At 68.3% G+C, this 54,607-nt stretch carries 56 protein-coding genes and 2 tRNA genes (1 of these 58 cut by a window edge); 23 read left to right on the forward strand and 35 right to left on the reverse strand.

Annotation, left to right across the window (positions count from 1 at the left end):
- Window positions 1–1,085: aminotransferase-like domain-containing protein (locus H5J31_RS17210; RefSeq protein ID WP_181773596.1), on the forward strand; the 1,085-nt coding region annotated here is incomplete at its 5' end.
- Window positions 1,086–1,160: 75 nt separating this feature from the next.
- On the opposite strand, the gene H5J31_RS17215 is transcribed toward H5J31_RS17210, so the two are convergent.
- Window positions 1,161–1,841, reverse strand: a complete 681-nt coding sequence (locus tag H5J31_RS17215) for a peptidylprolyl isomerase (RefSeq protein ID WP_181773682.1) — start codon at window positions 1,839–1,841, stop codon at window positions 1,161–1,163.
- A gap of 146 nt (window positions 1,842–1,987) precedes the next feature.
- On the opposite strand from H5J31_RS17215, the gene H5J31_RS17220 reads away from it, so the two are divergent.
- Window positions 1,988–2,575 (forward strand): hypothetical protein, encoded by a 588-nt coding sequence (locus H5J31_RS17220; RefSeq protein WP_181773597.1) that lies wholly within the window; start codon window positions 1,988–1,990, stop codon window positions 2,573–2,575.
- Window positions 2,576–2,730: 155 nt separating this feature from the next.
- Here H5J31_RS17220 and meaB read toward each other — a convergent pair whose 3' ends face one another.
- Window positions 2,731–3,699, reverse strand: coding sequence for a methylmalonyl Co-A mutase-associated GTPase MeaB (gene meaB, locus H5J31_RS17225; protein WP_181773598.1), 969 nt, complete (start codon window positions 3,697–3,699; stop codon window positions 2,731–2,733).
- 4 nt (window positions 3,700–3,703) lie between these two features.
- Window positions 3,704–4,885, reverse strand: coding sequence for an acetyl-CoA C-acetyltransferase (locus H5J31_RS17230; RefSeq protein WP_181773599.1), 1,182 nt, complete (start codon window positions 4,883–4,885; stop codon window positions 3,704–3,706).
- Between the two features lie 131 nt (window positions 4,886–5,016).
- On the opposite strand from H5J31_RS17230, the gene mce reads away from it, so the two are divergent.
- Window positions 5,017–5,466, forward strand: a complete 450-nt coding sequence (mce, locus tag H5J31_RS17235; protein ID WP_181773600.1) for a methylmalonyl-CoA epimerase — start codon at window positions 5,017–5,019, stop codon at window positions 5,464–5,466.
- Here the strand turns inward: mce and H5J31_RS17240 are convergent.
- Together H5J31_RS17240 and H5J31_RS17245 are read right to left on the reverse strand one after the other, a co-directional pair.
- A complete protein-coding gene (locus H5J31_RS17240) occupies window positions 5,460–6,032 on the reverse strand; it encodes a TetR/AcrR family transcriptional regulator (protein ID WP_181773601.1) in 573 nt (190 codons plus the stop codon). The genes mce and H5J31_RS17240 overlap by 7 nt on opposite strands.
- Before the next feature lie 16 nt (window positions 6,033–6,048).
- The gene (locus tag H5J31_RS17245; RefSeq protein ID WP_181773602.1) at window positions 6,049–6,417 is read right to left on the reverse strand and encodes an SPW repeat protein; all 369 of its coding nucleotides are present in this window, start codon (window positions 6,415–6,417) and stop codon (window positions 6,049–6,051) included.
- 241 nt (window positions 6,418–6,658) lie between these two features.
- Between H5J31_RS17245 and ccrA the strand changes: the two genes are divergently transcribed.
- From ccrA to H5J31_RS17265, 4 genes are all read left to right on the forward strand, one after another.
- Window positions 6,659–7,999: a crotonyl-CoA carboxylase/reductase gene (gene ccrA, locus H5J31_RS17250; protein ID WP_181773603.1), complete on the forward strand. Its 1,341-nt coding sequence runs from the start codon at window positions 6,659–6,661 to the stop codon at window positions 7,997–7,999.
- A 104-nt stretch (window positions 8,000–8,103) separates the two neighbouring features.
- A complete protein-coding gene (locus H5J31_RS17255; protein ID WP_181773683.1) occupies window positions 8,104–9,213 on the forward strand; it encodes a coiled-coil domain-containing protein in 1,110 nt (369 codons plus the stop codon).
- A gap of 106 nt (window positions 9,214–9,319) precedes the next feature.
- Window positions 9,320–9,769 carry a universal stress protein gene (locus tag H5J31_RS17260; RefSeq protein WP_181773604.1) on the forward strand — a complete coding sequence of 150 codons (450 nt, stop codon included), beginning with the start codon at window positions 9,320–9,322 and terminating at the stop codon, window positions 9,767–9,769.
- A complete protein-coding gene (locus H5J31_RS17265; protein WP_181773605.1) occupies window positions 9,769–10,944 on the forward strand; it encodes an adenylate/guanylate cyclase domain-containing protein in 1,176 nt (391 codons plus the stop codon). Before H5J31_RS17260 ends, H5J31_RS17265 begins: the two co-directional genes overlap by 1 nt.
- Window positions 10,945–11,003: 59 nt before the next feature.
- On the opposite strand, the gene H5J31_RS17270 is transcribed toward H5J31_RS17265, so the two are convergent.
- From H5J31_RS17270 to H5J31_RS17280, 3 genes are all read right to left on the reverse strand, one after another.
- Window positions 11,004–12,236, reverse strand: a complete 1,233-nt coding sequence (locus tag H5J31_RS17270) for an aldehyde dehydrogenase family protein (RefSeq protein ID WP_181773606.1) — start codon at window positions 12,234–12,236, stop codon at window positions 11,004–11,006.
- Between the two features lie 52 nt (window positions 12,237–12,288).
- Entirely contained in the window at window positions 12,289–13,002 is a 714-nt protein-coding gene (locus H5J31_RS17275; protein WP_181773607.1) for a M50 family metallopeptidase, read from the reverse strand.
- A 75-nt stretch (window positions 13,003–13,077) separates the two neighbouring features.
- Window positions 13,078–13,980: a DNA-3-methyladenine glycosylase family protein gene (locus tag H5J31_RS17280; protein WP_181773608.1), complete on the reverse strand. Its 903-nt coding sequence runs from the start codon at window positions 13,978–13,980 to the stop codon at window positions 13,078–13,080.
- Between the two features lie 143 nt (window positions 13,981–14,123).
- Between H5J31_RS17280 and H5J31_RS17285 the strand changes: the two genes are divergently transcribed.
- The 3 genes from H5J31_RS17285 to H5J31_RS17295 all read left to right on the forward strand — a co-directional run bounded on the left by H5J31_RS17285 (window position 14,124) and on the right by H5J31_RS17295 (window position 17,276).
- A complete protein-coding gene (locus H5J31_RS17285; RefSeq protein ID WP_181773609.1) occupies window positions 14,124–14,894 on the forward strand; it encodes a class I SAM-dependent methyltransferase in 771 nt (256 codons plus the stop codon).
- The gene (locus H5J31_RS17290; RefSeq protein WP_181773610.1) at window positions 14,891–16,219 is read left to right on the forward strand and encodes a M20 family metallopeptidase; all 1,329 of its coding nucleotides are present in this window, start codon (window positions 14,891–14,893) and stop codon (window positions 16,217–16,219) included. Before H5J31_RS17285 ends, H5J31_RS17290 begins: the two co-directional genes overlap by 4 nt.
- A 91-nt stretch (window positions 16,220–16,310) precedes the next feature.
- Window positions 16,311–17,276, forward strand: a complete 966-nt coding sequence (locus H5J31_RS17295) for a S1C family serine protease (RefSeq protein WP_181773611.1) — start codon at window positions 16,311–16,313, stop codon at window positions 17,274–17,276.
- A 100-nt stretch (window positions 17,277–17,376) separates the two neighbouring features.
- Here the strand turns inward: H5J31_RS17295 and H5J31_RS17300 are convergent, their stop codons facing one another.
- Window positions 17,377–17,754 carry a DUF3224 domain-containing protein gene (locus H5J31_RS17300; protein WP_181773612.1) on the reverse strand — a complete coding sequence of 126 codons (378 nt, stop codon included), beginning with the start codon at window positions 17,752–17,754 and terminating at the stop codon, window positions 17,377–17,379.
- Between the two features lie 47 nt (window positions 17,755–17,801).
- Entirely contained in the window at window positions 17,802–19,334 is a 1,533-nt protein-coding gene (locus H5J31_RS17305) for a helicase HerA-like domain-containing protein (protein ID WP_181773613.1), read from the reverse strand.
- 112 nt (window positions 19,335–19,446) lie between these two features.
- Between H5J31_RS17305 and orn the strand changes: the two genes are divergently transcribed.
- The 3 genes from orn to H5J31_RS17320 all read left to right on the forward strand — a co-directional run bounded on the left by orn (window position 19,447) and on the right by H5J31_RS17320 (window position 20,719).
- Entirely contained in the window at window positions 19,447–20,055 is a 609-nt protein-coding gene (gene orn, locus H5J31_RS17310) for an oligoribonuclease (RefSeq protein ID WP_181773614.1), read from the forward strand.
- Between the two features lie 77 nt (window positions 20,056–20,132).
- Window positions 20,133–20,208, forward strand: a tRNA-His gene (locus H5J31_RS17315).
- Between the two features lie 112 nt (window positions 20,209–20,320).
- On the forward strand, window positions 20,321–20,719 hold the full coding sequence (locus tag H5J31_RS17320; protein WP_181773615.1) for a hypothetical protein: 399 nt from the start codon (window positions 20,321–20,323) through the stop codon (window positions 20,717–20,719).
- A gap of 71 nt (window positions 20,720–20,790) precedes the next feature.
- On the opposite strand, the gene H5J31_RS17325 is transcribed toward H5J31_RS17320, so the two are convergent.
- Complete coding sequence (locus H5J31_RS17325) at window positions 20,791–22,011, reverse strand: L,D-transpeptidase family protein (RefSeq protein WP_181773616.1); 1,221 nt, start codon at window positions 22,009–22,011, stop codon at window positions 20,791–20,793.
- Between the two features lie 207 nt (window positions 22,012–22,218).
- On the opposite strand from H5J31_RS17325, the gene H5J31_RS17330 reads away from it, so the two are divergent.
- Together H5J31_RS17330 and H5J31_RS17335 are read left to right on the forward strand one after the other, a co-directional pair.
- Window positions 22,219–22,291, forward strand: a tRNA-Lys gene (locus H5J31_RS17330).
- Window positions 22,292–22,595: 304 nt separating this feature from the next.
- A complete protein-coding gene (locus tag H5J31_RS17335) occupies window positions 22,596–23,027 on the forward strand; it encodes a DUF6892 domain-containing protein (protein ID WP_181773684.1) in 432 nt (143 codons plus the stop codon).
- A gap of 112 nt (window positions 23,028–23,139) precedes the next feature.
- Here the strand turns inward: H5J31_RS17335 and H5J31_RS17340 are convergent, their stop codons facing one another.
- The gene (locus H5J31_RS17340; protein WP_181773617.1) at window positions 23,140–24,597 is read right to left on the reverse strand and encodes a trypsin-like serine protease; all 1,458 of its coding nucleotides are present in this window, start codon (window positions 24,595–24,597) and stop codon (window positions 23,140–23,142) included.
- A 43-nt stretch (window positions 24,598–24,640) separates the two neighbouring features.
- On the reverse strand, window positions 24,641–26,161 hold the full coding sequence (locus H5J31_RS17345) for a S8 family serine peptidase (protein ID WP_181773618.1): 1,521 nt from the start codon (window positions 26,159–26,161) through the stop codon (window positions 24,641–24,643).
- Between the two features lie 195 nt (window positions 26,162–26,356).
- Here H5J31_RS17345 and H5J31_RS17350 point away from each other — a divergent pair, with 195 nt between their 5' ends.
- The 3 genes from H5J31_RS17350 (at window position 26,357) to H5J31_RS17360 (ending at window position 31,002) form a co-directional block, all read left to right on the forward strand.
- Complete coding sequence (locus H5J31_RS17350) at window positions 26,357–29,176, forward strand: ATP-binding protein (RefSeq protein ID WP_207898185.1); 2,820 nt, start codon at window positions 26,357–26,359, stop codon at window positions 29,174–29,176.
- 235 nt (window positions 29,177–29,411) lie between these two features.
- Window positions 29,412–29,789: a hypothetical protein gene (locus H5J31_RS17355; protein ID WP_181773619.1), complete on the forward strand. Its 378-nt coding sequence runs from the start codon at window positions 29,412–29,414 to the stop codon at window positions 29,787–29,789.
- A gap of 70 nt (window positions 29,790–29,859) precedes the next feature.
- Window positions 29,860–31,002, forward strand: coding sequence for a glycosyltransferase family 2 protein (locus tag H5J31_RS17360; protein WP_181773620.1), 1,143 nt, complete (start codon window positions 29,860–29,862; stop codon window positions 31,000–31,002).
- Window positions 31,003–31,032: 30 nt separating this feature from the next.
- Here the strand turns inward: H5J31_RS17360 and H5J31_RS17365 are convergent, their stop codons facing one another.
- Complete coding sequence (locus tag H5J31_RS17365) at window positions 31,033–31,434, reverse strand: peptidase inhibitor family I36 protein (RefSeq protein ID WP_181773621.1); 402 nt, start codon at window positions 31,432–31,434, stop codon at window positions 31,033–31,035.
- A gap of 253 nt (window positions 31,435–31,687) precedes the next feature.
- Between H5J31_RS17365 and H5J31_RS17370 the strand changes: the two genes are divergently transcribed.
- Window positions 31,688–32,167 (forward strand): RrF2 family transcriptional regulator, encoded by a 480-nt coding sequence (locus tag H5J31_RS17370; protein WP_236005182.1) that lies wholly within the window; start codon window positions 31,688–31,690, stop codon window positions 32,165–32,167.
- 34 nt (window positions 32,168–32,201) lie between these two features.
- Entirely contained in the window at window positions 32,202–32,597 is a 396-nt protein-coding gene (locus H5J31_RS17375; RefSeq protein WP_181773623.1) for a RidA family protein, read from the forward strand.
- 54 nt (window positions 32,598–32,651) lie between these two features.
- Here the strand turns inward: H5J31_RS17375 and H5J31_RS17380 are convergent, their stop codons facing one another.
- The 3 genes from H5J31_RS17380 to H5J31_RS17390 all read right to left on the reverse strand — a co-directional run bounded on the left by H5J31_RS17380 (window position 32,652) and on the right by H5J31_RS17390 (window position 34,624).
- The gene (locus H5J31_RS17380; RefSeq protein WP_181773624.1) at window positions 32,652–33,686 is read right to left on the reverse strand and encodes an acyl-CoA desaturase; all 1,035 of its coding nucleotides are present in this window, start codon (window positions 33,684–33,686) and stop codon (window positions 32,652–32,654) included.
- Window positions 33,687–33,783: 97 nt separating this feature from the next.
- On the reverse strand, window positions 33,784–33,921 hold the full coding sequence (locus tag H5J31_RS17385; RefSeq protein WP_181773625.1) for a cold-shock protein: 138 nt from the start codon (window positions 33,919–33,921) through the stop codon (window positions 33,784–33,786).
- Window positions 33,922–34,126: 205 nt separating this feature from the next.
- A complete protein-coding gene (locus H5J31_RS17390; protein WP_181773626.1) occupies window positions 34,127–34,624 on the reverse strand; it encodes a DUF5994 family protein in 498 nt (165 codons plus the stop codon).
- Window positions 34,625–34,884: 260 nt separating this feature from the next.
- Here H5J31_RS17390 and H5J31_RS17395 point away from each other — a divergent pair, with 260 nt between their 5' ends.
- Complete coding sequence (locus H5J31_RS17395; protein WP_181773627.1) at window positions 34,885–35,271, forward strand: HPF/RaiA family ribosome-associated protein; 387 nt, start codon at window positions 34,885–34,887, stop codon at window positions 35,269–35,271.
- Here the strand turns inward: H5J31_RS17395 and H5J31_RS17400 are convergent.
- The 4 genes from H5J31_RS17400 to H5J31_RS17415 are packed head-to-tail and all read right to left on the reverse strand — an operon-like array spanning window position 35,260 to window position 39,045.
- The gene (locus H5J31_RS17400) at window positions 35,260–36,063 is read right to left on the reverse strand and encodes a GAF and ANTAR domain-containing protein (RefSeq protein ID WP_181773628.1); all 804 of its coding nucleotides are present in this window, start codon (window positions 36,061–36,063) and stop codon (window positions 35,260–35,262) included. The genes H5J31_RS17395 and H5J31_RS17400 overlap by 12 nt on opposite strands.
- Before the next feature lie 4 nt (window positions 36,064–36,067).
- Window positions 36,068–36,766: a GAF and ANTAR domain-containing protein gene (locus H5J31_RS17405; protein ID WP_181773629.1), complete on the reverse strand. Its 699-nt coding sequence runs from the start codon at window positions 36,764–36,766 to the stop codon at window positions 36,068–36,070.
- A gap of 39 nt (window positions 36,767–36,805) precedes the next feature.
- Window positions 36,806–37,861, reverse strand: coding sequence for a fatty acid desaturase family protein (locus tag H5J31_RS17410; protein WP_181773630.1), 1,056 nt, complete (start codon window positions 37,859–37,861; stop codon window positions 36,806–36,808).
- Window positions 37,858–39,045: an AI-2E family transporter gene (locus H5J31_RS17415; protein ID WP_181773631.1), complete on the reverse strand. Its 1,188-nt coding sequence runs from the start codon at window positions 39,043–39,045 to the stop codon at window positions 37,858–37,860. The genes H5J31_RS17410 and H5J31_RS17415 overlap by 4 nt, the downstream gene beginning before the upstream one ends.
- A 333-nt stretch (window positions 39,046–39,378) precedes the next feature.
- On the opposite strand from H5J31_RS17415, the gene H5J31_RS17420 reads away from it, so the two are divergent.
- The gene (locus H5J31_RS17420) at window positions 39,379–40,080 is read left to right on the forward strand and encodes a DUF4386 domain-containing protein (protein WP_181773632.1); all 702 of its coding nucleotides are present in this window, start codon (window positions 39,379–39,381) and stop codon (window positions 40,078–40,080) included.
- 18 nt (window positions 40,081–40,098) lie between these two features.
- Here H5J31_RS17420 and H5J31_RS17425 read toward each other — a convergent pair whose 3' ends face one another.
- From H5J31_RS17425 to H5J31_RS17450, 6 genes are all read right to left on the reverse strand, one after another.
- A complete protein-coding gene (locus H5J31_RS17425) occupies window positions 40,099–40,497 on the reverse strand; it encodes a hypothetical protein (RefSeq protein WP_181773633.1) in 399 nt (132 codons plus the stop codon).
- A gap of 110 nt (window positions 40,498–40,607) precedes the next feature.
- Window positions 40,608–40,859 (reverse strand): helix-turn-helix domain-containing protein, encoded by a 252-nt coding sequence (locus H5J31_RS17430; protein WP_181773634.1) that lies wholly within the window; start codon window positions 40,857–40,859, stop codon window positions 40,608–40,610.
- Between the two features lie 161 nt (window positions 40,860–41,020).
- A complete protein-coding gene (locus H5J31_RS17435; protein ID WP_181773635.1) occupies window positions 41,021–42,193 on the reverse strand; it encodes a glycosyltransferase 87 family protein in 1,173 nt (390 codons plus the stop codon).
- Window positions 42,194–42,294: 101 nt separating this feature from the next.
- The gene (locus H5J31_RS17440) at window positions 42,295–42,942 is read right to left on the reverse strand and encodes a response regulator (protein WP_181773636.1); all 648 of its coding nucleotides are present in this window, start codon (window positions 42,940–42,942) and stop codon (window positions 42,295–42,297) included.
- Window positions 42,939–44,180, reverse strand: a complete 1,242-nt coding sequence (locus H5J31_RS17445) for a sensor histidine kinase (RefSeq protein ID WP_181773637.1) — start codon at window positions 44,178–44,180, stop codon at window positions 42,939–42,941. Before H5J31_RS17445 ends, H5J31_RS17440 begins: the two co-directional genes overlap by 4 nt.
- Window positions 44,181–44,188: 8 nt before the next feature.
- Window positions 44,189–45,436 (reverse strand): DUF418 domain-containing protein, encoded by a 1,248-nt coding sequence (locus H5J31_RS17450; RefSeq protein ID WP_328701518.1) that lies wholly within the window; start codon window positions 45,434–45,436, stop codon window positions 44,189–44,191.
- Between the two features lie 237 nt (window positions 45,437–45,673).
- On the opposite strand from H5J31_RS17450, the gene H5J31_RS17455 reads away from it, so the two are divergent.
- Window positions 45,674–46,417 (forward strand): GAF and ANTAR domain-containing protein, encoded by a 744-nt coding sequence (locus H5J31_RS17455; protein ID WP_181773638.1) that lies wholly within the window; start codon window positions 45,674–45,676, stop codon window positions 46,415–46,417.
- 91 nt (window positions 46,418–46,508) lie between these two features.
- On the opposite strand, the gene H5J31_RS17460 is transcribed toward H5J31_RS17455, so the two are convergent.
- The 8 genes from H5J31_RS17460 to H5J31_RS17495 form a co-directional block, all read right to left on the reverse strand.
- On the reverse strand, window positions 46,509–47,651 hold the full coding sequence (locus H5J31_RS17460; RefSeq protein ID WP_181773639.1) for a Gfo/Idh/MocA family protein: 1,143 nt from the start codon (window positions 47,649–47,651) through the stop codon (window positions 46,509–46,511).
- Window positions 47,648–48,436 (reverse strand): sugar phosphate isomerase/epimerase family protein, encoded by a 789-nt coding sequence (locus tag H5J31_RS17465; protein WP_328701519.1) that lies wholly within the window; start codon window positions 48,434–48,436, stop codon window positions 47,648–47,650. Before H5J31_RS17465 ends, H5J31_RS17460 begins: the two co-directional genes overlap by 4 nt.
- An 81-nt stretch (window positions 48,437–48,517) precedes the next feature.
- A complete protein-coding gene (locus H5J31_RS17470; protein ID WP_181773641.1) occupies window positions 48,518–49,462 on the reverse strand; it encodes a glycoside hydrolase family 6 protein in 945 nt (314 codons plus the stop codon).
- A 26-nt stretch (window positions 49,463–49,488) separates the two neighbouring features.
- Window positions 49,489–51,312: a DUF2264 domain-containing protein gene (locus H5J31_RS17475; protein WP_181773688.1), complete on the reverse strand. Its 1,824-nt coding sequence runs from the start codon at window positions 51,310–51,312 to the stop codon at window positions 49,489–49,491.
- 2 nt (window positions 51,313–51,314) lie between these two features.
- A complete protein-coding gene (locus H5J31_RS17480) occupies window positions 51,315–52,325 on the reverse strand; it encodes a hydroxyacid dehydrogenase (protein WP_328701521.1) in 1,011 nt (336 codons plus the stop codon).
- Entirely contained in the window at window positions 52,322–53,176 is an 855-nt protein-coding gene (locus H5J31_RS17485) for a carbohydrate ABC transporter permease (protein WP_181773642.1), read from the reverse strand. The genes H5J31_RS17480 and H5J31_RS17485 overlap by 4 nt, the downstream gene beginning before the upstream one ends.
- Window positions 53,176–54,129, reverse strand: a complete 954-nt coding sequence (locus H5J31_RS17490; RefSeq protein WP_181773643.1) for a carbohydrate ABC transporter permease — start codon at window positions 54,127–54,129, stop codon at window positions 53,176–53,178. The genes H5J31_RS17485 and H5J31_RS17490 overlap by 1 nt, the downstream gene beginning before the upstream one ends.
- Before the next feature lie 32 nt (window positions 54,130–54,161).
- Window positions 54,162–54,607 carry the end of an ABC transporter substrate-binding protein gene (locus tag H5J31_RS17495; protein WP_181773644.1) on the reverse strand. 883 nt of this gene lie beyond the right edge of the window, so 446 of the gene's 1,329 nt are visible here — the last part of the coding sequence; its start codon lies beyond the right edge, outside the window — the gene reads right to left on this strand; its stop codon occupies window positions 54,162–54,164.

Here is a 54,607-nt window from a genome sequence, read left to right on the forward strand (position 1 = left end):
CTCACAACCCGGCGCCACGCTGGGACCTGCGGCCCGGCAGGCCGAACCTGTCCGCGTTCCCCCGGTCGGCGTGGCTCGCGGCGACCCGGCGGGCCCTGCACCAGGCCCCGATGACGGCGTTCGACTACACCGCCGAGGCCGGCGCGGCGGAACTGCGCGAGACGCTCGCCGCGTACCTCGCCCGGAGCCGCGGCGTCGTCGCCGACCCCGAACGCATCCTGGTGTGCTCCGGGTTCTCGCACGCGATGGCGATCCTGGCGCGAGTACTGCACGCGCGCGGAGTGGACGAGATCGCGTTCGAGAACCCGTCCCTGCACATCTACCGGCACATCGCTGCGGCGAACGGTCCCCGTGTGGTCGGCGTCCCGGTCGACGACCACGGGATCGAAGTGTCCGCTTTGGACAGTCCGGCGGTGGTGGTCACCCCGGCGCACCAGTACCCGCTGGGCGTCACCCTCGCGCCGCGGCGGCGTGCGGAACTCACCCGATGGGCGGCGGAATCCGGCGCCGTCGTCATCGAAGACGACTACGACGGCGAGTTCCGCTTCGACAACCAGCAGGTCGGTGCGCTACAGGCCCTCGCACCCGAGCGGGTCGTGTACGTCGGGACGACGAGCAAGACGCTCGCGCCGTCCCTGCGGCTGGGCTGGATGGTGCTGCCGCGCTTCCTCGTCGAACCGGTACGCGCGGAGATGTACGCGAGCGGCGCCCGGCCCGCGTTGCTGGACCAGCTCACGATGGCCGAACTGATCGAATCCGGCGCCTACGACCGGCACATCCGCCGTTGCCGCACCGAATACCGCTCCCGCCGGGACCGGCTGCTCGCGGCCCTGCCGGATTCCGTGCGGCACCAAGGGATCTCGGCCGGTCTGCACCTCGTGCTCCAGTTCTCCGGCGGGATCCCCGGCGAGATGGAGGTGATGGCCGCCTGCCGCCGTCGCGCGATCGGGCTCGAAGGGCTCAGCGGTTACTGGATCGGCGAACCCCAGCGCGAAGGGCTCATCATCGGGTACGGCGCCGCCGCGAAACACGCCTTCAACGGCGCCACCCAAGCCCTCCGCGAAGCCATCTTCGAGGTCACCTGACCCCGCGTTTAGTCCTCTGAATGCGGTAGTTGGTAGTGCGAACCACCGCATTCAGAGGACTAAACGCACAGGGGGTCAGCAGTACCAGGGGCGCGCGCGGAGGATGTCGGTCTTCAGGACGGGTGCGCCGTCGACCGGGGCGGGGTCCTCCGGGGTGGGCTTGATGCCGCCCGCGGCGACCTTGTCGAGTGTTTCGAGGCCGTCGGAGCCCACGGTGCCGAAAATCGTGTAGTTCGGCCGCAGCGCGGAATCGCCATAGACCACGAAGAACTGGCTGCCGTTCGTCGCCGGGCCCGCGTTGGCCATCGCGAGGACGCCGCGCGAGTACACCTTCCGCTCGCCGGTCGGATCGGTCGGCGCGGGCGGCAGGCCGACCGGCAGTTCGTCCTTGTACTTGTAGCCCGGGCCGCCCTCACCGGTGCCGCTCGGGTCGCCGCACTGCAGCACCTTCAACGTCGGGTACGACGTCAGCCGGTGACAGGTCGTGCGGTCGTAGAACCGGTGCACCGCCAGATGCAGGAAGCTCTGCACCGTGCACGGCGCCTTCGCCCGGTCGAGGGTCAGGTCGATCTTGCCCTGGTTCGTCTTCAGCTGCAGCGGGACCTTGCCCCAGTCGGGCGTACGACGCGGGTCGGGCGGCAGCGGGACCGGCCGTGCGGCCGGCTCGTCCGGGGTCTGCGTGTACTGGCACGGGCCCTTCGTGACCTTGGGCGGGGCGGCTTCGGCCGACGCCGTGCCCGTCCCGGCCGCGAGCATCAGCCCGGCCCCCAGCACAGCCACAAAAGCTTTCGCGATCCTCTGCACGGTTCCTGCCTCCCAGCCGTGGACGAAGAGCAGAGCATAGGGTGAATCCCCACCGTTTCCACAGGTCCGGAAGTAGGTCCGCGGTTATGGTCGGAAGCGTGGAGATCGCCGAACGACACCAGTGGCAGCTGAACGCGCTGACCTTCCTCTACGCGTACACGCAGTACGTCCTGGTGCACGAGAGGGTCATGGCCGGGCAGCCGCCGGACAAACCGGCCGAACTCGACCAGCCGCGCATCGTCAAACTCGCCAAGGTCGTCGACGACATGATCCTGGACTTCCGCAAGGAGGACGGGCTCAACGACACCGAGCGGCGCCGGGTCGTCCGTATCGCGCGCGAGCTCAAACCGCACGTCCTGGAGAAATGGCCCCGCGGCAGCGCCTCGCTGACCGAGTGGATCGCCTCGGCGGCCGCGCATTTCTACTGCGAGGAGCACGTCAACAACGGTTACGTCCGGATGGGCCGGGTCTTCGACCAGGACATGGCGGACAGGTTCCTGGAGCGTGTCGAGTTCTGCCGCGGCCAGACCCTCACGATCACGAAGTACGCCAACAAGGTCGCCGACGGCGAGCCGCTGACCGAGGGCGAGGAAAACCAGCTAGAGGTCTGGAAAGAGGACGCCGTCAACCATCTGGACAACCTCGACAGCGACTTCGGTGACATCAAGATGTACGTGGACTTCTGATGCACGAATGGCCGTCCCTCTGAAACCGCCCTCTTCCCCCTGAACCGTCGTCGCGAGTGCGGTCTCATGTTGCGAAAGCCACGTTCGCAACGTTGAAGGTTGCGAACGTGGCTTTCGCAACTCCTGTCAGGGAACCAGGCGCCATGGGAGCGGCGTCACGATCCGCGCAGGTCCGAAATCAGTTCTTCGGCCGCCGCGAACGGATCGATCTTCCGTGCCACCACGCGTTCGGCCAGTTCGGCGAGCCTGTCCCCGTGACGCAGGTCGACGATCTCCGCCCGCAACCGCTGGACGGCGATCGCCTCGACCTCGTCGCGGGCCCGGGCCGCGCGGCGCCGGGACAGTTCCTCCCGCTGGACCAGCCAGTCGTGATGGTCACCCAGCGCGCGGACGACGTCTTCGACGCCTTCACCGCGTGACGCCACCGTTCGCACGATCGGCTGACGCCAGCTCGGACCGCGGATCTCCCGGCGTACCAAGGAGATCATCTGCTTGAGATCGTGGATGGTCGCGTCCGCGCCCTCGCGGTCGGCCTTGTTGACGACGAAGACGTCCGCGATCTCCAGCACGCCGGCCTTCGCCGCCTGGATGCCGTCGCCCATCCCGGGCGCGAGCAGGACCACGGTGGTGTCGGCCAGTTTCACGACGTCCACTTCGGACTGACCGACGCCGACGGTCTCGATCAGCACGACGTCGAACCCGGCCGCGTCGAGGACGCGGACGGCCTGCGGCGTCGCCCACGACAATCCGCCGAGATGTCCGCGTGTGGCCATCGACCGGATGAACACGCCGGGATCGGTGGCGTGTTCGGTCATCCGGATCCGGTCGCCGAGCAGCGCGCCGCCGGAAAACGGCGACGACGGGTCGATCGCCAGCACACCGACCCGCGAACCCGACGCCCGCAACGCCGTGAGCAGCGCGGACATCGATGTCGACTTACCGACACCCGGCGGTCCGGTCAGGCCGATGACCCGCGCGTTCCCTGTATACGGCGTCAGTTTCGCCGCGACCTCGGGCAACTGCGGATGGGCGTCCTCGACCAGCGACAACAACCGGGCGATCGCGCGGGGAACGCCGTCCCGCGCGCGACCGACCAGTTCGTCGATGTCCAGCTGTACCGGCAAAGGCTTACGGGACGCGGAAGAGGAGCGCGTCGCCCTGGCCACCGCCACCGCAGAGGGCGGCCGCGCCGAGGCCGCCGCCACGACGACGGAGCTCGTGGATGAGGTGCACGGCCAGCCGGGCGCCGGAAGCGCCGATCGGGTGGCCGAGCGCGATGGCGCCGCCGTCGACGTTGACCTTGTCGACGTCCACGCCGAGCTTGTCGGCCGAGACCAGGCCGACGGCGGCGAACGCCTCGTTGATCTCGATCAGGTCGAGCGCGTCGGCGGTCAGCTTCTCCTTGGCCAGCGCGGCCAGGATCGCGTTCGACGGCTGCTCGTGCAGGCTCGCGTCCGGACCGGAGACCACGCCGTGCGCGCCGATCTCGGCGAGCGCGGTGAGCCCCAGTTCCTCGGCCTTGGCCTTGCTGGCGACGATGACCGCGGCCGCGCCGTCGGAGATCTGCGAAGCCGAACCGGCGGTGATGGTGCCGTCGGAGGCGAAGGCCGGACGCAGCTTCGCGAGGCTCTCGGCGGTGGTGTCGGCGCGAACGCCCTCGTCCTGGGAGAAGACGACCGGGTCACCCTTGCGCTGCGGGATCGACACCGGCGCGATCTCGGCGTCGAAGCGGCCTTCCGCGATGGCGGCGGCGGCACGCTGGTGCGAACGCGCGGAGAACTCGTCCTGCTGCTCACGGGTGACGCCGTAGCGGCTGTTGTACTTCTCCGTCGAGGCGCCCATCGCGACCTGGTCGAAGGCGCAGAACAGGCCGTCGTACGCCATGTGGTCGACGAGCGTGGTGTCGCCGTACTTGAAACCGGCGCGGGACTTCGGCAGCAGATGCGGCGCCTGGGTCATCGACTCCTGGCCACCGGCGACGATCAGGTCGAACTCGCCCGCGCGGATGAGCTGGTCGGCGAGTGCGATGGCGTCGAGACCGGAAAGGCAGACCTTGTTGATGGTCAGCGCCGGAACGGTCATCGGGATGCCACCGGCCACCGCGGCCTGGCGCGCCGGGATCTGGCCCGCGCCGGCGGTGAGCACCTGGCCCATGATCGTGTACTGGACCGCGTCCGGGGAGACACCGGCCTGTTCGAGTGCCGCCTTGATCGCGAACCCGCCGAGCTGGGCGCCCGAGAAGTCCTTCAAGGAACCGAGCAATCGCCCGATCGGTGTACGGGCGGCACCCAGGATCACGGAACCGGACACGGCGTCCTCCAAGCATCGGCGCAAGGGCAAAGGGGGTCTTCGCGACCATACCCGGGTCGCGGGCCTCTTGATGGAGCCAGTGTGAGGCGGCGCACGCCGGTTCGCTTGCCCGCGCACCTATCCTCCTTTGCATGAACCAGGCGCTGAAACCGTTCGTGACGGCCATCGACCACGTCGGCATCGCGGTCCCCGATCTCGACGCCGCGATCGCCTTCCACGCCGAGCACTTCGGCCTGGAGGTCGCGCACGAAGAGGTCAACGAGGAGCAGGGCGTCCGCGAAGCGATGCTGCGCGCGCCGGGCACCGCCGGGACCGAGACCGCGATCCAGCTCCTCGCGCCGCTGCGCGACGACTCCGCGATCGGCAAGTTCATCGCCAAGAGCGGTCCCGGGCTGCAGCAGCTCGCGTACCGGGTGTCCGATGTGGACGCCGCCGCGGCCGCGCTGCGCGCGCGGGGACTCCGGATGCTCTACGAGGAGGCCAAGCGCGGCACGTCCAACAGCCGGGTGAACTTCGTGCACCCCAAGGACGCCGGCGGCGTGCTCGTCGAGTTGGTCGAACCCGCGAAGGAAGGTCACTGACCGCGCGACCGAGACGACAGCGCCTCGGCGATGAAGAGGACCTCGCGATCGATCTCGGCGGGGTCCCCGTCTTCGTTGTGCCGCGCCGTCGCGTGCCGGTGGCTGACCGCCCGCGCGAGCAGTCCGGACGCCGAATCGACGTCGGCGATCGCGAGTTCGCCGCCGGTCGCGGCGACGATGACGGCCTTCACCTGGCGGACGAGTTGCTGGAACCGTTCGGCCAGCGCGTCGCGGACCGCGCGGTGCGTGTCGGCCTCGCGCCACAGCAGGTGTGACAGCGCCAAGGACCGGTTGAATCGCCGGTCGAGTTCCCCGACGAGTCCGCGCAGGCTGCCCGCGAGGTCGCCGGGGACCACCACGACGGCCGGTTCGATCCGGGCGTCCGGCAGTTCGGCGACCAACGCGGTCAGCAGATCCGACTTACGCCGGAAGTAGTAGTGCACCAGGCCTTTGGGCACGCCGGCCTGTTCGGCGATCCGGGACGTGGGTGTCGCGCCGAAACCGGATTCGGCGAAAAGCGCCTCCGCGGCTCGCAGGATGCGCTGTTTCGCCGAATCCTCTTTCACCCGCGCTCCTAGCGTTCTAGTGCTGCCCTGCCATCTTGTGCGTCGCCTGGGCGATCGGCATCGCGGCCGCCCCGGCCACCACCGTCAGGACGCCACCGATCCAGGCGGTCCAGGACGCGCCCATGAAGTCGGCGTATCCCATCACCCAGGGCGAAATGAACAGCAGCACGCCCAGGACGATCTGAACGCCTTCGCCGTAAACCATGCCAGGCATCGCAAGCGAAGCGAGGCCGTCGAGAGCGATCAGCGCGCCGAGGATGACGAGCGTCCACAGGGCGGCGTTGTCCGTGGTCATCCAGAGGGGTGAAACCGCGACGACGACACCGATGACCACCTCCGCCCAGTCATGGGGACGGGTCCAAGGGCGCGTCGTGGGTTCATTCATGCGTGCTCACCTCCGAATATCGGCTGAACCTGCAGGTCGGAGAGATCTCCACCCCCGATGGTCCGCTTGGTTGGCCGGCCGGTCAAGACCGGTCGATAACACTTCGGGATGTGTACGTGCTCCACGTCTCGTACAGTTGTGGACTTGGTTACCCGTGAGTAATTTGAGCGAACCACTCTTTGCCGGTGAGGCCACATCGGCGGAGTGCGCCTACGCCGTCCCCCCAATCGCGGAGGTTTCGATGACGCAGATCGGCGAGATCCAGCAGGCCATTCTGAACGATGACCTCGGCGCCGTGGCGTCACTCGACGTCCCGGAGTCCTACCGCGGGGTGACCGTGCACAAGGACGAGGCCGAGATGTTCCAGGGCCTCGAAAGCCGCGACAAGGACCCGCGCAAATCGCTGCACGTGGACGAGGTCCCGACGCCGGAACTCGGCCCTGGCGAGGCGCTGGTCGCGGTCATGGCGAGCGCGATCAACTACAACACCGTCTGGACCTCGATCTTCGAGCCGGTCTCGACCTTCAAGTTCCTGGAGCGCTACGGGCGGCTCTCGCCGCTTTCGAAGCGTCACGACCTGCCGTATCACGTCGTCGGCTCCGACCTGTCCGGCGTCGTGCTGCGCACCGGCCCCGGCGTGCACAACTGGAAGCCGGGCGACGAGGTCGTCGCGCACTGCCTCAACGTGGAACTCGAAGGCCCCGACGGGCACAACGACACGATGCTCGACACCGAGCAGCGGATCTGGGGCTTCGAAACGAACTTCGGCGGGCTCGCCGAGATCGCGCTGGTCAAGGCGAACCAGCTGATGCCGAAGCCGGATCACCTCACCTGGGAAGAGGCCGCCTCGCCCGGGCTGGTGAACTCCACGGCCTACCGGCAGCTCGTCTCGCGCAACGGCGCCGACATGAAGCAGGGCGACGTCGTGCTGATCTGGGGCGCTTCGGGCGGCCTCGGCTCCTACGCGACGCAGTACGCGCTCAACGGCGGCGCGATCCCGGTGTGCGTCGTCTCCAGCCCCGAGAAGGCGGAGATCTGCCGCAAGCTCGGCGCGGAGCTGATCATCGACCGCAACGCCGAGGGCTACCGGTTCTGGAAGGACGAGCACGACCAGGACCCGAAGGAGTGGCAGCGGTTCGGCAAGAAGATCCGCGAGCTGACCGGTGGCGAGGACCCCGACATCGTCTTCGAGCACCCGGGCCGGGAGACCTTCGGCGCGTCGGTCTACGCGGCACGCAAGGGCGGCACGATCGTCACGTGCGCCTCGACGTCCGGGTACATGCACCAGTTCGACAACCGCTATCTGTGGATGAACCTGAAGCGGATCATCGGCAGCCACTTCGCGAACTACCGCGAATCGTGGGAAGCGAACCGGCTGATCGCGAAAGGTCTGATCCACCCGACGCTGTCGAAGACCTACTCGATGGAGGAAACCGGGCAGGCCGCGCTCGACGTCCACCGCAACGCCCACCAGGGCAAGGTCGGCGTGCTCGCCCTTGCGCCGGAAGAAGGTCTGGGCGTCCGGAACCACGAACTGCGCGCGAAGCACATCGACGGCATCAACGCGTTCAGGAACGTTTAGCGCGCCAGAACGCACTTTCGCCGCGCGTTCCGTGGGTGCTCACCCTTCCGTGACTCCAGCTCGACTACGGTAGAAGGATGAGCCTTGGCGAGGAACGGGAGCTAGTGCCGCTGGGAGCCGGCTTCGACGTGGCGAAGCGCGGTTACAGCCGTGCGCAGGTCGACGAACATCTCGAGCGGCTGGACGCCGATCTGAAGATGCTCACCGCCGATCGCGATGCCGCCATCGGGCAGGCGGGCGACCTGGCACGGCAGCTGGAGATCGCGCGCGGCGAGATCGCCGATCTGCGCGGCCAGGTCGACAGGCTCGCCCAGCCGCCGACGAGCGTCGAGGGTCTTTCCGAGCGCCTGCAGCGCATGCTGCGGCTGGCGCAGGACGAGGCCGCCGACACGAAGGCGCGCGCCGAAGCCGAAGCCGGGCACATCCGTGCCAAGGCGGAGACCGACGCGAGCGCCATGCGCGCCCGCTACGAGCAGCTGCTCAACGAGCTCGATCTCCGTCGCAAGGAGATGGAGGCCGAGCACCGCGGGGTGCTGGAGACGGCGCGCGCCGAGGCCAAGGACATCACCGACAAGGCGAAGGCCGAACGCGACAAGCTCGACGCCGAGTCGCAGCAGCGCCGCACCCAGGTCGAAGAGGACTTCGAGATCGCGATGGCCTCGCGGCGCACCGAAGCCATGCACGCGCTGGCCGAGCAGGAGGCCGCGAGCAAGGCCGAGGCCGCCCGCCGGGTCCGCGAAGCCACCGAGGACGCCGCCACGATCCGCGCGAAGGTCCTCGAAGAGGAGACGACGGCGAAGGCGGACATCGAACGCCGTCAGCGGGAGTCCGTCGCCGACGCCAACAAGCGCAAGCAGGACTCGATCACCGAGGCCAACGCCAGGCTCGCCGAGGCGGCCGACGAGGCACGCCGCCGTGTCCGGCAGGCCACCGAGGAGTCCAACCGGCGGATCACCCAGGCCACCGAACGGGTGGAAGCGCTCCGCAAGGTGCGCTCCAGCCTGGCCGAGCAGGTCCGCACCGCGCGGACCGCGCTCGCCGAGGCGACCCATGTCCTCGGCGACGAACCGCACGTCCCGGCGGATCTCAAGGGGAAGCCGTCGCCCGACTCGGAGGCCACGGTCCAGATCCGGACGTCCGATGTGCCGAAGGCCACATCAGGCGCGAAGCCTTCACCTCGACCTGCGGCAGCGCAGAAACCAACTGGCGAGTAACCTTCTCACCCGACCGAGCTCACGACGGCCTGCGGGCCCGTCGTCGAGCGGTTATCGTCGCTGCTCGCGTGCGTGCGCGGGCTGAGGAGATCGGTGGAGGTTGCGGATGGCTGCATATCGGACCGTGGTCGTGGGCACGGACGGATCGGATTCCTCGTTCGCCGCGGTCGACCGCGCGGCGGGCGTCGCCGGAGACTCCGGAGCGACCCTGGTCGTCGTGTGCGCCTACTACCCCGCCAACAAGGGCGACGTGGAGAAGGCGCAGGACGTCCTCGGTGACGAGGCCTACCAGGTCGTCGGCTCCGCCCCGGCCGAGGACACGCTGCTGTCCGCCCGGGACCGGGCCGCCAAGGCCGGCGCGAAGAACATCGAGACCAAGGCCGTCGTCGGCGACCCCGTCGACGCACTGCGCAAGGTCGTCGCGGACCACTCCGCCGACCTGCTGGTGGTCGGCAACCGCGGCCTGAACACTCTCGCGGGCCGCATCCTGGGCTCCGTGCCGTCCGAGGTCGCGCGGAAGTCCGGGGTGGACGTGCTCATCGTCCACACCACCTAATGGCCGATTCCGGCGAGCCCGCACCCGACGCGCTGCAACAGCGCCTCGAACGGATCCTGCTCGGCGGGCGACGCAAGTACACCCGGCTCGAAGTCGCCGAGAAGGCAGGCGTTCCCGAAGAACGCTCTCGGCGGCTTTGGCGCGCCCTGGGCTTCGCGACCGTCGAGGACGACGAGGTCGTCTTCACCGACGCCGACATCGAAGCGATCCGCACCGCCGACCAGCTGATGAACTCGGGTCTGATCGACCCGAGCATCGAGCTGGCGGTGACCCGCGCGCTGGGCCAGCACCTTTCGCGGCTCGCGGAATGGCAGGTCCACATGCTGTGGACGATGATCACCGAGAACAAGGACGTCGGCACCAGCGAACGCCAGATCGCGCGGCTCGTCGACCGGCTGCTGCCGGAACTGGAACAGGTGCAGAACTTCGTCTGGCGGCGGCATCTCGCGGCCTACTCCGGCCGCGCGTTCGCGTCGTCGGACGAAGATCTCGCAGCCAGGACCGAGGTCGTCGGATTCGTCGACATGGTCGGCTACACCCGACTGACCAGGCAAATCGGTGAAGACGAACTGAGCGCCGTCCTGGACCGCTTCGAATCCGTCGCCACCGAAGTGGTCGCCGAACACCACGGGCGGATCGTGAAAATGATCGGCGACGAGGTCCTGTTCGTCGCCGACTCCCCCGTCGACGGCGCCGAGATCGCCCTCGCCCTGTCCGAACGCGCCGACACCGACGAGACCCTGCCCGCCGTACGCGCCGGCATGGCCTCGGGACGGATCCTCAGCCGCTTCGGCGACGTCTACGGCTCGGTCGTGAACCTCGCCGCCCGCCTCACCTCGACCGCCCGGCCGGGCACCATCCTGATCGACAAGGAACTCGCCGCCGAACTCTCCGATCTCGAGGAGTACGAGGTGCGGACCCGGCGGCCGGTGTCGGTGCGGGGCTACAACCGGCTACGGCCTTCTTCGCTGCGAAGGGCACGAGACAGGCCTTCGGGCATGTTCGCTTCCTCGCAGCAGTTGGCGGCCGAGATGCTGGGGCTGGCTCCTGGCGTCGTTCCCGCTTCGGAGCCTCCGGAGCTGGACGAGCTCGCCGAAGAGATCGAGGACGCTACGGCGGACTCGTTGCCGCCTCGACCACGGCCTCGGCCTCGGTCGAAGCGGCGGCGTCGCTGATCGCTCGTCTCATCGCGGCAGCAAGGGACCTTTGCTATCGCCCTCGGACCAGCGCGAGGTCAGGCGGGCAGGACGGCGTACTGGCGCACGTAGAGGTCGGTGTAGGTGACCGGGCCACGCGGGCCGGGGACCTTGTCCAGGTTGATGCCGGTCTCGGGGACGGCGAGGAGCTTGAAGCCGTCGAGCAGGCGGGTCGGAGCGTTCCAGAAGACACCGGTGCCGGTGTAGGCGTCGAAGAACGCGTCGGCGGCTTCGCTGGATTCGGTGGCGATGCCGGCGGCGAGGCCGGAGGTCTGCTCGTTGGCGATCTCGGCCGCTTCGGGCAGGCTCGCGACCTTCGCGACGGTGACGGTGGCTTCGCGGTCGGAGTCGAGCGCCCATTCGTAGCCGATGGCGTGCTCGTGCGGGGCGAGCGAAGGCGTGACGCCGCGCTCGGCCAGGGCACCGGAGATGCCGGGCCAGACGCGGTCGTGGGCGCCCTCGTGGATCAGCAGCAGGTTCAGACGGTTGCAGACGCCGAGCCGGTCGAGGCTGTTGAAGACCAGATCGCGCACCTTGTCGGTGTCGGCCGCTTCGTCGATGTACAGCACGCCACCGCCGTCGGCGTGGGCCAGCGTGCGGACGCCGTGGACGGCCGCCTCGGTGGCCAGCGCGCGGGTGCTGTCGCCGCTGCCGCGCAGGATCACGAGCGGCACCGGCGCGGGGAAACGCACCAGCGCGGAAGCCGCTTCGCGTTCGGCGCGTGGCACCAGCTGGATGACGTCCGGGTCGATGCCGGCCTCGGCGAGCGCGGGGGCGATCACGGTCTCGCGCAGGCGCTGAGCCGAGCCGAGCGCGGCCGAGCCGGTGCGGAGCACGCCGCCGTTGCGGGACTTCACCAGCTGCGAGGCGACGTCGACGGTGACGTTCGGACGCGCCTCGTAGTTCGCGCCGATCACGCCGACCGGGCGGCGACGTTCCACCAGCCGCAACCCACCATCCAAAGTGGACACGTCGACGGAGCGCTCCTGGTGCGGCGCACCGGCCAGCAGACGGAGCTGCTCGGCCATACCGGTCAGGCGCTCGGGCGTGATGGTGAGCCTGTCGAGCAGACCCGCGCTCATCCCGTCCTCGCGCGCCTTGGCGATGTCGGCCTGGTTCGCCTCGAGCACGACGTCGGCGTGCTCGACCAGTTTGCCGGCCATGGCGTTCAGCGCGGCGTCGATCGCCTCCGCGGAAGCGGCGGCCAGCGACGGGGCGGCCCGTTTCGCCGATCGAGCGCATTCCTCGACGGCCTTGGCGACCTCGTCCATCTGGTGACTCCTTCCGCGCGGAACGAGCCACCAGTGTGCCGTACCGCCCAGGTCAGGCGACGGTCGGCTCCAGCAGCCACAATCCGCCCGCGAAGAGGCAGCTGACCGTCAGCACGGCCATCACCAGCACCCACAGCACCGGAGGCACCGCGGTGAGCCTGCCGAGCTGATCGGCGTCGGAATCCCGCGCCGCGCCCCGGCGCCGTTTGATCTGCAGCTCGATCACCGGCCGGACGCCGCCGAACAACAGGAACCAGGTCAGCAGGTAGACGAAGATCGCCTGGAACCACGACGGCGCCACCAGCGCGACCAGTCCGAGCACCACCGAGCTGGTGACCACGGCGAACACGCCATAGGTGTTGCGCACCATCACCAGCACGCCGAGCAGCATCAGCGCCATCACGATCAGCACCATGGTGATCAGATCCGACGACAGCAGCCCGGCGAACACCAGCCCGAGCACCGCGGCCGCCGGATACCCGGCCAGCGCGGTGAAGGCCATCCCCGGTCCCTCGGGTTTGCCCCGGGAGACGGTGACGCCGGACGTGTCCGAGTGCAGTTTGATCCCCTGCAGCCGCCTGCCGACGAGTATCGCGGCCAGCGCGTGCCCTGCCTCGTGGACGAGCGTGATCAGGTTACGGGCGATCCGCCACGGCCTGCCCGAGACCACGACGAGCAGCGCCAGACCACCGGTGACCAGGGTGATCGTGCCGGGCGGGGTGGACTGGGCGATGTCGGAAACCGTTTCGGCGGGAGACGAGCTCACCACACCAGCTCACCACAAGCCGGGTTCGTCCCGTGTCAGGTGGTCAGGGAACCCCCGTTCTCCCGCATGCGAGACTCACCGGTCGTTCCGCAGGGCGAAGGCCACCCAGCTGCGGAACGGCCGCCACGACGCGGCGAGTTCCTCCAGCTCCTCCGGCTGTGCCAGCGGCAGGTCGTACGCGGCCCGCATCGCCTCCTGCAGCCGAGGCTCGTCGCCGGGGAAGACGTCCGGATGCCCGGCGCCCCGGATCAGGATCAGCTGTGCGGAGAACGGTCCGATCCCCGGCAGCCGTTGCAGCCACCGCAACGCGTCCGGCACCGGCATGGCACGCAGATAGGCGGCGTCGAGCAGACCGTCCTTGGCGGCGTTCGCCACCGCGCGCAGCCGCTCGACCTTCACCTCGGGCACCCCGGGGCGGATCCCCACTCCGGCCACGACGTCGGGCGCCGGGAACGACATGAGGATCTGCCCGCCGACGTCGACCGGCCTGCCGAACTCCTCGGCCAGCCGCTTCTTGACGGTGGCCGCCTGCTTCATCCCCGTCCGGTGGCTCAGGATCGCCCAGCAGGCCGCCTCGTACGGCGAAGAGAACAGGACCGGCCGCGACCCCGGGAAGTCCTGCTGAAGACGGCGCACGACGGGATCCGTCGTGCCGACATGGGAGAAACCGACGCCGTCGATGTCCACCGAGAGGATCCGCCGCACCTGCGCGGCGACCTCGCCGGCGAGCCCTCCGCCGGCGAAGACCTCGACTTCGATCGAGCCGGGCGATCTCTGTCTGATGGCCGCTCCGACATGTTCCCAGCCCGCTTCGGCGGGGAAGGCGAGGCGCAAGGTGCCGGGTTCGGCGGCGGCGTCGGTGCGGCACGCGGGCGGGAAACCGGTCAGGAACCGGATGGACTGATCGAGGTCGAACGGGCCGCGTACCGGGACGCGGATGGTGGTCGAAGCGGTGTGCTGGAGGATCGAGCCGATCATTTTCGTGCTCCTTCGGCTGGGGAACGGCGACTCCCTCCGACGTTAGAGACGGCCACCGACAGTTTCGGGTCGTGGCGGCGGGAATGTCGCGAACGGGCCGGTCATGGCAGATTCTCGGGTGACCACCGTGAAGGGAGAGACCGATGCCGGACAACCACGAACGTCTCGTGAGCCTGCTGCGGCCGGGCTCCGCGTCCGCCGAGGCGAGCGAAGGTTTTCTTGATCTGCTGGGCGAAATCCCGCAGGCGGGCCCGCCGACCGGACTCGCGCAGCGCCTGATGCGCACCTCCGCCGTGCCGATGATCTACGAGCACTACTGGCGTCCGACGCTGGGCAGGGTCGCGAAAGGACTCACCGGGCCGAGCATGGAGGACGAGGTCCGCATCGCCCTCGAAGCGCTCGCCCTGCGTCCCGGCCAGGTCGCGCTGGACGTGGCCTGCGGCACCGGCCGGTTCACCCGCGCGTTCGGCGAGGCCGTCGGCCCGGACGGGCTGTCGATCGGGCTGGACGGTTCGGTCACCATGCTGGAGAAGGCGCTCGCCGCTCCCAGCCCGCCCTCGGTGACCTACCTTCGCGCCGACGCCGTCGATCTGCCGCTCGCGGATTCCACTGTGGACGCCGTCTGCTGCTTCGCCGCGCTGCACATGTTCGCCGATCCCAATGCCGCGCTGGACTCGTTCGCACGCGTGCTGAAACCGGGCGGTTCGCTGGTGTTGCTGACCAGCGCACGGCACAGCGATCAGCCGTTGCGGCTCGCGGACACCGTCCTCGGCAGGGTGAGCGGACAGCGGATGTTCGACCGCGGCGAGATCACGATGAAGCTGTTCCGGCGTGGCTTCGACCGCGTCAACGAGCGGTACTCCGGCGTCACGCAAATCGTCACGGGCGAGCTACCGGTTAACATCCGGCCATGATCCGCTCTGAGCACGCTTCGCCGATTCCCCCCGACGACAGCTACCTCCGCTCGCTGGTCGAAGCGACCGCGGAAGCCGTCGCCGCGGCCGAGCCCCTCGGCTCGCCGCACGACGGCGCGGATTCCGCCACGCGGGACGCCGTCAGCACCGAGATCCACGCGCTGACGGCGGAATTGGTGGGACTGAGCCAAGATCTGCACGCTCATCCGGAGGAGGGATTCGCCGAGCACCGTTCGGTTCGCGCGCTCGGCGATCTGCTCGAACGGCACGGCCACGACGTGACGATCGGCGCGGGCGGACTGGACACCGCGCTGGTCACGAGCACTCCCGGAAGCGGTCCGCATATCGCGGTCCTCTCCGAGTACGACGCGCTTCCCGGGCTCGGCCACGGCTGCGGGCACAACGTCATCTGCACCGCGGGCGCGGGCGGTTTCCTGGGCGCGGCGGCGGTCGCCGAACGGCTCGGCGGCCGGGTCTCGCTGATCGGCACGCCGGCGGAGGAAGGCGGTGGCGGCAAGGAAACGCTGGCCCGCGCGGGCGTTTTCGACGACATCGACGCCGTCGTCATGCTGCATCCCTTCAGCCACGACATCGCGATGCACCCGTTCCTCGGCAGGCGCCAGCTCGAAATGGTGTTCACCGGCGTCGGCGCGCACGCGTCGGCACAGCCGTTCATGGGACGCAACGCGCTCGACGCCGCCGTCGCCGCGTACCAGGGCGTCGCGGCGCTTCGGCAGCATCTGCCCTCCAGCGACCGCGTCCACGGCGTCTTCACCGACGGCGGCGCGCGGCCGAACGTCGTACCCGAACGCGCCGCGCTGCTGTTCTATCTGCGGTCCGCGCAACCGGACACGCTGCGCGATCTCGCGGAGCGGGTTTCGGCGGTGGCCCGCGGCGCGGCGGAGATGACCGGCTGCGGCGTCGAACTGCACTGGGACGGGCAACCGGCGTATCTGCCGATCCGGTTCAACACCACACTCGCCGGCCGCTGGTCGGTGCACCAGGTCGATGCCGGGCGCAAACCGCTGCCGCCGGGGATCGTGCCCGAGTTCCTCACCGGTTCGACGGATCTCGGCAACCTTTCCTACCGGATGCCGGCGATCCACCCGATGATCGCCATCGCCGGACCGACGACCGCCTTGCACACCAAGGAGTTCGCCGCGGCGGCCGGTTCGCCCGACGGCGATCGCGCGGTCGTGGACGGCGCGATGGGACTGGCGATGACCGCGGTCGACTACTTGGCGGACACGAAACTCCGCACCGCCGTGCACGAAGAGTTCGAGGCTTCGGGCGGCGCTTTGGACGTCCCGGCCTTCTTCGACTGAGCGGAGCCTGAGGTTTCTCAGGTAATTCTTCTCAGCAAAGCCCAGGGGATTTCCACAGGAAGCTCACAAGTACGGGCGCGAATCTGGTGCCATGACCGAGAACGAGAGTCGGCCCGGCCCCGCCTCCACCGGTGGGCACCAGCCGCCGCACCAGCAGCAGTACCCCGGCTACACCCCTTGGCAGGCCGCGCCGAATCCGCTCTTCACCCCGCAGGCTCAGCCGCGGACGATGGCTCCCGTGCCGCGTAAGAAGGGCGGCCGGGTCGCCGTCCTCGTCAGCGCGACGGCGCTCGCCGCCGCGTTGGTCGGCGGGGTCGGCGGCGCGGCACTCGTCGGTCTCGACTCGTCGTCGGCGTCGGGCACGGGCTCGTCCGCGGTCGCCACCGGGCAACCGGTCGGGAACAGCACTTCGGGTGATGTCAGCGGTGTCGCCGCGAAGGTGACTCCGAGTGTCGTCCAGGTGAACGTGACGACGGCGCAGGGTGAGGCCGTCGGTTCCGGCGTCATCCTGACGTCGGACGGGCGCATCCTCACCAACGCCCACGTGGTCAACGACGCCGAAGGTGACGTCACCGTCACGCTTTCGGACGGCAAACAGTACAAGGCGAGCGTCGTCGGCGCGGACACGAAGGCCGACATCGCCGTCCTCCAGGCGAAGGACGCGAGCGGGCTGACGGCGGCCACGCTCGGCGATTCCAGCAAGCTCGTGGCGGGCCAGCAGGTCGTCGCGATCGGCTCGCCCGGCGGACTGCAGAACACCGTGACGACCGGGATCGTGAGCGCGCTGAACCGGAAGCTCGACGAGCTGAGCAGCGGCCAGGACAAGCGTTCGCCGTACAGCCGGACCACGAACGAGGCCGGCCCGAGCTACACCGCGATCCAGACCGACGCGCCGATCAACCAGGGCAACTCGGGCGGGGCGCTGGTGGACGCGCAGGGGAACGTCATCGGCATCAACTCGGCGCTGTACAACCCTTCGTCCACCGGCAGCATCGGCATCGGCTTCGCGATCCCCATCAACGACGCGAAGAAGATCGTCGAGCAGATCGTCGGCTGACCCGGCCGTCTGGACCGCTGTCAGGGGGCGGCCCAGCCGGCGAGTCCGTGAAGGCCTCCTTCACTACCTTCAGGGTAGGGAAGGAGGCCTTCACGGACTTCTAGAGTTCGTACGTGAGGGTGAAGGTGTGGTTGCCCTCGTCGTCCTGGACGATTTCCGCCGTTCCGGTGATGCCGGCGAGTTCGCCGTGACCGGAGCCCGGCAAGACGATCAGGTGATGACCCTTCTCCCCCGCCGAGTGATGGAGGACGAAGCCGCCCTTACGCCCGTCGACGGACACCGAAAGCCGCTCGAAGGCGACGTACGCCGACGACGTCTCGTTGACGGCCGTGAGCATCTCCACGGCGCTGGTGCCCTCGACACCGCCGGTGAAGGTCTTGGTGAGCGTCACTCGGGAGAATTCGGTGCCTTCGGCCTTGTCGGTGGCTTGCGGGTCCCAGCCGTCCACGGTGAACGACGCTGTCGCGGTGTTGGTCATGCCGCCGATCCTGCCGGGTAAACCTGACAGAACGCGTCAGGTATTCCTCACCGCCTCCGGTTCCCGAACAGGCCGCGCGTGATCTCCCGTCCGAGGGCGCTCGCGGCCGAGCGGAAGAACGACTTCACCGCCGGGTTCTTCATGGCCTGTTCGATCATTCCCGGCCCTTCCTTCTCCTGCTGCGGAGCGGGCGCTTCGGCCGGTGGCGGCGGGGCCTCACCGGCGGGCGGTGCGGCCACCTTCGCGGCCAGCTTCTCGTAGGCCGACTCGCGATCGATCGTCTCGGAGTACTTCGCGTGCAGGTCCGAAGACGTCGTCGCCGCGGAGATCGCTTCGGCGCCGATGGACCCCATCTTCGACCGCGGCGCGCGCAGCCGGGTCCACGCGACCGGCGTCGGCGCACCCCGCTCCGACAGCACGGTCACGATCGCTTCGCCGATACCGAGCGACGTCAGCGCGGAGTCCAGCTCGTAGTGCTTCGTCTTCGGGTACGTCTTCACGGTCTTCGTCAGCGCCGCCTGGTCCTCGGGGGTGAAGGCGCGCAACGCGTGCTGGACCCGCGCGCCCAGCTGCGAAAGGACGTTGTTCGGGATGTCCGTCGGCAGCTGCGTGCAGAAGAACACGCCGACACCCTTCGACCGGATCAGCTTCACGGTCTGCTCGATACGCTCCAGGAACGCCTTCGAGGCGTCGTTGAACAGCAGGTGCGCCTCGTCGAAGAAGAACACCAGCTTCGGCTTGTCGAGGTCGCCTTCCTCCGGCAGTTCCTCGAACAGCTCGGCCAGCAGCCACATCAGGAACGTCGAGAACAACGCGGGCTTCGACTGGAGGTTGTCCAGCTCCAGCAGCGTCACCATGGCCTTGCCGTCGACCTGGCGCATCAGATCGTGGACGTCCAGCTCGGGCTCGCCGAAGAAGTCCTCGCCGCCCTGAGCCTCCAGATTGGACAGCGCCCGCAGGATCACCCCGGCCGTCGCCGCCGAGACGCCGCCGATGCCCTTCAGGTCTTCTTTGCCCTCGTCGCTGGTCAGGTGCGTGATGACCGACCGGAGGTCCTTCGTGTCCAGGAGCGCCAGCCCGCGCTGATCGGCCCAGTGGAAGATCAGGCCCAGCGTCGATTCCTGGGTTTCGTTGAGCCCCAGCACCTTCGACAGCAGGATCGGGCCGAAACTCGTGATCGTCGCGCGGATCGGCGACCCCTTGCCGCCCGTGCCCAGTGACAGGAACTGCACCGGGAAAGCGGCGGGCTCCCACTGGTCACCCAGCTCTTGCGCGCGTTTGGTGATCTTGTCGTTTCCCTCACCCTGCGCCGCGAGACCCGACAGGTCGCCTTTGACGTCCGCCAGCACCACGGGCACACCCGCGGCCGACAGCTGCTCGGCGATCAGCTGCAACGTCTTCGTCTTGCCGGTACCGGTCGCGCCCGCGACCAGCCCATGCCGGTTCAACGTCGCCAGCGGCAACCGGACCGCGGCACCGGAGTCGGCCTCGCCGTCGATCACGACGGCACCCAGCTCGACCGCGGCCCCCTCGCTCACGTAACCCTGCGCGATCTCCTGGGCTGGACCCTGTTCGGCCACTGTCGCTCCCTGATCTGTGATACGGCTCACCTGAGGATGCACACGCTGCCAGCAACGCGCCGAACCCGCACGTCGCGCGCCCCGAATCCCCGGGTCGGGTTAGGGTTCCGGGGTGAACGACCGCCTAGTCTGGATCGACTGCGAGATGACGGGGCTCGACCTCGGCAAGGACGCGTTGATCGAAATAGCCGCCCTGGTGACCGACGCCGAACTCAACGTCCTCGGCGAAGGCGTCGACATCGTCATCCACACCGACGACGAAACCCTCGCCGGCATGCCGGAGGTCGTCCGCGACATGCACGCCCGCTCCGGCCTCACCGAAGAGGTCCGGCGCTCGACCGTCACCCTCGAAGAGGCCGAGCAGCGCGTACTCGAGTACATCCGCGAGCACGTCCCCGAGGCCAACGTCGCACCCCTCGCGGGCAACTCCATCGCCACCGACCGCGGCTTCATCACCCGCGACATGCCCGCCCTCGACGGACACCTGCACTACCGCATGGTCGACGTCTCCTCGGTCAAGGAACTCGTCCGCCGCTGGTACCCGCGGATCTACTACGCCAAGCCCGAGAAGGGCCTCGCCCACCGCGCGCTCGCCGACATCAAGGAATCCATCGGCGAACTCGACTACTACCGCCGCGTCGCCTTCGTCGCGCAGCCCGGCCCGACCACCGAACAGGCCAAGGCCGCCGCCGCTGAAGTGCAGGAACGCCACGACGGGTAACCCGTTGCAAGCCCCGGAAACGGGCGCGCTAATATAGTGCGGCCGAGGTGATGGGAAGCTTCCCGAGCCCGGCGATGGTGGGCGTAGCTCAGCTGGTAGAGCACCTGGTTGTGGTCCAGGAGGTCGCGGGTTCGAAACCCGTCGCTCACCCCATCACCCCAGTTTGGTCGGGGCCTCACGGCCCTCATCCGGACTGGGGTTTCGCTTTTTGGTAACACGGCGTGGCCGACGTGCGAGTTCAGTGAGAACCAGCACGGAGGGTGCCATGAATCGGTGGCTCGGCCTGACAGTCCTGGGCGTCGGCATGCTGGCCGTCGCCTGCACCACCGATCCACCCGACCAGACGCCCGTGGCGACAGTGCCGTCCACGCCGGTCATCACGGTCACCGCGCCACCGTCCACTTCGGTGGCCCCGCCGGTGACGGTCACCAACCCGGCCCCACCACCATCGCCGTCGAAGACGTCGGCCAAGAAGTCACCATGGCGGTGCGAGCCCGGCCACCCGAACTGCACGAAGACCCAGTCCCAGAAGTACCTGGCCGACCTCGAGTACCAGAAGTGCGCCCGTGACCCGGAAAAGATCTGGGACACCGGCAGGCAGAAATGCCGCTACAAGACCAGCGGCGAAACGCAGTGGGAGTACTTCAACGGCCCCATCCGCTGAGCCGGGAAAGCCGAAGGGGTCCCGACAGGACGGTCGCCGTCCTATCAGGACCCCTCAGGGGAAGCTTCGGATCAGTTGCGGTCGCCGCCGGTCTTCCAGTCGTCCCACGACATCTGCCACACCGACCAGCCATCGGTCGGCTCCAGCACCTGCGGGCCCGAGTTGGCGACCGTGATGATGTCGCCCTTCTTCGAAGTGTCCATGAGCCACTTCGCGTTCTCGGTCGACAGGTTGATGCAGCCGTGGCTCACGTTCCGCTTGCCCTGCGAGCCCACCGACCACGGCGCCGAATGGTAGAAAATGCCGCTGTTCGACATCCGCACCGCGTACTTCACGAACGTCCGGTAGCCGGACTTGCTGTCCGACGGGACGCCGTACGTGCTGGAGTCCATCGTGTACCCGGTGTGCTCGCTCATCACCGTGTAGGTCCCGGCCGGGGTGCTGCTCGACGGCTTGCCCATCGAGATCGGCATCTGCTTGACCTCTTGGTCGTTCACGACGACCTTCATCTGGTGCGTGCCGCCGTCGGCCGTCGCGACCAGTTTGTCGCCGACGACGACCTTGGCCGGCTTGTCCTCACGGCCGAAGGTGTTGTTGCCGAGGTTCTTGCCGTAGATCGCCGCGTTGACCGAGATCTTCGTGCCCGGCTTGAAGTACTCCTTGGGCCGCCACATCACGGTCTTCTCGCCGAACCAGTGGAACGCGCCCTCGGCCTGCGGCTCGGTGACGATCTTCAGTGCCTTCTCGGTCGCCGCCTTGTCGGGCACGTTGCCGGTGAAGCTGAAGATCAGCGGCAGGCCGACACCCACCGTCTCGCCCTCGACCAGGTTGATCGAGACGCCGATCTGACGGCCGGGCTTGGCCGTGGAGAACGTCGACGTCGCGGTGGCCGGCTTGCCGTCGGTCCCGGTCGCGGCCGCGGTGACCGTGTAGGTCTTGCCGTAGCCGAGCGGTTCCGCCGACTCCCAGCCCGAACCGTCTTCCTTCGGCTTGCCCGCGACGGCCTTGCCGTCCGCGCCGGTCAGTTTGACCTCGCCCACCTTGCCGTCGGCGACGGCGATGGTCACCGGCTCTCCCGGGGCCACGTTGGCCGCCCCCTGCGCCGGGGTCACCGTCAGCACGGCGGGCTTCGGGGCCGGAGCGGCCTCGCTGCTCTGCTGCGCACCACCGGGAGTACCGCCCGGCGACGGCGATTCACCCGACGGTGTACTGGTGCACGCGGCGAGTGTGAACCCCGCCACCACAGCCACCAGCGCCACCCGCGACCGCCCCGTCGCTCCCCAGACCCTCATGCACACCGCCCGTTTCGCGTGGTACCAACCCCTACGTCTGGCTATAGTCTGCCTGACCGGCCGCAACGCCTGCGGCCGGATGGCCGAATACGTCCCCGCGACGCCCACGGCGGCCGAAGGGGGACCCCCCTGAAACGGGCCCCAGCAACCCTGTGTTAATGTTTTCCACGTCGCCGAGGGGAACACCAAAGCGGCGGGAACAAGCAAGCGCCATTAGCTCAATTGGCAGAGCAGCTGGCTCTTAACCAGCGGGTTCGGGGTTCGAGTCCCTGATGGCGCACAGTCAAACCCCACGTTTTCGGTTTCGATAACGTGGGGTTTTGTGCTATCTGGAAGCATTTCTTCCACTTCCTTACTGTCCACTGTGGTCTGATCCGCGTCCGAGACGTGTGCTTGCCGAATCCTGCGGGTCGAGCTGCAAGTCGGTCTTCGTGGCCGACTCCGCCGAGGTGTTCGATCCGGTCGGGTTCGAGGGGCGAGGCCTGGTTCGGGTGGCTCCGGCTCCACCGGCACGAGCTCGATTCGCCGATCAGAAGTGTGTATCGACCGCCCGGATTGTCGGGGCGGTCTGATAGATCATGGGCATGTTCCGCGACTTCAACTTCAAGCTGCTGGTCATCGACAAGCTCATGTACCAGGACAAGCTCATCCAGCCCCGTTTCCGGATCGCCGACGTTCTCCACGCCAAGGGCGCCACCGGCGACCTGTGGAAGTACCTGCGCGAACAGGACCTGCTGTACACCGTCCTCGAGGAAGCCCGCCAGTACTTCACCGACTTGGAGATCACCCCCGACCAACTGGCCGCCGTGGAAGAACTGACCACTGACGGCGGCTTGGAGATCTACCACCAGTGCTCGCCGTTCTGGGACGGTGAGGACGAACTCTTCGACGTCACCTCACTGGACGACCTCGCCCTGTTACCCAACCTCCGCGTGATCTACGGCGGCAGCGAGGCCATGATGGCCGCCCCCGGCGCCGAAGACACCCTCAAGGCCCGCGGAATCGCCGTGGAATGAACCCTTTCATGGTGGTTGGCGCCGCCCCGTGCGGCGCACCGACCGTCGATCGAAGTGAGCCGCGGAGCCCATGACCGCATGGTGGTCATGGGCTCCACAGGGCTCGGTCACCTCATTGGACGGTAAGGCTGTATTCGGCGGTACCGGTCTTGCCGGTGCTGTCGGTGGCGGTGATCGTGATCTTGTAGGTGCCGCGCTGGAACGGGGCGGCGATGGACATACGCGATGTACCGCCCGGGGCGACGGTGGACGGCTGGAACATCGGGCTGAACGTCAGGCCCGTCGCGGCGAGGGTGCTGTTGCCCGCTCCTCCGGTGACGGTGACGTTCGCGTTGACGAACGAGCCTGGTGTCACCGTTCCCGCACCCGGGGAGACGGCCGGCTTGGGACCTTCCGTGCTACCACCGTCGCCGACGGTCAGGGTGTAGTCGGCGGACTTGGTGCCGGACGGGCCTTTCGCCGTGACGGTGATCCGGTGCGTGCCTTTCGGAGTGCTCGCCGCGGTCTCCACGGTGAGCTTGGCGACGTCGCCCGAGTCGAGGGTCGAGCCGGGCTGGAACGTGGCCGTCGCGCCGGCGGGCAGACCGGTGGCGGCCAGGTCGAGCTTTTCGGGTCCCGTGTCGCCGGCCTTGGTCACGACGGAGGTCGAGACGTACTTGCCGGGCTCGACCTTGCCCGCCGCCGGACTGAGGGAGACCCCGAACTTCCCGTCACCGGGCTGAGTGCCCCCGATCTCGCCGCGGGCCCAGTCGCCCATCTCGTTGGTGAGCCGGGCCATGATGCTGTAGCGCTCGCATCCACTGGAGCCCCACGAGACGACGCCGACGATCACGCCGTCCACGATGAACGGTCCGCCGCTGTCGCCGGAGCAGGTCGCGGTGCGTCCGTCGTCGTACCCGACGCACACCATGAGGTCGGGGTTCACTCGTACGTTGAACACCTGGCAGTCGTTCGCGTCGTTGACGGGCATCGTGGTCTTGTACAGAACGCCGGAACCACCGCCGGACGAGGTCTTTCCGTAGCCGACCGCGGTGCCCGACTTCCCCGGCTTGGTCAGCTCGGCATCACCCGACCCGGCCACTTTGGCCCACTGGCTCTCCGGCACGGGCAGGTCGGTCTCGGTGGTGATCACCGCGACGTCGTAGCCGGTCTGCCAGGAATTCGGTCCGGTGTAGCGGGGGTGCACCTTGTAGGAGGCGACAGGGGTGCGGAAGGTTTCGTCGCCTGGCGTGTTCAGGTCGTCGTCGCCGTAGAGGTAGCTCTTCGCGCCGCCGACGTCGATCATGCAATGCGCCGCGGTGACGATCTTGCGTTTACCGACGACGGAAGCGGTGCAGGACTGTCCCTGTGGGCCGCCACCACCCGCTCGCAGGCCCGCGATGATGTACGGGTTCTCCCGCACGGTCGTGCGTTGTCCGTTGACCACCCGGGTTCCCATGTCCGGGGGACGCAGCTGGTCGGTGGGGGTCGCGGCGGTGGCGAGGGGTCCGGCGTTCGCCGTCCCGGTCGCGGGCGAAGTGATCACGGCCAGTGCCATGGCGACGGCTGTGACCAGACGTGCTGTTCTCATCGTGCTCCTCGGTTCGCAGGGTTGTCCGATGGGGCGTTCCGGATCAGAACGTGATCGACCAGCCGGTCAGGGTGCCGGTGTCGAAGCGGTGGATGTCGCGCACCTGAAGCTTCCAGGTGCCGTTGGCGTTCTCGCCGGAGGCGTTCACGGTGAAGGTCCGGTGCACACCGCTCGCCTCGCCGATTCCGCCCGCCGGTTTGAGGACCGACGTGGCCCCGCTCGGTCCGATCAGGTCGATCGCCAGGTCCGCGGAATAGGTGTGGTCGATGTCCACCCGTACGGCCAGCTCCGCCGGCGCGTTGCCGTCGCAGCCGCTCTGGGTCACGACGCTGCCCACGGCGGCCCCGGCGTCGGGGATGGACACGTCCTCGTCATTGGCCTTGACGCCGCACTTGGGCGGCGTGCCACCGCCGATGAATCCGGTGTAGAGCAACGCGTCCGGCGAGCCCGCGCCGGGATCGGTCACCAGCCCCGGTGAGGCGTTGCGGACGAGCGCGTCGCGTACTTGCTGTGGTGTCGCACCGGGATTCGCGGCGAGGTACAGCGCCGCCGCACCCGCACCGTGTGGCGAGGCCATCGAGGTGCCGCTGCCGGTCCGGTAGCCGCCGGTGTGGTCGGTGGAATAGATGTTGCCGCCCGGGGCGAACAGGTCGACACACTTCCCGTAGTTCCCGCTACGGCCGCCGCCCTGGTTGATCCAGCCGACGGTCAAGGCTTCGGGGGTACGGCCGGGGCTGGCCGTGCAGGCGTCCTGTCCGTTGTTGCCCGCGGCTACCGCTACCACGAAACCCTTGTCCACCAAGGCTTTCACTTGAGCGTCGCCGACGCCGACGGTGTCCATGACCAGGCTCAGGTTGACCACGGCCGGTTTGACTCCGTTGGCGGCCACCCATTCCAGTCCGCTGACGGTCGCCGAGTCCGGTCCGGAACCGCCACAGCCCAGCGAGCGGACCGCCACCACCTTGGCCTTCTTGGCGACGCCGACGGTCTTGCCCGCGATGGTGCCCGCCACGTGGGAGCCGTGCCAGAAACAGTCGCTCGCGTCGTTGTCGTTGTCGATGAAGTCGCGGCCGTGCGCGCCCCGGCCCTCGAATTCGGCGTGCTGGATACCCACCCCGGAGTCGACGACGTACGCGGTGACACCCTCGCCGCCGTTGGGGTAGACGTACTTCTTGTCCAAGGTCTTCGTGCGCTGGTCGATCTGATCCAGCCCCCACGACGGTGGGTTCGGCTGCTCTCCGGCGGCACGTGCGACGCCATCCTGGTGCACCGTCCGGACCGTCGGGTCGGCGGCCAGGCGCCGCGCCTGCCGCTCGCTCAGGTCTCGAACCGAGAACCCGTTCAGAGTCAGCGCGTAGGTGTCGACCACCGCACCGCCGTAGCGCTGGGTCAACGAGGCGGCCCCACCTTGCGCGGCTGCCTGCGCACCGTCCCGGAGGACCACTATGTAGCGACCGGCGATGGGCTGCCGGGCTTGCACGACATCGCTTTCGGGTGTCGCGGCGGACGCGGCGGGGCTCGCCGTCACCAGTGCGGCCGCGATGCCGAACAGACCTAACGTCATTCGGGCCTTGTGCATCTCTCCTCCATTTCCCGTGTGCGCCTGGCGCACCGCTTCACCATTCGGCGCGGGCGGAAGGGAAACAATCGTGGTGAGACCCCGGAGGGGTACGGCATTACCGTGCTCAGGGTTACGTGGTGGCACCGGATCGACGTATCGTTGCGGCCTCTCGAACGGTGTGACCAGCGCGGAGGTGCCATGAGTGGCGAGGCGGCGCGCGGACGATCCACCCCGGTGATCGGCCGGACCGCGGAACTGGCCACCCTGTTCGACATCGTCATCCGGCCGCCCGTCGTGGCATTCGTGGAAGGTGAGGCGGGGGCCGGGAAAACCACCTTGATCGGCGCTCTCGCGGCGGCGATGCGCGGCAGGAACCGGTGGATGACCGTCGGTACCTGTCAGCCGCTGGACGAACCCTTCCCCTATGGTCCGTTGCTCGACTGTCTCGGACGAGCCGGGGACAGGGTGGACAGTCCCGATCCGGTGACCGGCGCACTGCGCGGACACCTGCCGGAACTCGCCGATCTCCTGCCGCCGGCCCCGCCACCGCTGGAGCGCCCGGAGGCCGAGCGTCATCGGATGTTCCGTGCGGTCTGTGCGCTGGTGCGCGCGCTCGGACCGGTCGTGCTCGTGGTCGAAGACGTGCATTGGGCGGACGACGACACCCGTCAGGTGCTGAGATTCCTGCTCGCCGATCCGCCGCCAGGACTGTCGCTGGTCATGACCTACCGGCGCGAGGAACTTCGCGGCGATGCCCCGCTGGGGCCGGTCGTGCGTCCACCGCCCGAGGTCGTCACCCGCCACCTGGGACTACGACCGTTCGCCGAGTCGGAGGTACGGGCGCTGATCGAAGCCGTGACAGGCGGAGTCGTTTCGGAGTCCTTCGCGACCGCGGTTCTGCACGAGACCGGCGGAATTCCTTACGTGGTCGCGGAAACGGCTCGCGCGCTGCGTGAGCGGCTGGTGGACACCCGGTTGGAGGGGGTGGCGGCGGGCCGGGTCCTGGCCACCGTCGATGTGCCTGTCCTGGTGAGGGAATCGGTGCTCGAACGACTGCACCGGCTGATCGCACCGGAGCGCGCGGTCGTCGAAGCGGCGGCCGTGCTGGGCGACGCGCCGGCGGAGATCCTCACCGCGGTGGCGGGGTCTCCCGGACCGCGTCCGGTGGTGAACCTGGTGCGTTCCGGTGTGCTGACGGAAGGCCCGCCGAACCGGTACGGCCTCCGGCACGAGATGGCGCGACGGGCGGTTTACGCGGCCTTGCCGGGACCGCGTCGGCGAGAACTGCACAGTGCCGCTGTACGCGTGCTGGCCGGGGTAGCCGGATGGCCGGCCGCGCGGCTCGCCGAACACTGTGCCGAGGCAGGTATGCCGCAAGAGTGGCTGCGATACAGCGAAAAAGCCGCGGACGCCGCGGCCGGGGAAAAGGACATGTCCCTTGCGGTGGACGTGCTCTCGCGAGTGGTCTCCGACCGCGACGCGCCCGCCGAGGACTTGACCCGGCTCGCCAGGAAACTCTGTGCATACGCGCTGACCGGTCTTCCTGACACCGACGTGATCAGGCGCATCGAGGAGCTGCAGTCAGACCCCAGACTGGCCGCCGACGTGCGCGGCGAGGTGCGTCTGTGTTTCGGCACCCTGCTGGTGCGCGAGTCCCTGCTGGACCGTGGCTGTGCCGAAATCGCCCACGCGATAGAACTTCTCGGCGACCATCCCGAACGCATCGCGTCCGGGATGGCACTGCTCTCCGTGCCCTACCTCGACATCGCCACCGCGGCCGACCATCGCGTCTGGCTTCTGAGGGTGGAGGACCTGCTCTCTCGGCTGCCGGGGCGCCCTGTCCGCACGGCGGTGCTGGCCACCGTGCTCGGCGGGCAGCTCATCGTCGGTGACCCGGTCATCTGGGATCGGATCGCCCTGCTGCCCGCACCCGAGGACATCGACGACCCCGCCGAGATCAGGCATCTCGCCCGGGCCTACGCCAATCTGGCCGACGCGTGCTCGTGGACCGGCCGGGACCGGCAGGGACGAACGTTCCTGCACACCGGGTTGGCGATGGCCTCACGGGCGGGCGCCGACTACGTGGTGGCGACAGCCGAAGCCACCTCGGCCAGGCTGGACTGGCTCGCGGGCGAGTGGTCCGGTCTGGCCGAGCGGGTACAGGCGCTGATCCGTGTCTATTCCCATCTGCCACACATCGCGAACGAACTGAACCTGGTCATCGGCTGGCTGGCCGCCGCACGCGGCGACTGGCTGACCGCCGAACGCGGATTCCACTCCGCCCTGGACACTCACCCGACCGCGGTGATCCCGGTGGCGGTGGCCGCGGCGGGCGGGATGGCCGCCATGCTGCTCAGCCGGGACGACACCGCGGCTCGCGCTCACGCGGAGCGTGGACTCGCCCTGCTACGCGAGAAGGGGTCCTGGGCGTGGACCGCCGAAATCGTCCCCCAGGCCGTCGCGTGCTACCTCGCCGACGACGAGACCGATGCCGCGCGGCAACTCGTCGCGGAAGCCGAGGAAGAGCTCGAAGGCATCGACGCGCCATCGGCGCGGCTGGCGCTCACGGTGTGCAGGGCGCAGGTGGCCGCCGCGGCGGGAGATCACGACGACGCGGGGCGCCACTACCGTGACGCGCAGCTGCGCTACGACGTACTCGGGCAGCGTTACCGCGCCGCCCAATGCGCCGACCGGGCCGCTCGCATCACCGGCGCCGATCCTTCGGTGTTCCGTGAGCTGGCCGTCGCGTTCGACGCCCTGGGTGCCACCGTCGACGCGGCCCGCTGCCGTCACCACATCCGCAGCACCGGCACTGTCATACCTTCCGTCCGTGGCCGCCGCAGCTACGGCACGCAGCTGTCGCCGCGCGAACACGATGTCGCACGCCTGCTGGCGAACGGCCACACCAACCGGGAAATCGCGCAAGCCCTGTTCATCTCACGGCGCACCGTCGAAGACCACGTCGCCAACGTACTCCGCAAACTCGACGCGTCCTCCCGGCACGACGTCCGACTCTGAACACGCTGGAGTCGAAGCGACCCAGGCCAACCGGCTCGAAGCTGCGCTGAAGAAGATCGACGCTACGAGCCGATCATCATCGACAAGTCCAAAGGAAGTTCTGGAATTCGTCGCGACGGCCGTGTTTCTTCGTGATCACAAGGGGCTTCAGCGGCGCTTGAAAGGGGTTCCCGGTCAGCAGAATCCTTCTTATCTTTGCCCCGAACACTCTCCGCAGACGACCCGGAGGAACTTCATGGACGCTCAACGCCTGGCTTTCCTGGACGCCCTCGAGGCGGACATGGCCACGCCGCCTGTCATCGCTCGAAGTTCGAAGAAGTCGGTCAGGAAGGGACGTGCCTTCGCGGCTGTATTGTTCGCGAGCGCGTCTTTCTTCGCCTTGTCCGCCGGCCCCGCCACCGCCGGCGAGCAGACGGTCCTCGGTTGCATGGACCCGAACCCGGTTCCACGGAATCACTCGAAGACCTGTACCGGCCTCGATATCCAGAGGTTCGACTACACGGGCGAATCCTACAACCCGCTCCCCCACATCATCTGCTACATCTTCGACCACTGGTCGTTCACCTGCAACACCTGGTACTACGTGGACGAGACGAGCGCCTGCACGCGGTGACGGCGTAACGGGCGGACCGTGGGCGTTCCCGGCGAGGGGCGCTCACGGTCGTCACCGGACAAGGGGTTCCATGCACGGCAAGGCATCTGGACAAGACTGTGCCATCACGATCGTCGTCCTCGCGAAGGACGAGGAACGGTGTATCGCACGCTGTCTCGACAGCGTCGTCGGCCACGGTTTCGACATACTCGTGATCGACACCGGATCCGAGGACGCGACCGGCCGGATCGTCGCCGCGTACGCGGACCGAGGTGTCCGATTGAGACGGATCCCGTGGCCGAATTCGTTCGCCAAGGCAAGAAACTTCGCTTTCGACCTGGTGAACGAAGGCTGGATCGTCTTCCTCGACGCCGACGAATGGCTCACCGAGCGTGCCGCCATCGAACTTCCTTCCCGCCTCGCGTCCGCGTCGAGCATCGAAGGTTCGTCCAGGCGCGTGTTCGCTCCGAAGATCGTCGACGAGGGCAGCGGGAAGTCCGACGACGCGATTCCCCGTATCTTCCTCGCGGAGAACTCGATCCGGTTCCGGGGGCCGGTTCACGAATACCCCGTTGTCGCGGGGAACCCGGACACCCGAGTCGGCCTGGCCTGCCTGGACGTCGAGTTCCGACACGACGGTTATCGACCAGCGATCGCGCAGGCCAAAGGAAAACTCAAGCGGAACCTGGGATTGTTGAGGATCGCGCTCGCAAACGAACCGGACAACCCGCGCTGGCTCTACTTCATCGTCCGCGACGGTTTCGTCACACTCGGCCGTGAACACCTCGTCGAGGCGTGCACGCGGCTGCGCGAGCTGGCTTCCGCCGGGGTGCACACGGCCGACTTGCTCAGCGCACGGGACTACCGGGCCCTCACCCTGCCGGTCGCCTGTCAGGCGTTGATCGCCCTGGGGGATCTGCGCACCGTGTATCGATACTGCGATGAGCTGGACGAGATCGAGGCGGATAATCCGGACGCGCATTACCTCCGATCGATGGCGGATCTGTCCACCGGCACGGTGACGGCGCAGCACCTCTCGCGGACCGTTCGGCTTCGCAAGGACGACGTCCTCATGGCCCGCAGCACGCTCGATCCCGCCGGTGGGCACCTTGACGCGCTCATCGTCGTCTTGTTACGACGATTCCGAGGCAAGTCCGACGCCGAGCGTTACCTCGGCCTGTGCGAGCCTTGGACGGACATGTTCTTCGACCGGTCCGAGCCGCGCACGACATAGCCATGCTCGCAGCGTGCTGCCATTTCGGACTCAGAGGTCGGCCGAGTAGTGGGAGCTGAGGGTGTTGTCGCAGCCGTAGGAGCCGAGGTTGCCGATCGAGGTGCCCGGATCGACCCTGACGCACAAGTCCCCGAGGTGCGCGCCGGCGTTCCAATAGAAGTTGATCCGATGACTGCTGCGGTTGAAGATCGAGCTGACCGTGTCGTTGATGTGCTCGCCGTTGTCGTAGAACTGGCCGTAGTAGTTCAAGACCACCAATTGGTCGAACTGCTGCATACCGCCGTTGAAGTCGCCGTCTTGCCACACGCAGATGTTGCCTGTTCTGCACACGAACGGGTCGCCCTCCTGGGCGGCCGAAGCCGGGGCGGCCAGAAGCGTGCCGACAGCCGATGCCACACCGGCGAGAACCGCGACCCTCTTCATCTTGTTCATATCGCGGATCCTGACATATCACCCCACCCTCCGGGACCCTTTCAGACAGGACTTAAAGAGCATGGTCGGCAGAGCCGGCGATGGGGAGATTCCTTCCGCGGAGGCAGGGTCCACCCGACGCGCGGTTGCCGTCGAACCCGCCTTCCGCCGCGCGGACCCGTCCCCAGCACCCGGGCATGCCTTGTCGAGGTGGGCGGGTACGCGAAGAGGTTGCCCTCATAATTCTGGACATGTAACATCCAGAATTATGAGGATGAGCGAGGGCGTGGAATGGGCACTGCACTGCTGCCTGGACCTGACCTGGCTCGACCCCGGCACCGCGGCACCCGCGGCAAAGCTGGCCGCTTTCCACGGCCTGCCGACGGCCTACCTCAACAAGCAATTGCAGGCGCTGGCCAGGGACGGGATCGTCACCTCGACCCGGGGCCCCCGGGGCGGCTTCCGGCTTGCTCGCGGCCCTGAGCGGATCACACTGATGGACGTGGTCACCGCGATCGAAGGGGCTGAGCAGGCCTTCCGCTGCACCGAGATCCGCGGACCGAGTCCGAAAGACCCGGCGCGAGACGTCTACCGGGAACCTTGCTTGATCGACCAAGCCATGCGTAAAGCGGAACTCGCGTGGCGCGTCGAGCTAGCCGGGCAGACTGTCGCCGACATCAAGGTGCAGGTGGAACGAAACGCACCCGATGTACCCGAGCACACCCGCCGCTGGTTCGCGGACGTCCAGGCCTGAAACCCCGTAACAAGACCCATCGAAGGACAAAGTCATGGCGCACAACATCATCAATCCCGCAGGCCTGCATGATCCAGTGGGATTCGGATACAGCCACATCGCCACCACGGACGGCGAACTCGTCTTCATCGCGGGCCAGTACGCATCCGACGGCAACGGCCACGTCACATCGAGCGACTTCACCGATCAGGTCGAGCGATCGCTGGCGAACCTGAAAACCGCCCTGGCGGAGGTGGGTCTCGACTTCGGTCACGTCGTCCAGCTCCGCACCTACATCGTCGAGCACGACGCCGCCAAACTGGAGATCATCGGCACCCTCATCGGCGAGATCTGGGGTGAACGGCCGCCCACCCAGACTCTCCTCGGGGTGTCGGCCCTGGCCTTACCGGACATGCTTTTCGAGGTGGACGCCGTCGCGGTCCGCCCGTAGCGCCTCGGCACGGTCGCGACGAGCGGGGATCCCCTCGACCCAGCGGTACCCGCGCTACCTGTCCTGACCCGAGCGCTTGGCCGGTGTTTCGCTGAGGAGCCCACGTTCCAGCTTGCCGAGCCCGCGCGGCGACATCGTGTAGCCGGGGTTGAGTTTGCGGCCGAGGCGGTCGGCCTTCGGCCAACGGACGTCGGTGGCCCAGCCCGCCTTCTCGAACAACCAGATCAACCGCGCCGACATATCCAGCTGACCACGACCCACACCATGCCGGGCACCAGTCGGGTCAGCGTGATGAGAGTTGTGCCAGGACTCCCCCATCGACGCGATCGCCAACGGCCAGAAATTCGCGGACTTGTCGCGAGCGGCGAACGGACGATCACCGATCATGTGACACAACGAGTTCACCGACCACGTCACATGATGCAGAAGCGCGACACGAACCAGACTCGCCCAGAAAAACGCGGTCACCGCACCCCACCACGACAACGTGATCACACCGCCGAGCACCGCGGGCGCCACCAACGTCACCACCGTGAGCAGCGGAAACAGCCGATCGATACGGACAAGATCACGGTCGGCGAGCAAGTCCGGAGCGAACCGCTGCGCGTTCGTCTTCTCACGGTCGAAGAGCCAGCCCATGTGGGCGTGCCAGAAACCACGGGCCAACGCGGCCGGACTGGTACCGAACCGCCACGGGGAATGCGGATCGCCATCACGGTCGGAGAACGCGTGGTGGCGGCGGTGGTCAGCCACCCAGCCGATCACCGGGCCCTGCATCGCCATACTCCCGGTGACCGCCAACGCGATCCGCAGGGCGCGGTTGGCCTTGAAGGAGCCGTGGGTGAAGTAACGATGGAAACCCACCGTCACACCGAGGCCGGTCAGGAAATAGAACCCGACGCCGATGGCGACGTCCACCCACCCCAGGCCCCAACCCCACGCGAACGGGACAGCGGCCGCCAACGCTAACAGCGGCACCACCGCGAAAAGCTTGACCAGCAGATTCTCAGTGCGGGACTGCTCCCCGGACAACATCGGCTGGGATGCTCGATGCTCCTGTTTCCGGGGTTGTTCGAGTACTTGGGTCATGGGGATCGCTCTTTCCGTGGGCTTGGATGCAGACGCCTGGGGCTTGGGCGATCACAGGAGGGATACCCGCCGAGGACGGGCGGAAACGAGGTGGGGATCAGACGGCGCGGACGTTGCTCGCCTGCGGGCCCTTCTGTCCTTGGGACAGCTCGAACTCGACGTGCTGGTTCTCCTCGATGCTACGGAAGCCGAAACCCTTTTCGGCGTTGAACCATTTGACTGCGCCTTGAGTCATGAAAATATTTCCTTACAGGTCTTTCTTCGCCGGAGCGGCGGTTGCCGGGTTCAGACGACTACTTCTCCGGCTTGCCCTGCAAGAAAGAAGAGAGGCGCCCGCAACTACTTCCGCGCGAGCGTGCACTGAAAACACGAACACTCAAGACGTTCGGCCATCAGGTATAACGGCGGAGCCGACGCGAATGTTCCCGGCCGCCGATTTTTCACCGGCCGGCGGCGCCGACGCCCTGTCCGCCTTCGGATTCCCATCGGGAAAGCGCGTTTTCCGGGACGGGCCGCGCGCCGAACTCGTCGAGAAGCGCCTCCGGGCCGGTCACGTTGTTCTGCCCGGCGGCCGCCACCAGCACCCGCTCGGCGGCCACCGGATCCGCCTCCGGCGGTACGACCAGGAGAGTGACGCGGTGCATGTTCCCGCCGGTCACGTGCACGATGTGAACGTTCTGCGAGTCGATTCCCTCCAGTTTGACCAACCGGCCCTGGGAGATCAGTTCGCGGACCGTGACTCCCCAGCCGGCCGGGGAGAACGCCACGCGCCACACCGGGCCGATCCAGTCGTTGAGCGCCGTGGCGAGTTCGGGTACCTCGGTCGCCAGGTCGCGGGACCGGGGCCACCAGGCACCGTCGACGAACCCGCTTTCCGAGTTACGGGGCTTGAGCCTCAGCCTGTCCGTGGCGTCAGGGGTGAGGGAGTCGGTGAGCATGTTCGGCTCCGGTCTCCGGCCGGGAAGGCCGGCGTCGATGAAAACCCGAAGGTGACATCGGTCGTTCTCCGACGTGCGAAATACTCTCGGTATTTTCATGGTACAGAGATAGTCATGTTTCCACGCGCCGATAATTCACCGATGCGGCGATTCGGCACGCGCACACGGCGTACAGTGGGCCGTATCCCGTCGCCCGCGCGAGACGACGAGACACTGTCCACTGAGGACTGTCTATTCACGCCCAACGGGAAGAAGCCGACATGACCGCCGATCGGCGAGATCTGAGCCTGATCGTCGAACGGCTCCGTCTCGGCGCGGGGTTCTCCGCCGCCGAACACGACTGGGTCGCCGAACGACTGGCCGCGCTCGGTTCCCGGCTGCGTTCCTTCAACGAGGGCCAGGTCGATCTCGAAATCAGCGTGAAGGACCGGAACGGCACGGGGCAGCAGCTCACCCTCGAATGCCGGATCCATCGCCTTCCCGGCGTACACCTGGTGGCCGGCTCTTCGGCCTCGGATCTGCCGGTCGCGCTCAACGAGGTGCGTACCGACATGATCCGCCAGGTGGACCACGCGAAGACCCGCACCGAACCGCGGCACAACCGCGCGTTGCGGCAGGTCCCGACCCCGCCCGCTTCAGGTGTGTGACCGCGAGGCGTAGGCGAGGATCGCGTTGATGTCCGCGGTGCCGGCGGCGACGTCACGGGAAAGGTCCGCCAGACGCAGGTTGTGGCCGCGGGCATACCCGCGCAAGGCGGAGAAGGCGTTCTCCATGTCCGGATCGTGGCTGCGCGCCGAGAGGACACCCTTCGCCTGTTCGATGATCACCCGGCTGTTCAGCGCGGACTGCAGTTGTTCGGCGAGGACCTCGCTGCGGGTGATGGCGCGCTGCTGCAGAAGCCCGATGGTGGCGACGTCGGCGAGCGCCTGACTGAGCGCGGTGCGCTCAGGGTCTTCCTGGACCGGCTCGGTGTGGAGCAGGTTGAGACTGCCGATGACCATCCGGCGCAACCGCATCGGGACCGCCTCCGCGGAGAGGAATCCGGCGGCGACCGCCGCCTCCGCGAACCGGGGCCACCTCGCGGTGTCCTGGCGCAGATCGGTGCTGCGCACCGGGGCGCCGCCGCGAAGGCAGTCGATGCACGGTCCGTCCTCGGTCCGCACCGCCAAGGTTTCCAGCAGCCCCGCCCGTTCGGATGAGGCCGCGGCCATCCGGAGATGGCCTTGGGAATCGGCCAGTACGACCCCGGCGGCGGCGGCGTCCATCAGCCGCACGCACTGTTCGACCAGGGTGCGCAGGAAATCCGCGACGTCGAATTCGTCCACGAGGGTGTCCGCGAGCTCGACGAAGGTGCGCGAGAGCAGGCGTTCCCGCCCCGCCGCGTCCGGCAGACCGTCGAGCGTGATCGGGGGCAGGGGTTCCTGCGGTTTTCCAGTCATGACCTCACTCTTCCCTCTCGAAAATCAGTTCGTGTCCGACGATCCTCCTGCCCACCTCGTTGAGGGGCAGGTGATGGGCGTAGGCGTAGGCGCGGATGCGGATGAGAGCCTCTTGAATGCTCACTTCGAGTTGCACGGTCACGATGCCGGTGGCCTGATGCACCGCGCTGTGCAGTTCGCCTTGCCCCAGCAGTTTCGCGCCCTGCGCCGCATCGGCATCGTCCAGCAACACCACCGTGCCCGCCTCCGCCAAGGCGAACGCTCCGGAGAGCCGTGCCGTGTCCAGCGGACCCGGCGTGGTGCGGTAGAGATCCAGCACGCCCAGTCGCGCGGCCCCGACCTGTAACGGGAACGAGAACACCGCCGCCACACCGAATCCGGCGGCACCCGGGGCGTAGGCGGGCCACCGGTGATGCTCGACGTCGAGATCCGGCACCAGCACCGCCCCGCCCGAAACGAACGCGTCCACACTCGGTCCTTCGCCGACGGTCAGCTGGAGATCCTCCAGCCGCACTCCCACCTCCCCGGTGGCGTGCAACAGAACCTGGGTGCCGTCGGACAAGGGGCCCGCCATCACGCTCATCCCCGCCCCGGAGACGACCAGTTCGGTGACGCACAGCTCGCAGATGCGCCGGACCAGGGCGAGACCTCCGTCGGAATCACCGAGAAGGTCGAGGAGCCGGTCGATTCCGTTGTCCACCATGGCGGTGCCTCGTTGCCTTTCCTGGTCGGCGAGACGGGCTCAAGGAAAAGCCAGCCGGACGATCTTGCGGATGACCGAGCCGAGCTGCTTCGACAGGGAACCGGTGTTGTAGGGCAGATCGTGCTTCTCGCAGATCTCCCGCACCTCGGCGGCGATCTGCGGGTAGCGGCGGGACGGGATGTCCGGGAACAGGTGGTGCTCGATCTGGTGGCTGAGATTTCCGGACAGCAGATGGAACAGCGGGCTACCGGTGATGTTCGCGGAGCCGACCATCTGGCGCACGTACCACTGTCCCTTGCTCTCGTTTTCGCTCTCCTCTTCGGTGAACACCTCGGCTCCGTCGGGAAAGTGGCCGCAGAAGATGATCGAGAAGGCCCAGAGATTGCGGATCAGGTTCGCGCTGACGTTCGCCGCCAGGGTCAGCGGCAGCAGCGGACCGGTCAGCAGCGGATAGGCCACGTAGTCCTTGCCCGCTTGACGTCGGACCTTGCGCAGCATCGGGCCGAGCAGCGGCCGGACGTCCTTCCACGACCGCTGTCCCTGCACGATCCGGTCCGCCTCGAGATCGTGGAGCATGATCCCGTATTCGAAGAACAGCGCCTGCGCCGCGGCGTAGAGCGGGTTCCCGAGATAGTACGGATGCCATTTCTGGTCCTCGGTGATCCGGAGGATGCCGTAGCCGACGTCTCGGTCCTTGTCGAGGATGTTGGTGTAGGTGTGATGCATGAAATTGTGCGAACGGCGCCACTGCTCACTCGGGCAGACCATGTCCCATTCGAAGGTCCGCGAATTCAGCGTCGGGTCCTTCATCCAGTCGTACTGACCGTGCAGGACGTTGTGCCCGATCTCCATGTTGTCCAGGATCTTCGACAACGCCAGTGCGCCCACACCGGCGAACCACGCCGGCGGGAACCAGCCCGCGAACAGCAGCACCCGGCCCGAAATCTCGCTGAGCCGTTGCACCGCGACGACCTGGCGGATGTAATCGGCGTCGCCCGCGCCGAGATCGGCCACGATTCTCTGGCGTAGCGAATCCAGTTCCTTGCCGATCTGGTCCATCCGGCTCCGGTCGAGTTCCTGTGCGGTCGTGGTCATGGACGATCTCCTTGTGGTAGTTCGGTTTCCCGGTCGAGGCCGGGTTCGGGCGGACCGGACTCCGCGGGTCTGCTCGCGTGGACGTCGGCCGGGTCGACGTGTTCGTCGGCCTCGCTGCGCAAGGACCGGATGCCGGAGTTGAGCACCGCCAGGAGCGGCACCGCCAGCAGTGCCCCGGCGATACCGCCGACGACCAGGCCGGTCGCGATGGCGAGCACCACCGCGAGCGGGTGGAGCTTCACCGCCCGGCCGAGCAGGAATGGTTGCAGCAGATGGCTTTCCAGTTGCTGGACGACGAGGACGACGCCGAGCAGGATCAGTGCCGGGACGAGCCCGTTGGCGACCAGCGCGATCAGGACCGCGACCGTACCCACCACCACCGAGCCGATGATCGGCACGAACGCGCCGAGGAACACCAGCGCGGACAGGGGGATGGCCAGCGGGACACCCAGAACGGCCATACCGATTCCGATGCCGACCGCGTCCACCGTGGCCACCGCGATCGTCGCGCGTACATAGCTGACGAGCGCGGCCAGGCTCCGCCTTCCGGCGACGTCGGCCCGGGTCCGTGTCGCGGCAGGCACCGCACGCAGCAGGAACGCCCAGATCCCTGGTCCGTCCGCGAGCAGGAAGATCAGGACGAACAACACGAGCAGCACCTGGGCCAGCACCTCGCCGACGGTCGCCGCCGTGCTCAGCGCACCGGAGGTCAGTCCGGTCCGGGAATTGGTCAGCGTGGTCACCAGCTCGTCGGCCGAATCGCGCAGTTGCGCGGCACTGAGGTGGAGCGGTCCGGTGGTGAGCCAGTTCGCCACGGCGTCGACGCTCGTCGTGAGCTGGGCCCGCAACGCCGGGAGCCCGTTGATGAAGGTGAGCACCACGAAGGTCAGCAGGCCGCCGAGCACCGCCAGCCCGCCGACCAGCACCATCGCGACGGCGAGACCGTGGGGAACGCGATGACGGACGAGGAAACCCACCGCGGGAGCCAGCATCGCGGCGAGCAGCAACGCGATCGACACCGGCACGACCACCGCGGCGAGATAGGCGGCGACCACGCCGAGCACGTAGAGGATCGCGCCGATGACGAGCAGTCGCCAGCTCCAAGCCGCGGTCACCCGCACCAGGCGCGGAACCACTCGCCGGACGTCGTCGTGACCGTTCGGCGCATGCCGGGGTCCGGCCATGGTTTGAGCCTCTCGCCGCGGATGGCTCGCCGGCTCGTTCGTGTCGTCGTCGCGACACACTGAACGTGCGCCGCCGAGGTCCGGGGCGGTCCTTCAGCGTGACGAACGAATCCGAGTCACGCGTGAAGGGCAACGAAGTGCTGTTTTCGAGGATAGTCCTGTATTCACGGCCCGGCTGTCCGGTGGCGACGTGCACCACAGTCGCGAAGGAGTGAAAGCGCCGGGTCAGGGGGTGCCCAGGGCGTAGTCTCGGACGACCGGGCACATCTCGTGTGCCCACGTCCCGGGCCCCCGGACGGCGCCACACCACGGCTGCCCCACCGAGAGGTTCCCATGGACTCGCTCAGGAAGACCGCGGTCGTCGCGGGCACGTTCTACCTGCTCACCTTCGTCTCGATCCCGATTCTCGCGCTCTACGGACCGGTTCGGGACCGGAACTACGTCACGGGCCCCGGTCCGGACACCGCCGTCTTCGTCGGCGGGTTGCTGGAATCGATCGTGGCCGTCGCCTGCATCGGCACGGCCGTCGCGCTGTACCCGGTGGTGAAACTGCAGCACGAGGGGGTCGCGCTGGGGTTCGTCGGCGCCCGGGTCCTCGAAGCCGCGGCCATCGGCGTGGGCGTTTCCGCTCTCCTGTCGGTCGTGACCTTGCGACGCGCCGGCGCCGGGTCGGACGGGGTGGTCGCCGGGCAGGCGCTGGTCGCCCTCTACGACCAGGCGTTCCTGCTCGGGCAAAGCCTCGTACCCGCTTTGAACGCCGTGTTGCTGGGCTATCTCCTGTACAAGTCGCGTTTGGTGCCGCGGGTGCTCCCCGTGCTGGGATTCGTCGGGGCTCCCCTGCTCGTCGCGTCCACGGTCGCGACCGCGGTCGGCCTCAAGGACATGGGCTCCGCCTGGTCGGCGCTCGGCGCGCTCCCGATCGCCCTGTGGGAGTTCTCCCTCGGTGTCTGGCTGATCGTCAAAGGTTTCAAGCCCTCACCCCTGACCTCGACGACGAACGCGGTCCCCGGCGCACCGGAGACCGCGTTCCGCTGATCCGTCAGCCCGGTCCGATCACACGTCGTACTCGTAGAGGTAGGCGTTCACGCTGTTGCCGCTGTTGTACTGCGAGGTGAATCCCTTCCGGTTCCCCTTCGGGCAGGCCGCCGGGCTGAAGTAGGTGTTGCCGTTCGGCCAGATCGCCTTCACCTTCGCGCACTGCCCGTCCGCCGCGGTGTCCTCCACCCAGCCGCTGATCCGGACCCGCCCACCGGAGCACTGCACCTCCCAGTACGCCTTCGCCCCGGACGTGCTCGGGGAAAAGGTCTGCCCGCAGGTGCCGAGTGTGGTGATGGGACCATCCGACGCCGCGGGCGCGGCCGACGCGCCCGGTGCCATGGCGACGAGGACGGCGCTCGCCGCCGCCACCGTGGAACCGATGACCGCGCTGCGAATCGTGCGAGTAACAGCCATGGTGCGAACCTCCCAGTCAGGACGGCCGACTTGCCGACCGTAGGAGGAATTGTTGTCAGACAAGGAAGTTTGTGAAACTGGCTTCGCCGCCATGGCGATTCCGCCAGCCGTCAACCGCCGTGGCGATCCCGCCCGATGACGTCCTGGGCGAGTCCCACCTTGGTGGCGGCGACCGCCGCGCCGACCCGCGACGCGACCCCCAGTTTGAGCAGGATACGGCTGACGTGTGCCCGGACCGTCCGTTCGCCGATGCCGAGCTCGCGGGCGATTTCCCGGTCCGTTTTGTCCCCCGTGATCAGCGCCAGTACCTCGGTTTCCCGATCGCTGAGCGCCGCGATGCATTCTCCCAGTTGTGCACGCATGTCCGCTGCCCCTCGTCTCCGCGGCGGCCCGGGCGATACAGCCGGGGCCTGCGTCCCACCCCCTGTCTACCAAGTTCCCGCCTCCGGGATACCGCCTTTAGGGCAGTTCGTGAAAGTTCTTCGTTGTCCCGAACGGTTTCCGAACCGGGATCGGACGGAAATTATCCCCCGGAAACCGGCGTGGTAACGGGTTTCTCACTGTCCGAATCGGACAGACCGCGAGCGAGCGCGCAGATCAGGACGGATCCCGAAATCAGGTACGCGTTGCCGACGAGGGCTTGTCCGAGGTTCCAGGTGCGTTCGGTGCCGCCACCGCCGGGGACCACGGCGACGGTCCATCCGGTGAACAGGACGGCGACGATCGGCACCACCGCGCGCTTCGCCCTCGTGCACAGGTAACCGAGGGCCGGCACGACCCACACCCAGTGGTGTGTCCACGAAATCGGACTGACGAGCAGCGCGCAGCCGGCCGTCACCAGCAGGGCCGCGCGATCGTCGCCCGCTCGGTGCAGCCGCCGCACAAGCCACATCATGACCGCCGCGCAGAGTACGCCGAAGCAGCCGATCAGCACCGTCGCCGTCCGGCCCTCGGGCAGGGTCCGTGCGATGAACCCTTGCCACGACTGGTTTCCCACCCAGCCTTTCATCTCCGCGAAGTGGTCGTTGAAGATCGCGGACGTCCAATAGCGCAGGGAATCCTTCGGTAGCACGGCGAACGCCAGCGCCGTGCTACCGAGGAACGCCGCCAGCGCGCGGACCGCGTCGGCGGTCCGCCGGACGAGCAGGAGGTGGACGATGAAGATCAGCGGGATCAGTTTGACCGCCGACGCGATGCCGATCCCGATTCCGCTGAAGCGCGAACCACGCAGGAGAAGCACGTCCGCGATCACCACGGCCATCAGAACGAGGTTCACCTGCCCGAGTCCGATCGTCTGCCACACCGGTTGCAGGGCGAACGCGCCGAGCAGCAGGAACGGGACATACGCGCGCTCGGTGAACGGCCGAAGCGCGACGTAGAGCGAAGGCGCCGCGGCGATCGCCAGCAAGCACCAGCTCACCTGTGTCGGCAGCGCGGTCAGCGTGACGAAGAGCAGCGCGGCGAACGGCGGATAGGTGAACGGCAGGTCCGGCACCCAGCCGGGTAACGCGGTCAGGTGCGCGTACAGCGGTTCCCCATGGATCACCGCGGACCCACCGGCGCGGTAGACGGCGGAATCGATCCCCAGCGGAGTATCGGTGAGCCACCAGACGAGCGCGATCGCGGTGAGCACGACGACCGCGGCACCGATGACGATCGGCGTCGCGTGGGCGCGCAAGGCGTTGATCCGGTCCATGGGTGAACGATCTCCGTTGTCCGGCCTGGGCACATCGCCCGGCGGAACCGTCTTGGCGCCACTACCCCGGTAGCACCGGACGGCGAACCCGTACCCCGGTACTAGTCGGTACCGGGCACGATGAGCCCGGCCTCGTAGGCGACCACGACGGCTTGCGCGCGATCGCGGACGCCGAGTTTGGTGAAGACCCGGCTGACGTGGGATTTCGCCGTCTGCTCGGCGATCACCAGCGCTTCGGCGATCTCGGCGTTGGACAACCCGCGCGCGATGAGCCGGAGCACGTCGGTTTCGCGGGCGGTCAGGTCCGCCAGCCGCGCGGGTCCCGCGTGTGTCCGGGTGAACTCGCCGATCAGCCGCTTCGTGACCGCCGGAGCGAAGAGCGCGTTGCCCGCGGCGACCACCCTGACGGCGGTGACCAGGTCGTCCAGCGGGGCGTCCTTCAGGAGGAAACCGCTGGCCCCCGCCCGCAGCCCGCCGAACACGTACTCGTCGATGTCGAAGGTGGTGAGCATCAGCACGCGGATCTCGTGCCATCGCGCCACGATGCGTTGGGTCGCCTCGAGCCCGTCCAGTTCCGGCATGCGCACGTCCATCAGGACGACGTCCGGTTCGAGTTCGGCGCACAGGGCGATGGCGGCGGCCCCGTCGGGCGCCTCCCCCACCACGTGGATGTCGTCCTGCGCGTCGAGCACGGCGCGGAAGCTCTGCCGGACCATGGTCTGGTCGTCGGCGATGACCACCGAGATCACGGTTCGGACCGCCCCCCATCGTCGAGTGGCACGGTCAGCGCCACCCGGAAACCGCCGTCCGGTTTCACCCGCGCGTCGAGATCCGCCGCGAGCATAGCGGCCCGTTCCCGCATCCCCAGCAGTCCGTGACCGGCGCCGGTCTGCCCGGTCCGCGTCGGCCGCTCGCCGGGGCCGTTCTCGATCACCAGCCGGACCGAACGCGGATGGGCCACGAGTTCGACGGACACCGGCGCGCCGGGAGCGTGCCGGATCGCGTTGCTCAGTGCCTCCTGCGCGATCCGGCAGACCGACAGCGCGACCCCGGCGGGGACGACGTCGAGATCACCGCGGACGTCGAGCTCGCACGGGGTCCCCGCGGCCCGGACCCGGTCGACGAGTTCACTCACCATGGCCAGCCCCGGTTGCGGCGCGACCAGGGCGTCGCCGTCCCCGGACCGGAGGACTCCGAGCAGCCTGCGTAGTTCGGTCATGCCCTCGCGGGCGGTCCCGGCGAGATCGGCGAACTCCCGCAGCACCCCTTCGTCGAGATCGGCCTTGCCGGGACCGGCGAAGCGGAACCGGGCCGAATCCGCGCGCAGCGCGAGGACGGACATGTGGTGCGCGACCACGTCGTGCAGTTCCCGCGCGATGACGGCGCGCTCCTCCAGGACCGCCGCCCGTCTTTCCTCGGCGATCCGGCGGTCCTGGTCCGCGGCGCGCGCCTCTTCGGCGAGACGGCGCTGGCGGACCGTGTTACCGAGGAAGAACAGCATCCCGCCCAGTACGACGAGCAGCGCCGTGTCGCGCCAATCGCGCAGGAAGGGTGCCATGGCGGCGAACGAGATCAGCGCCGCGCAGGCCAGTTCCCGCTGGTCGTTGCTCGCCCCGACGAGGTAGAACACGACGGCGGCGGCGAGCGCGAGGCCCGGCGACCACGGCCAGCTCCAGAACTGGACCATCCGCGGCAGCGTCGGCGGCGTCAGCACGATGCCCACGAGCAGCGCGCGCCAGCCCCACAGTGGTGAACGGATCGCGAGCAGGCAGGGAATCACGCTGATGAGCACGTTGAACGTCTTCGCGGCAGGCGGTGCCGAGCCGATCGCGAAGGTGAGGAAACCCGCCCAGAGCCCGCCCCCGACGATGGCGACGGTACGCAGCCTGCGCAGCCCCACCGAGCGTATCGATGGGGTGTCCGTCCCGGTGAACGCCACATGGAGCAGGACGTCCCACCACGCCCGCAGACGCCGCGCCTCGACCATCCGACCCCTTACCGCCCCCTGGAAGACGACCTTCTCCGAGGTCGATCATCTGCCTTCGGCGCTTCAGCCGCTTCGTCACCCCTGTTCGCGGGTTCGATCTCGACCGGTGTCCGTGGTTCGGGCACCGGCGCGGCGGACCGCTTACGGCGTTGCGGGGCCTGGTAGGCCCACTGCCAGACGAGTTCCACCGGTCCCCGGGAGAACCGCCGCATCCACAGGACCGCGAACACCACGAACACCGCCGAGATACCGGCGAAGGCACCGATGACCCACCATGGTCGCGAGTCCTGCAGCGTGACGGCGAGGCCGAACCCCCAGCTGTAGCAGAGCACGCTCGCGACGAGGTTCTGCAGGATGTAGCTGGACATCGCCATCCGGCCGACCGCGGTCAGGCCCCGGCGCACCGGACCCGGTTCCTCCCGCATCCGGTGCACCAGCGAGGTGATCAGCCCGAGCAGTCCGACGGCCACGATCGGGGCGGCGAGGTAGCGGGCGACGAGGAACCACTGCGGTCCGCTCCACGCCGCGAACAGGTCGATCGGCAGGCCGATGCCGAACCCGATCCAGATCATCCGGCGCTGGACGATCCGGCCGCGCGGGGAGTTCTCGAGCGCGCCGGCCCTCAGCAACCGGCTTCCCAGCAGGAAGAGCGTGATACTCAGCGGGATCACCAGGACGGCCTCGGCGCGGTACACACCCGCCAGCACGAGCCGCTCGTTCACCTGGCCGAGCCAGGTCGCGGCCCGCTGCCCGCCGCCGCCCATCCCCGGCCCGGCGGCCAGGAGCATGGAGAGCCCGATGACCCCCGCCACCAGCGAAAGCCCCTGCCAGATCATCCAGCCGTGGATCACCCGTCGTTTCCGGCCGATCAGATAGGCGACCACCACGGACACGATCGCGTAGTACATGAGTACGTCGAACTCGAAGATCAGCACGTAGTGCACGGTGCCTTCGAACAGGAGCAACGCCGATCGCCAGAGGTACCACCCCGGCCAGCGCGCGCCGCGTTTCCGGGCGGACCGGTACTGCAGTTCGAGCCCGACTCCGAAGAGGATCGACAGCAGGGCCAGGAACTTCCCGTTGCTGAGGGATCGGAGCAGTACTTCGACCCAACCGTCGACCGAATCCGTGGACGGCAGCGCCATGAAGCCCGCCCCGCCCTGTGGATCGGTGAAGATCCAGATGTTGGTACCGAGTGTGCCGAGGATCGCGACCCCACGCAGCACATCGAGTGACTGGAGACGGTCGGTGCCCACAAAGCCTCCTGATAACCAGGCGTGATCAAGCGGTCACGTTCGAAGGTAATCAGCTGTTCGCTCGGCGTCGTCCTACTTTGGGTGTAGCCGAGGATGAGACGGATGGGGGTAGGTCTCATCCACCTGGCGGACCCACGGAGCCCCGTCTCATTGACGCCGTCTTGGCGAACGCCGCCGCGATCGGAGCGAGTACGTTCTGATGGACGGCGGACGGCGCCGCCGAGGGAAAGGGACGTGATGGATCAGTTTCGCGACACCACCGCGGCGTTGCGGGAGATCACGGAGTCGATGCGGCTCGACGAGTCCCGCGACGACCTGCTGGTGCGAGTGGCGAAAAAGGTGGTCGGCCTGCTGCCCGGTGCGGACGCGGCCACCGTCACGTTGTACTCCGGCGACGAGCCGAGCACCGTCGCCGCCACCGACGAGTCCCTGCTCCCCCTCGACAAGGCGCAGTACTCCGCCGACGAGGGCCCGTGCCTGAAGGCGGCCTCCAGCGGGGAGATCGTCCGCACGCGACTGGAGACCGCCGCCGAACGCTGGCCGGATTTCGCGGCCGCCGCCGAGCAACTCGGCGTCAAGACCGCGCTGGCCTGCCCCCTGTTCCTCCCCGACGACGGCCACGGCTACCGGCGCCGCGAGACCGAGCCGCTGGCCGGCGCGCTCAACGTCTGGAGCTTCGAAGAGAACGCCTTCGACCCGGTCGAGGCGGCCCTGGTCGCGATGTTCACCTCGGCGATCTCGGCGATCATCCTGACCGCGTCCCGCTGGGCCGCCGCCGAGAAACAGGCGGAGACCCTGGTCGCCGCGCTGGAGACCAGGGACGCCATCGCCACCGCGAAGGGCATCGTGATGGCACGTTTGGAACTGAACGCCGACGAGGCCTTCCGCTGGCTCACCGAGGCGTCCCAGCACACGAACCGCAAGATCCGCGAGATCGCCGTGCTGATCGCCGAGGACCCGGCGGCGGTGTTCGGCCGCTAGGCGTCCAGGGCGCCGGTACCGAGTGGGTCGAGTTGGTCGTGAGTGGCGATTCGGGTTCTAACCCGAATCGCCACTCACGACCAACCGGGCGTTACCCGCCCAGCGAGATCCGGCGGTTCTCCCGCGACGACTCGAGGCCCGCCTCCGCGAGCCGGATGCCGCGCACGCCCGCCATGAAGTCGTAGGGATGCGGCGCGTCCTCGACGACGTGGCGGATGAACTGCTCCCACTGCGCGCGGAAGCCGTTGCCGAAGTCCTCGTTGTCCGGAACTTCCTGCCACTGCGAACGGTACGACCGGGTCTCGGCCAGGTCGGGGTTCCACACCGGCTTCGGGGTGGCCTCCCTCGGCTGGATGACGCATTTGTGCAGGCCGGCGACGGCGCTGCCGCGAGTGCCGTCGACCTGGAACTCCACGAGTTCGTCGCGGTGCACCCGCACGCACCACGACGAGTTGAGCTGGGCGATGACGCCGCCTTCGAGCTCGAAGATGGCGTACGCCGCGTCGTCGGCCGTGGCGGCGTAGCGGTCGCCCTTCTCGTCGACGCGCTCCGGGATGTGTGTGACGGCCTTCGCGGTCACGGCCTCGACGGAGCCGAAGAGGTTCTCCAGCACGTAGTTCCAGTGGCAGAACATGTCGACGACGATGCCTCCGCCGTCTTCGGCGCGGTAGTTCCAGCTCGGGCGCTGCGCGCTCTGCCAGTCACCCTCGAAGACCCAGTACCCGAACTCGCCGCGCACGGAGAGGATCTGGCCGAAGAAGCCGCTGTCGATCAGCCGCTTCAGTTTGAGCAGGCCGGGGAGGTACAGCTTGTCGTGGACGACGCCGTTCTTCACCCCGGCGGCCTCCGCGTGCCGCGCCAGGGCGAGCGCGCCTTCGACCGATTCCGCCACCGGCTTCTCGGTGTAGATGTGCTTGCCCGCGTCGATGGCCCGGACGATCGACTTCTCCCGCACGGCGGTGAGCTGCGCGTCGAAGTAGAGCGGGAGGTCGTCGTCGCCGAGCGCGGCGTCGAGGTCGGTGGTCCAGCGGGTCAGCCCGTGCCGGGTGGCGATCTCTTCGAGCTTGTCCGCGTTGCGCCCGACCAGGACCGGCTCCAGCTGGACCCGCGACCCGTCGGCCAGCTCGACCCCGCCCGCCTCCCTGATCGCCAGGACCGAGCGCACCAGGTGCTGCCGGTAGCCCATCCGCCCGGTGACGCCGTTCATCACGACGCCGAGTTTCCGCGTGGTCATCCGTTCTCCTTTGAAAGCGCTTTCTCACTACTCGTGAACCAGGTGGCGGCCGCGCGCAAGGGCACGGCGACCGGGGCGATGTCCGGGTACCACGCCTTCTCCCACTCAAGGGAGATCCAGCCGTCCCAGCCTCGCAGCGCCGCGGCGCACTCATCGAGCGGCACCGCCCCCTCTCCGGGCGGGACGGGCGTGGTGTCCTCGGCCGAGACGGCGTCCTTGACCTGGAAATATCCGAGGTACTCGCCGAGCGCGGCCCGGGTTTCGGCCGGTGTTTCGCCGGAACGCCACGGGTGCAGCGCGTCCCACAGCACGGCGACGCGGCCGGGGTCGCCGAAGGGCTCGACGAGGCTCACCGCGGCCTCGCCGGTCGGATGGGAGTCGTGCGTCTCGACGAGCAGGCGGACCCCGGCGGCCGTCAGGTCGTCCAGCACCGCGGCGATCCGGTCGTCCGCCCGGCCTTCGCCGCCGGGGAAGACCCGGATCGACGGCGCGCCGAGTCCGTGCGCGAGGTCGATCAGCTCACGGATCCCGGCGATCACCGGTTCGTCCGGACCCGGCGCGCACACCTTCGCGTAGCCGGCGACGCAGGCAACCTTCAGGCCGACCCCCTCGATCAACGCCCGTACCTGCGCCGTCTTCCGCCCGGACAGTCCCGTGTGGACGAACTCGTCCGGATGCGCGCGGAGCTCCAGCCCGTGGCAACCGTGGGCCGCGGCCACCTCGGCGGCCACGGCGACGGGAACACCGGGCATGCCCAGCGTGCTCACGGCGAACCGTCGCTTCACCCAGCCTCCTCCTTGGTCGTGTCTCATCCTGAAAGCGCTTTCTCACGCTGTCAAGTGACCGGCCGGCAAGTGAGGGGCGTCTCAGTTCCCCTCGATCAGCCGGACGGCCAGGTCGGGACTGAACTGACCGGCGGGCACGGACGGCGCGATCCCGCATGCGCCGTCGGAGACACCGGGCGTCTTGACCCAGAGCAGCAGCTCCGCGCCACCGCCCCCGACCTGCGCGGGAACCCCGAGCTTCCGGCCGGGCGGATTGCACCACTGTCCATTGTGGCCATTCGCGTTACGGCTGGTGTCGATGACGAACTCGGCCGTGTAGCCCAAAGACGCGTTCACCGCGTCGGCGTAGCTCGCCGACTGGGACGTGGTGTAGTAGTTCGAAACGTTGACCGAGAAACCGCGGACGTTGCGCACCCCCGCCGAGTCCAGCCTGCTCGCCATGGTCGGCGCCGCGACCCAGCCGGCGTTGCCGCCGTCGAGATAGGCGTAGGTGTTCGGCGCCTTCTGCCGGAGCATCTGGGTGGCGTAGGTCAGCATGCCGAGCCGGTCCTGGATCGCCGCTTCGGTCATGCACTCGAAGTCACCGAGCGAATCCGGTTCGATGACGACGATCGCCGGTTTGGTCCCGATCCCGGCCGCGAAGCCCGAGATCCAGGTCCGATATGCGCTCACGCTGCCCGCGCCGCCACCGGAATGCCCGCCGCAGGCGTCCCGGCCGGGCAGGTTGTAGGCGACCAGGACCGGCAGTCTGTCCTGGCCGTCGGCCGCTCCCGCGTAGTTCGCGACCGTGCCGCCGATGTTCGAGTCGTTGCCGAACCAGCGTCCGATCGGCCGCGCGCCGATCGACGCCTGGATCCGCGCGGCCCGCGCGTCACCGGGGTTGTCCCTGGCCCAGGTCGCGGGCAGAGAGTTCGGATTGACGTAGAAACCGCTGGTCAGATCGATCGGACTGGCGGCGCTCGCGGGCGTCGCCGGGCCGGCCAGGAGCATCACGAGCACCGCCAGGAGGCGGACGGTCCACTTCATCGTGGACTCCTTTCCGTGGGGACGGATCAGGTGTGACTTACTTCGAGTGGTTCGAATCCCACCCGGCTGACGGCGCCATCGGCCCACCGGACCACGAGGACATCCGCCTCGACGGTGACCTCGACGTCTTCCAGTGGCTCAAGGGAAAGTGACGTGAGGGCGGCGTGGATCCCGGGAGTCTCGCCCGTCAGCCTCGGCACCACCGCCCACCGGGTGAACGCGGTGCCCTGCGGCGCGCGGAGTTCGTCCTGCCCGGTCCAGCCGTGCAAAGCCCTCAGGATCGACTTCTCCTCGGGATCGGTCGCCCAGCCGGTCAGCTCCACGCGGGCCCCCGGCGGCGCGCCGACCACGCGATGGACCCGTAGTTCGTACCGGCCCCGGGCGACGGTCACACTCTCGACCCGCAGGCCGGGCACCATCGGCGGCCCGTCGGCGAACACCGGGTGGTGCTCGGACGCCGCCCAGCCCCAGCCGTCCCCGGTTCCGGCGCCGAGAGGACGGATGCGACGCCGGACGCTCCGGGCACCCTGGACGACGACGGCGAAATGGTTGTCCCGCACGTTCCCAGACGCCGTCGGGCCGGTCCGCGTCGAATAGGCGTGCCTGGCGTACAACGGGTCTTCGCCCTCGGCCGCGTCCGCCTCGTGCGGGCGGACATGGTCGCTGCCGTGGTTGTGCAACCGGACGATCCCGTCGGCCCCGGTCGTCTGCACCAGCAGTCCGGCGGACGGCACGGCCAGCACCGTGTCCGGCCCCTCGCTCGGCGCGGCTTCCTCGACGTCGGTCCACAAAGGATCACTGGGTGGCGTCAGCAGGCAGACGAAGGCCTTCGACGCCCAGTACGGCGAGCCCGGCCCCGAGTAATGCTGCAACGACGCGTCGTGCGGGCCGTGCCAGCCAAGACTCAACAGACCGTCTTCGACCGATCCTCGGTCGAGGAAGTACCGCAGCGTCCCGCTCATCAGCCGCCGGGACACACCGGGCACGAGCGGCGTGTGCCCGGTGAGCGCCCCGAGTCCGATCGACGACGCCGCGGCGAACCGGTAGGTGAGCGACCGTCCGAAGTAGACAGGAGCCCCGTCGCCACCGAACAGCAGGCTGAAGCTCTCCAGGTGCTCGCGCAGCCGCTGTCCGTGAACCGAAGTCTCCCTCGCCAGATACGCGTCGAGCACCGGATACAGATGCAGCGCCCAGCCGTTGTACTGGTCGAACGCGCGACCGTCGCCGTCGGCGTACCAGCCGCCGCCGCGGTACCAGGTCTCCAGCAGTTCCAGCGCCCGCTCCCGGACGCGCCTGGTTTCCGCGTCACCGCGGCCGGCCGCCTCCAGGAAACCCGCCACGGTGTACGGGAAGAGGTACCAGTTGTTCGGCGCGGGCACATGCCGCAAAGCGCCCCGCAGCCAATGCTCCACTCTGTCCTGAGTGGACGGATCAAGACGGTCCCACAGCCATTCCCTGGTCAGACGCAGGCTCAGCGCCACGGACGCGGATTCGACCATCGGCTGCCCCTGGACGTCGTGGTCCAGGACGAGCGGCCACGATTCGGCGTCCTCGCGACCGGGATGCCTCGTACCCGCGGTGATCCCGTCGGCATACCGGCCGAGCCACCCGTGCGGGTCGTCACCCTCGGCGCCGGCCACCCGGAACGCGGCCGCGAGGAAGGTGCGTGCGTAACCCTCCAGCCCGTCCGAGCGGACGCCGCTGGCCGAAGGCCTGCCCGGCAGGTCGAGGAACGCGCCACCCGGGCTCGCCCAGCGCCACGCGGCGTCGAGCAGTCCGTCGGCGGCCGCCTCCCAGTGCCGCCGGGTGTAGCCCGTATGAGAGCTCAGTTCCCTGTCTTCGACGGGCATCTTCACGCTGACCTCCCGAGCCTGTCCCGCCGGACCGGATGGGCGAACTCCTCGCCCGCCGCCCAGCGGGCCACCTCGGCGACGGCGAGATCGGCCAGCCGCCGCCATTCGTTCCCTTGTGATCCGGCCAGATGCGGGGTGATCAAGACGTTCTCCCTGGTCCACAAAGGATGGTCGCAGGGCAGCACCTCGGGGTCGGTGACGTCGAGGACGGCCCTGATCCCGCCGCCCACGGTGACGTCGGCGAGCGCGTCCTGATCGACGACGGCGCCGCGTGCGGTGTTGATCAGGACGGCGTCCGGGCGCATCGAGGTGAGCAGTTCCCGGCTGACCAGGCCCCGGGTTTCGGGCAGGAGCGGGGTGTGCACGCTGACGACGTCACCGCGGGCGAACAGTTCGCCGAGCCCGACCGGCTCCACCCCCAGAGCCAAAGCGTCCACATCGGACACATAGGGATCGTGCAGCAGGACCCGGACGTCGAACGGCCGCAGCAGTTCGATCACCCGGCGCCCGATCAGCGACGCCGACAGGATCCCCACGGTACGGCCGAAGTTGCCGACGTCCGAAGGGGTCGAGAGCCAGTCCGTCCGGTCCCGGGTCACCCGGTACTCACGTGCCTTTTCGAAAACGCGCTTCCCGGTCAGCAGGATCATCGACACCGCGTACTCGGCCACTGGGAGCGCGTTGGCCGACGCCGCGGACGCGACCTTGATCCCCCGGTCCCAGCAGGCGCCGGTGACGTGCCCGTGCACGGAACCGGCGGTGTGGACGACCGCTCGCAGACGCGGTGCGGCCGCCAGCGCGGCGGCGTCGAGCGGCGGACAACCCCAGCCGGTGACCAGGACCTCCACCTCGCCGAGGACGTCGAGGGCTTCGGGCGTCGTGAAGTCGTCGAGCACGGGATCCGCGACGAGGTCGCAGACCCGGCCCAGTCCGGCCAGCGGTTCGGGAGTGAGCACGGCGGACGCCGCCTCCTTGCTCATCGCCAGCGCGGCCCGAGGGAGCCCGGTCACTTGACCGCCCCCGCTGTCAACCCAGACCGCCAGAAGCGTTGCAGCAGCGCGAAGGCGAGTACCAGCGGGAGGATCGCGAGCAGCGATCCCATGATCACCACCGGATAGTATTCGGGCGAGACCGACGCGGAACTGTTCCAGGAATAGAGCCCGAGGCTGACCGGGTACAGCTTCTGGTCCGAAAGCATCACCATCGGCAGGAAGAAGTTGTTCCAGATCGCGGTGAGCTGGAAGAGGAACACCGTGACGACCCCCGGTGCCAGCATGCGCAGGACGACCTTACGGTACATCGTCAGTTCGCCCGCGCCGTCGATGCGCGCGGCCTCCAGCACCTCGCCGGGAACGTAACCCTGGCTGAAGATCCGGCCCAGATATACGCCGAACGGGTTGAACAGCACCGGGATGAACACCGCCCAGAACGTGTTGACCAGACCGGCTTCCGACGCCATCAGGTACAGCGGCAGCGCGAGCACCGTCTGCGGCACCATCACCGCGGCCAGCACCAGCCCGAACAGCTTTTCCTTGTGGCGGAACTCGTATTTGTCGAAGGCATATCCGCAGGCGACGCTCACCAGCGAACTGATCGCCGCACCGACGACGGCGTAGAGCAGGCTGTTGGCGTACCAGCGGCCGTAGATGCCGTTGTCCATCGCGAACAGCTCGCCCACGTTCTGGAGGAACGAGAACCCCTTGGCGGAGAAGAGGTCGCTGCCGAAGAGCGAGTCGCGGTCCTTCGACGCGGCGAGGACCAGCCACAGCATCGGCAACACGGTGTAGAGCACCGAGACGGCGACGACGACGTTGACGACCGATCGGCCGAGCAGACGAGGTTTCAGAGCGGGAGCGGTCATCAGGCGTTCTCTCCCCGGTCGCGGTTGGACCAGCGCGTCACGCCGTAGGACAGCGCGATCGTGCAGGCCAGGAGGATCACCGACGCCGCCGCGGCCAGCCCGTAGTTGTTGCGGACGAAGGCGGCGTCGTAGATGTACATACTCGGCGAGAATCTGGCGCCGACCATCGGTGTGGATTGGCTCAGCAGCATCGGTTCGGTGAACAACTGCAGCGCCCAGATCAGCGAGAACAGCACGACCATCACCACGGACGAGCGGATGAGCGGCGCCTTGATGCGCACCGCCGTCCGGACCGGGCCGGCGCCGTCGACCACCGCGGCCTCGATCACCTCGCGCGGGATCGCCTGCAGGGCGGCGTAGAAGACCACCATGTTGTAGCCGAGGTTGCTCCACAGCGCGATGTTCACGATCGACGGCACGACCCCGTGCACGCCGAGGAAGTTCACCTCGATGTCGGCCTTGCCCAGCAGGTCGACCACCGGGCTGAGACCGGGGGTGTAGAGGTAGATCCAGATCAGCGCGGCGATGATGCCGGGGATCGCGTGCGGCATGAACAACGCGAGCTGTGCCGACGCGCGCAGCTTCGCCGCGCCGGAATCCAGCAGCAGGGCCAAGACGAGCGAGCCGACGACCAGCAGAGGGATGTAGAGCGCGCAGTACAGGACGACGACACCGAGTCCACTGAGGAAGGTCGGGTCGGTCAGGACGGCTGCGTAGCTGCGCAGCCCGGCGAACACCGTGGCTTCCGGGCCGAAGCCGAGCCCCGGCTGGTCGTCGCCGAAGAAGCTCAGCCAGACAGCGGTGCCGACGGGGATCAGGAAGATCGTCACGAGCAGGGCGAAGAACGGTGTCATCAGCACACCGGCGGCGAAGGTCTCGCGGCGCCGGGATTTCACCCGGGGACCGGGTCGCGCGGGCGGCCGAGTGACGGGCGGGGACAGGGTCGCGGTCATCGGTGGGTCACCACCTTTCTCGTTGCGGCGGTTCAGGAACTGTGTTCGGTGGTGGCCAGGCCGAGCGCGGCGAGATCCGGCATCGTGCCGCTGTGCGCGTCGCGGACGGCGTCGAGGAGCGAACCGTCACCGCCGCCCGCCTTCGCGAAACCGTCCTGCATGACCCGGTTGGTCGCGGTCATCCGCGGTCCCCAGGTCCAGCCGTCGCGGATCTTTTCGGCTTCGTCGGCGAAGAGGCTGTAGATGTCCTGGCCGCCGTAATAGGCACGGTCGAAGGCCTGCCTGCCGACGTCGACGAGGGCAGGCGCGACCGGGTACTGGCTGCTGGCGCCGCTGGAAAGCCGGGCGCGCAGGGCGTCGGGATGCGTGACCTGCCACTCGATGAATTCCATGGCGGCTTCGGGGTTCTGACTGTCCTTCGTGACGGCGAACGTCGAACCGCCGTGGGTGCCGACGGCCGGGGTCGACGGATCCCACT

It is taken from the genome of Amycolatopsis pittospori, from assembly GCF_013870525.1.
Taxonomy (GTDB): Bacteria; Actinomycetota; Actinomycetes; order Mycobacteriales; family Pseudonocardiaceae; genus Amycolatopsis; species Amycolatopsis pittospori.

What these genes read in the sequence shown, in the direction of transcription:
- H5J31_RS17455 (WP_181773638.1), top strand. Translation starts at nt 45,674, where the DNA reads ATGGATCAGTTTCGCGACACCACCGCGGCGTTGCGGGAGATCACGGAG.
- H5J31_RS17270 (WP_181773606.1), bottom strand. Translation starts at nt 12,236, where the DNA reads ATGGACGAGGTCGCCAAGGCCGTCGAGGAATGCGCTCGATCGGCGAAA.
- H5J31_RS17395 (WP_181773627.1), top strand. Translation starts at nt 34,885, where the DNA reads ATGACCGCCGATCGGCGAGATCTGAGCCTGATCGTCGAACGGCTCCGT.
- H5J31_RS17410 (WP_181773630.1), bottom strand. Translation starts at nt 37,861, where the DNA reads ATGACCACGACCGCACAGGAACTCGACCGGAGCCGGATGGACCAGATC.
- H5J31_RS17215 (WP_181773682.1), bottom strand. Translation starts at nt 1,841, where the DNA reads ATGCTCGCGGCCGGGACGGGCACGGCGTCGGCCGAAGCCGCCCCGCCC.
- H5J31_RS17370 (WP_236005182.1), top strand. Translation starts at nt 31,688, where the DNA reads ATGAGCGAGGGCGTGGAATGGGCACTGCACTGCTGCCTGGACCTGACC.
- H5J31_RS17295 (WP_181773611.1), top strand. Translation starts at nt 16,311, where the DNA reads ATGACCGAGAACGAGAGTCGGCCCGGCCCCGCCTCCACCGGTGGGCAC.
- H5J31_RS17475 (WP_181773688.1), bottom strand. Translation starts at nt 51,312, where the DNA reads ATGCCCGTCGAAGACAGGGAACTGAGCTCTCATACGGGCTACACCCGG.
- H5J31_RS17435 (WP_181773635.1), bottom strand. Translation starts at nt 42,193, where the DNA reads ATGGACCGGATCAACGCCTTGCGCGCCCACGCGACGCCGATCGTCATC.
- H5J31_RS17360 (WP_181773620.1), top strand. Translation starts at nt 29,860, where the DNA reads ATGCACGGCAAGGCATCTGGACAAGACTGTGCCATCACGATCGTCGTC.
- H5J31_RS17375 (WP_181773623.1), top strand. Translation starts at nt 32,202, where the DNA reads ATGGCGCACAACATCATCAATCCCGCAGGCCTGCATGATCCAGTGGGA.
- H5J31_RS17350 (WP_207898185.1), top strand. Translation starts at nt 26,357, where the DNA reads ATGAGTGGCGAGGCGGCGCGCGGACGATCCACCCCGGTGATCGGCCGG.
- H5J31_RS17485 (WP_181773642.1), bottom strand. Translation starts at nt 53,176, where the DNA reads ATGACCGCTCCCGCTCTGAAACCTCGTCTGCTCGGCCGATCGGTCGTC.
- H5J31_RS17290 (WP_181773610.1), top strand. Translation starts at nt 14,891, where the DNA reads ATGATCCGCTCTGAGCACGCTTCGCCGATTCCCCCCGACGACAGCTAC.
- H5J31_RS17365 (WP_181773621.1), bottom strand. Translation starts at nt 31,434, where the DNA reads ATGAACAAGATGAAGAGGGTCGCGGTTCTCGCCGGTGTGGCATCGGCT.
- H5J31_RS17325 (WP_181773616.1), bottom strand. Translation starts at nt 22,011, where the DNA reads ATGAGGGTCTGGGGAGCGACGGGGCGGTCGCGGGTGGCGCTGGTGGCT.
- H5J31_RS17460 (WP_181773639.1), bottom strand. Translation starts at nt 47,651, where the DNA reads ATGACCACGCGGAAACTCGGCGTCGTGATGAACGGCGTCACCGGGCGG.
- H5J31_RS17345 (WP_181773618.1), bottom strand. Translation starts at nt 26,161, where the DNA reads ATGACGTTAGGTCTGTTCGGCATCGCGGCCGCACTGGTGACGGCGAGC.
- H5J31_RS17405 (WP_181773629.1), bottom strand. Translation starts at nt 36,766, where the DNA reads ATGGTGGACAACGGAATCGACCGGCTCCTCGACCTTCTCGGTGATTCC.
- H5J31_RS17430 (WP_181773634.1), bottom strand. Translation starts at nt 40,859, where the DNA reads ATGCGTGCACAACTGGGAGAATGCATCGCGGCGCTCAGCGATCGGGAA.
- H5J31_RS17445 (WP_181773637.1), bottom strand. Translation starts at nt 44,180, where the DNA reads ATGGTCGAGGCGCGGCGTCTGCGGGCGTGGTGGGACGTCCTGCTCCAT.
- H5J31_RS17260 (WP_181773604.1), top strand. Translation starts at nt 9,320, where the DNA reads ATGGCTGCATATCGGACCGTGGTCGTGGGCACGGACGGATCGGATTCC.
- ccrA (WP_181773603.1), top strand. Translation starts at nt 6,659, where the DNA reads ATGACGCAGATCGGCGAGATCCAGCAGGCCATTCTGAACGATGACCTC.
- H5J31_RS17420 (WP_181773632.1), top strand. Translation starts at nt 39,379, where the DNA reads ATGGACTCGCTCAGGAAGACCGCGGTCGTCGCGGGCACGTTCTACCTG.
- H5J31_RS17470 (WP_181773641.1), bottom strand. Translation starts at nt 49,462, where the DNA reads ATGAAGTGGACCGTCCGCCTCCTGGCGGTGCTCGTGATGCTCCTGGCC.
- H5J31_RS17265 (WP_181773605.1), top strand. Translation starts at nt 9,769, where the DNA reads ATGGCCGATTCCGGCGAGCCCGCACCCGACGCGCTGCAACAGCGCCTC.
- H5J31_RS17390 (WP_181773626.1), bottom strand. Translation starts at nt 34,624, where the DNA reads ATGCTCACCGACTCCCTCACCCCTGACGCCACGGACAGGCTGAGGCTC.
- H5J31_RS17380 (WP_181773624.1), bottom strand. Translation starts at nt 33,686, where the DNA reads ATGACCCAAGTACTCGAACAACCCCGGAAACAGGAGCATCGAGCATCC.
- mce (WP_181773600.1), top strand. Translation starts at nt 5,017, where the DNA reads ATGAACCAGGCGCTGAAACCGTTCGTGACGGCCATCGACCACGTCGGC.
- H5J31_RS17415 (WP_181773631.1), bottom strand. Translation starts at nt 39,045, where the DNA reads ATGGCCGGACCCCGGCATGCGCCGAACGGTCACGACGACGTCCGGCGA.
- H5J31_RS17355 (WP_181773619.1), top strand. Translation starts at nt 29,412, where the DNA reads ATGGACGCTCAACGCCTGGCTTTCCTGGACGCCCTCGAGGCGGACATG.
- H5J31_RS17320 (WP_181773615.1), top strand. Translation starts at nt 20,321, where the DNA reads ATGAATCGGTGGCTCGGCCTGACAGTCCTGGGCGTCGGCATGCTGGCC.
- H5J31_RS17340 (WP_181773617.1), bottom strand. Translation starts at nt 24,597, where the DNA reads ATGAGAACAGCACGTCTGGTCACAGCCGTCGCCATGGCACTGGCCGTG.
- H5J31_RS17285 (WP_181773609.1), top strand. Translation starts at nt 14,124, where the DNA reads ATGCCGGACAACCACGAACGTCTCGTGAGCCTGCTGCGGCCGGGCTCC.
- H5J31_RS17335 (WP_181773684.1), top strand. Translation starts at nt 22,596, where the DNA reads ATGTTCCGCGACTTCAACTTCAAGCTGCTGGTCATCGACAAGCTCATG.
- H5J31_RS17385 (WP_181773625.1), bottom strand. Translation starts at nt 33,921, where the DNA reads ATGACTCAAGGCGCAGTCAAATGGTTCAACGCCGAAAAGGGTTTCGGC.
- H5J31_RS17400 (WP_181773628.1), bottom strand. Translation starts at nt 36,063, where the DNA reads ATGACTGGAAAACCGCAGGAACCCCTGCCCCCGATCACGCTCGACGGT.
- H5J31_RS17490 (WP_181773643.1), bottom strand. Translation starts at nt 54,129, where the DNA reads ATGACCGCGACCCTGTCCCCGCCCGTCACTCGGCCGCCCGCGCGACCC.
- H5J31_RS17245 (WP_181773602.1), bottom strand. Translation starts at nt 6,417, where the DNA reads ATGAATGAACCCACGACGCGCCCTTGGACCCGTCCCCATGACTGGGCG.
- H5J31_RS17280 (WP_181773608.1), bottom strand. Translation starts at nt 13,980, where the DNA reads ATGATCGGCTCGATCCTCCAGCACACCGCTTCGACCACCATCCGCGTC.
- H5J31_RS17300 (WP_181773612.1), bottom strand. Translation starts at nt 17,754, where the DNA reads ATGACCAACACCGCGACAGCGTCGTTCACCGTGGACGGCTGGGACCCG.
- H5J31_RS17425 (WP_181773633.1), bottom strand. Translation starts at nt 40,497, where the DNA reads ATGGCTGTTACTCGCACGATTCGCAGCGCGGTCATCGGTTCCACGGTG.